The sequence below is a fragment of the Streptomyces sp. NPDC059874 genome, assembly GCF_042731135.1.
In the GTDB taxonomy this organism is placed as follows: domain Bacteria; phylum Actinomycetota; class Actinomycetes; order Streptomycetales; family Streptomycetaceae; genus Streptomyces.
Genome location: NZ_JBHWJY010000001.1, coordinates 229,802 through 285,912, shown reverse-complemented (window position 1 = coordinate 285,912; position 56,111 = coordinate 229,802). Strand labels below are relative to the sequence as shown.

Genomic DNA, 56,111 nt, shown 5'->3' with positions numbered 1-56,111 from the left:
GGCCACGAGGGCGGTGCACAGGGCGAGGAAACGTCTCTTCACGAAGGTCACCCTCTGGGGCTCGGCGTCTTGGGATGGCAAGAAATTGGCATAGACCAATGAGCCGGTCAAGGGGCTTTCCGGGGTGATTGTTCGCGCAAAGTTCGCGGAGCCGGACTTACTGGGGCACCGTAGAAACAGGCAAAAGCCACCACCTGTCGGGAGACACCCATGTCCAACCACACGTACCGGGTGACCGAGATCGTCGGCACCTCCCACGAGGGCATCGATCAGGCCATCCGCAACGGCGTGGCCCGCGCGGGCCAGACCCTCAGAAATCTGGACTGGTTCGAGGTCGTCCAGGTACGCGGACACATCGAGAACGGGGAGATCGCCCACTACCAGGTGGGGCTCAAGGTCGGGTTCCGCCTCGACGGCGAGGACTGACCGGCGCGAGGCGGCCGGCGGGAGGCGGGCCTGCGGAAAGACGGGCCTGCGAAGGCCGGGCCCGCGCGGAAGCGGGCCCGGCGGCCGGGATCGGCCGGCGCGGCGGGCTCAGGTCCGCCCCTCGACCTCCTGGGCGGACGTGAGTTCGGGCGCGTCCGCCGCCCAGTCCGCGAGGACCACCCGGAAGCCCGCCGCCCGGGCGGCCTGGCACACCAGCTCGTCGTCGTCCACGAGCATCCGCACCTCGCGGCCGCGGGCGAGCCTCCCCAGCACCTCCAGCTTGGTCGTCCGGGCCGGCCTCCGGTCCTGGTTGCCCCGCATCCACAGCCGCCCCTCGGGCAGCCCGTGCCGGGCGAGCCAGTCGACCGTGTCCGCCCGGCACCGCTCGGGGCGCCCCGTCAGGTACACCACCTCGCAGTCGGCCGCGCTCTCCACGGCCAGCGCCACTCCGCGGGCGAGCGGCGGGTCGGCCGGGGCCGCGGCGAAGAAGCCGGTCCAGTCCCGGGGGCGGCGCTCCAGGAAGTGCTGGCGGTGGCCGGTGTCCGCCAGGGTGTTGTCGATGTCGAAGACGGCAAGCTGCCGGGGCGCGTTCGCACTCATCCCGCCAGCCTAGGTCGGGGAATCCTCACGGTCCCCGTGCGTTGAGACTTCTGTGATCCGAAAAGTCTCGATACTCGACCGGTCCCGCACCCGCGAGGGCCACCCGGCCCCCGGCGCCCTGCGCGACACCGTGGAGCTGGCCCGCGCGGCCGAGGAACTCGGCTACCACCGCTTCTGGGTCTCCGAGCACCACAGCGTCCCCGGGGTCGCGGGGTCCGCGCCGACCGTACTGGCCGCCGCCGTCGCCGCTGCGACCGGGCGGATCCGGGTCGGCACGGGCGGGGTGATGCTGCCCAACCACCAGCCGCTGGTCGTCGCGGAGCAGTTCGGGGTGCTGGAATCGCTGTTCCCCGGCCGGATCGACATGGGCCTCGGCCGCTCCGTCGGCTTCACCAACGGCATCCGACGGGCGCTGGGCCGCGACACCGGCGACGCCGACCGCTTCGAGGAGCAGCTGGCCGAGCTGCTGGGCTGGCTCGACGGCACCCAGCAGGCGCACCCCGAGGTGCACGCCCGGCCCGCCGAGGGCCTGCGCATACCGGCCTATGTGCTGGCCACCGGCGAGGGGGCCGGGATCGCCGCCCGGGCCGGGCTTCCGTTGGTGGTGGGCGACCTGCGGGCCCGCGGCCGCGTCGCGGAGGTCATCGAGACGTACCGCGAGGAGTTCCGCCCCTCCGCCCGGGGCGCGGAACCCTACGTGGTGATCTCCGGGACGGTGGCGGTCGCGGCCGGCGCCGAGGAGGCCCGACGCCTCCTGCTCCCGGAGGCCTGGGCCCTGGCGCACTCGCGCACCCACGGCAGCTTCCCGCCACTGCGGCCGGCCGAGGAGGTGGAGGCCATGGAGATGAGCCCGAAGGAGCGGGAGCTGTACGAGGGCGCCCTGACCGGGCACATCCACGGCACCGAGGAGCAGGTCGCGGCGGAACTGTCCGAGGTCGCGGAGCTGACCGGCGCGGACGAACTGCTGGTCACCACCTCCACGTACGACCGGACGGCACTGCTGGACTCCTTCGAGCGACTGGCCCGGATCACGGGGCTCTAAACTGGGACGAATGCACCAGTCGAGCCAATCCTCCGGCCCCCCTTCCCACCACGACCCGTTCGTGCGGGTCCGCGGCGCCCGGGAGCACAACCTGCGCGGGGTCGACGTGGACATTCCGCGCGACGCGCTGACCGTGTTCACGGGGGTCTCCGGGTCCGGCAAGAGCTCGCTCGCCTTCGGCACGCTCTACGCCGAGGCCCAGCGCCGGTACTTCGAGTCGGTGGCGCCGTACGCCCGCCGACTCATCCACCAGATCGGCGCTCCGAAGGTGGACTCCGTCACCGGGCTGCCGCCGGCCGTCTCGCTGGAGCAGCGCCGCTCCTCCCCCGGCGCGCGCTCCTCCGTCGGCACGGTGACGCTGCTCTCGAACTCCCTGCGCATGCTGTACTCCCGGGCCGGAACGTATCCGCCGGGAGCGGAGCGGCTGGACTCCGACGCCTTCTCCCCCAACACCGCCGCCGGGGCCTGCCCTTCGTGCCACGGCATCGGCCGGATCCACCGCACCAGCGAGGAACTCCTCGTGCCCGACCCGAGCCTGTCGATCCGTCAGGGAGCCATCGCCGCCTGGCCGGGCGCCTGGCAGGGCAAGAACCTGCGGGACATCCTGGAGGTACTCGGCCACGACGTGGACCGGCCGTGGCGGGAGCTGCCGGCGAAGGACCGCGAGTGGATCCTGTTCACCGAGGAACAGCCGGTGGTGACGGTGCACCCGGTGCGGGACGCCGAGCGGATCCAACGGCCCTACCAGGGCACATACATGAGCGCGCACCGCTATGTCATGCGGACCTTCGCGGACAGCAAGAGCGCCACCCTGCGGGCCCGCGCCGAGAAGTTCCTCGCCGATTCGCCGTGCCCGGTGTGCGAGGGGCGGCGGTTGCGGCCGGAGGCGCTGGCCGTGACGTTCAGGGGGTACGGGATCGCGGATCTGGCGGCGATGCCGCTGACCGAGCTGGACGCCGTACTCGCCTCCGCGCACGCACGGGGAGAGGCCGCGCGGGTGCTCGCCGAGGACCTGCGCTCCCGGATCGGGCCCGTCGCCGAGCTGGGGCTCGGCTACCTGAGCCTGGACCGCACCGCGCCCACCCTGTCCGCGGGCGAACTGCAGCGGCTGCGGCTGGCCACGCAGCTGCGGTCGGGGCTGTTCGGGGTGGTGTACGTACTGGACGAACCGTCGGCGGGGCTGCACCCGGCCGACACCGAGGCCCTGCTCGACGTACTGGACCGGCTCAAGGAGGCCGGGAACACGGTGTTCGTCGTGGAGCACCATCTGGACGTGGTGCGGCACGCGGACTGGTTGGTGGACGTGGGTCCGCTGGCCGGGGAGCACGGCGGGCAGGTGCTGTACAGCGGGCCGCCGGAGGCCCTGGCCGAGGTGGGCGGGTCGGCGACGGCCCGCCACCTGTTCGCCGAGCGGGGGGCCTCACCCGAGCGCCCGGTGCGGACGGCGAGCGGGGCGGTGCGGCTCAGCGGTGTCGGGCTCCACAACCTGCGCGACGTCACGGCCGAGTTCCCGCTGGGCGTGTTCACGGCGGTGACGGGAGTGTCGGGGTCGGGGAAGTCCACGCTGGTGGGTCGGGTGCTGGCGCGGGAGGTCGGGGAGCGGCTGGTGGAGCCGGGGTTTCCCGTCCGGCGGCTGGTGGAGGTGGACCAGAAGCCCATCGGCCGGACCCCGCGGTCCAATCTGGCCACGTACACGGGCCTGTTCGACGTCGTACGGCGGCTGTTCACCACGGCGCCCGAGTCGAAGGCGCGGGGCTGGAAAGCGGGCCGGTTCTCCTTCAACGTGGCGGGCGGACGGTGCGAGACCTGCCAGGGCGAAGGCTTCGTCTCGGTGGAGCTGCTGTTCCTGCCGAGTACGTACGCACCGTGCCCCGAGTGCGCCGGCGCCCGGTACAACGCCGAGACCCTCGAAGTCCGTTACGCGGGCCTGAACATCGCGGAGGTGCTCGGCCTGACGGTGGAGTCCGCGGCCGGCCTCTTCGCGGAGGTCCCGGCGGCGGCGCGCAGCCTGCGGGCGTTGGAGGACATCGGCCTGGGGTACCTGCGGTTGGGGCAGCCGGCGACGGAGCTGTCGGGCGGCGAGGCGCAGCGGATCAAGCTGGCCACGGAGCTGCAGCGGCTGCGCCGGGACCACACGCTGTACCTGCTGGACGAGCCGACGACGGGGCTGCATCCGGCCGATGTGCGCGTGCTGCTGCGGCAGTTGCACGGGCTGGTGGACGCCGGGCACTCGGTCGTGGTCGTGGAGCACGACATGGAGGTCGTGGCGGGCGCTGACTGGGTCATCGACCTGGGGCCGGGCGGCGGCACGGAGGGCGGCCGGGTGGTCGCGGCGGGCACCCCTGAGCAGGTGGCCGCGTCGGGCCTGGGCCGCACGGCGTCCTACCTCGCGCGGGCGCTCGGCGGCCCGGCCTGACGTCCCACCGGGCCCGGGAGGCCGCATCCCGCCACCTTGACTAGGGTATGAGGGACGACATATCCGGATCTCTGCGATCGAAAGAGATGAAGCATGGGAGCAGTGCGGAGGCCCGCCTGATGTCGGTTCCGTCGGCCGCGGACGCTGCCGTGGAGCCCGTCGTTTCGCCGGTGAATTCACACAACGAGTGGGATCCGCTGGAGGAGGTGATCGTCGGGAGACTCGACGGCGCGACGATTCCCGGCAACCACCCGGTCGTGGCCTGCAACATCCCGCCGTGGGCGGCGCGGCTGCAGGGCCGTGCCTCCGGCTTTCGGTATCCGCGCGTACTGGCCGAGCGGGCGCAGTCCGAGCTCGAGGAGTTCATCGCCCTTCTGCAGTCCCTGGGCATCACCGTCGCCCGTCCGGACGCAGTCGACCACAAGCGACGTTTCAGCACCCCCGACTGGTCCTCGCGCGGATTCTGCAACGCCTGTCCGCGTGACAGCCTCCTGGTGATCGGTGACGAGATCATCGAGACCCCGATGGCGTGGCCGTGCCGATACTTCGAGGCGCACTCCTACCGGACGATCGTCAAGGACTACTTCCGGCGCGGCGCCCGCTGGACGGCAGCGCCGAGGCCACAACTCACCGACGCGCTCTTCGACACCGACTACCGGATCCCCGAGGTCGGCGGGCCGATGCGCTACATCCTCACCGAATTCGAGCCGGTGTTCGACGCGGCGGATTTCGTGCGCGCGGGCCGCGACCTCTTCGTCACGCGGAGCAACGTCACCAACCGGATGGGCATCGAGTGGCTGCGCCGCCATCTCGGAGCCGGCTACCGCATCCACCAGATCGAGAGCCGCTCGCGCACGCCCATGCACATCGACACGACTTTCCTCCCGCTCGCGCCCGGCAAGGCGCTGGTCAATCCGGAGTACATCGACGTCGACCGCCTGCCCGAGGTCCTGAGCTCGTGGGACATCCTGATCGCCCCCGAGCCCAACCCGATCGACGAGCGCTTGCTCAAGATCACCTCGATGTGCGGCACATGGCTCAACGTGAACGTGCTCATGATCGACGAGAAGCGGGTGATCGCGGAGCGACACCACACCAACATGCTGCGCGCCCTCGAACGATGGGGATTCGAGCCGATCCCGTGCGACCTGCTGCACTACGCGCCGTTCGGCGGCTCGTTCCACTGCGCGACCCTCGACGTCCGGCGTCGCGGCTCGCTCCAGTCGTACTTCGATTGAGACGTCAGGCGTCGCCCGGCAGCAGGTGCTGCGGCAGTTCGCGGAAGCTCCACTGCCCCTGGCGGCGGGTGAACATCCAGACGAGGTCGTACCGGTCGGGCCAGGTCGCGGGGAGCCCGAGGACCCGGTCGGCGCCGAGGGCGCGGACCAGGCGGGGGACGCCGGTGTGCTCCCAGCAGACGAGCACGGGCATCGGGGCGGCGAGCGCGGCGCGTACGAGCGCCGGCTCGGCGCCGAGGGCGAACTCGGTGCGGACGGGGGTGCGCAGCGCGCCGGCCAGCGCCGTCACCGTCTGCTTGCACCGGGCCGGGGCGGCGCCTCCCTTGCCGCCGGCCGCGAAGACGGCGGCGGGGCGGGGCAGTGCGGAGCCGCGGGCGGGTGCGAAGAGCCGGGGGAGTTCCTCGGCCCGGCGCCAGCCGCGACCGGCCAGCGAGCCGAGGTCGTCCTCGCCCTCCTCGTCCCAGCCGGAGTCGCCCGGGGGTGGCTTCTCCGCGTGTCGGATCACCATGACCAGGGCGTCCTTGGCCCCGGCCTGCGGTCCGGGGGCGGGGGGTCGCTCTTGTTCCTCCGCGGAGCAGCCGGCCACGGCCAGCGGGGCGAGGGCGGCGGCCAGTACGGCTCGACGGCGCGGTCCGGACCCGGCGGGGGGATGTGGCATGGGGCCAGCGTCTCCCACGGCCCGGGCACCGCCGGGGCGCGGCGCGGGCTGAGCCGCGCCGGTCAGCCGATCGGCGGAGGGCCCGGCGGGGGCCGGGCGGGGGCCGGGGGGCGCCTGGCCGAGGCCGCCTGGCCGGGGCGCCTGGCCTAGGCCTTGCGGGCCGCCCGCAGCCACTCCTTGTTCATCGCGGCGATCGACGGCAGCGGGATGCCCTTGGGGCAGGCCGTGGCGCATTCGCCGGTGAGGGTGCAGCCGCCGAAGCCCTCCTGGTCCATGGCGGCCACCATGTCCAGTACGCGGGTCTCGCGCTCGGGCGAGCCCTGCGGCAGCACGTTCAGGTGGTTGACCTTGGCGGAGGTGAAGAGCATCGCGGAGCCGTTGGGGCAGGCCGCCACGCACGCCCCGCAGCCGATGCACTCGGCGTGCTCGAAGGCGTAGTCGGCGTCGGCCTTGGGCACGGCGGTGGCGTGCGCCTCGGGGGCGGCGCCGGTGGGGGCGGTGATGTAGCCACCGGCCTGGATGATGCGGTCGAAGGCGCCCCGGTCGACGACGAGGTCCTTGACCACCGGGAAGGCGGCCGCCCGCCACGGTTCGACGTCGATGGTGTCGCCGTCGTCGAAGGACCTCATGTGCAGCTGACAGGTGGTGGTGCGCTCCGGGCCGTGCGCGTCGCCGTTGATGACGAGGCTGCAGGCGCCGCAAATGCCCTCGCGGCAGTCGTGGTCGAATGCGACCGGGTCCTCGCCGCGCAGGATGAGGTCCTCGTTGAGGGTGTCGAGCATCTCGAGGAAGGACATGTCCTTCGAGATTCCGTCGACCTCGTAGGTGGCCATGGCGCCGGGGGCGTCGGGGTTCTGCTGGCGCCAGACGCGCAGGGTGAGCTTCATGCGTAGCTCCGCTGGGTGGGGTGGACGTACTCGAAGACGAGGTCTTCCTTGTGCAGGACGGGGGCGGCGCCGGTGCTCCGGAACTCCCAGGCCGCCGCGTACGAGAACTCCTCGTCGCGCCGCTCGGCCTCCCCGTCCGAGGTCTGGGACTCCTCGCGGAAGTGGCCGCCGCAGGACTCCTCGCGGTGCAGGGCGTCGAGGCACATCAGCTCGGCGAGTTCGAGGTAGTCGACGATCCGGTTGGCCTTCTCCAGCGACTGGTTGAACTCTCCCCCTCGCTCCGCTGGGGGGACCCCCACCCCCGAGCCGGGGACCTTGACGCGGCGCCAGAACTCCTCGCGGATCTGCGGGATCCGGTCGAGGGCCTTGCGCAGGCCTTCCTCCGTGCGGGCCATTCCGCAGTACTCCCACATGAGTTCGCCGATCTCGCGGTGGAAGGAGTCGGGCGTGCGATCCCCGTCCACGGCGAGGAGGCGGGTGAGGCGCTCGCGGGTCTCTCGTACGGCGGCCAGGGCCTGCGGGTGAGTGTCGTCGACCGTGCTCCGGTGGGGGTGCCGGGCCAGGTAGTCGTTGATGGTGGAGGGGAGCACGAAATAGCCGTCGGCGAGGCCCTGCATCAGCGCGGAGGCGCCGAGTCGGTTCGCTCCGTGGTCGGAGAAGTTGGCCTCGCCGATCGCGAACAGGCCGGGGACGGTGGTCTGGAGGTCGTAGTCGACCCACAGTCCGCCCATCGTGTAGTGCACGGCGGGGTAGATCCGCATGGGGACCTCGTACGGGTCCTCCGCGGTGATCCGCGCGTACATCTCGAAGAGGTTGCCGTACTTCTCGGCGACCTTGTCCCGGCCCATCCGCCGGATGGCGTCGGCGAAGTCGAGGTAGACGCCCTGGCCGCCGGGGCCGACGCCGCGCCCCTCGTCGCAGACGTTCTTGGCGGCGCGCGAGGCGATGTCGCGGGGCACGAGGTTGCCGAAGGAGGGGTAGATCCGCTCCAGGTAGTAGTCGCGCTCCGCCTCGGGGATCTCGGCGGCCGGGCGGGTGTCGCCCTTGGCCTTGGGGACCCAGATGCGGCCGTCGTTGCGGAGGGACTCGCTCATCAGGGTGAGCTTGGACTGGTGGTCGCCGGTGCGCGGGATGCAGGTGGGGTGGATCTGGGTGAAGCAGGGGTTGGCGAAGTAGGCGCCGCGCCGGTGCGCCCGCCAGACGGCGGTCGCGTTGGAGTTCATGGCGTTGGTGGAGAGGTAGAAGACGTTGCCGTAGCCGCCGGTCGCCAGAACCACCGCGTCGGCGTAGTGCGTGGAGATCTCGCCGGTGATCAGGTCGCGGGCGACGATGCCGCGGGCGACTCCGTCGACGACGATCAGGTCGAGCATCTCGGTGCGGGCGTGCATCTCGACGTTGCCGGCGGCGATCTGCCGGGACAGTGCCTGGTAGGCGCCGAGGAGCAGCTGCTGGCCCGTCTGGCCGCGGGCGTAGAAGGTGCGGGAGACCTGGACGCCGCCGAAGGAGCGGGTGTCGAGGAGGCCGCCGTACTCGCGGGCGAAGGGGACGCCCTGGGCCACGCACTGGTCGATGATCTCGACGGATATCTGGGCGAGGCGGTGGACGTTGGACTCGCGGGCGCGGAAGTCGCCGCCCTTGACGGTGTCGTAGAAGAGGCGGTGCACCGAGTCACCGTCGTTGCGGTAGTTCTTGGCGGCGTTGATGCCGCCCTGGGCGGCGATCGAGTGGGCTCGGCGCGGGGAGTCGCTGAAGCAGAACTGGACGACGTGGTAGCCCTGCTCGGCGAGGGTCGCGCCGGCGGCACCGCCCGCCAGGCCGGTGCCGACGACGATGATGGTGTGCTTGCGGCGGTTGGCCGGGTTGACCAGCTTGGCCTCGAAGCGGCGGCGGTCCCAGCGCTCGGCGACGGGCCCTGCGGGGGCCTTGGTGTCGGTGAGGGGCTCGCCGGTGGTGTAGGTGGCGTACGCGCTCATGGTCAGTTCACCACTCCGGTCATGACGGCGACGGGGACGGAGACGAAGCCCGCGAAGAGGACGAGGGCGAGGGTGTTGGCGAGGAGCTTCAGCGTCCGGTCGCGGCGGGCGTTGCCGGCTCCGAGGGTCTGGGCGGCGCTCCAGAAGCCGTGCCGGATGTGCAGGCCGAGGGCGGCCATCGCCACGATGTAGATGGTGTTGCCGTACCAGGTGGAGAAGGTGGCGAGGACGTTCTCGTACGGGTGGCCGACCCAGGCGCGCTCGTTGACGGTGAGCGTCGTGAGGTCGAGCAGGTGCCAGACGATGAAGAGGGCGAGGATGATGCCGCCCCAGCGCATGGTGCGGGTGGCGTAGCTCGCGCGGCGGCGCTTGTGGGCGTACTTCACCGGGCGCGCCTTGATGTCGAGGCGGCTGAGCTGGTACGCGGAAACGGCGTGGGCGAGCACGGCTGCGAGCAGCACCACGCGGACGATCCACAGGGCCCACTCGTGGTGCAGGAAGGGCTCGCCGAGGGTGCGCAGCCAGTGCGCGTACCCGTTGAACTCGTCCGCCCCAAAGAAGATCTTGAGGTTGCCGAGCATGTGCACGACGAGGTAACCGAGCATGATCAGCCCGGAGACCGCCATGACGGTCTTCTTTCCGATGGTGGAGCCCCAGATGCTCGGCGCCTTGGGGCCGCCTGTCCGGGTGCGCGTTGCCAGAGCCATGTCATCGAAGGTAGGGACGAAGGACCCGAAAGGTCCAAGACATGATGTCGGTCATCTTGATAGACATTGACTATGCAATTCCAGCAGCTCCTGTACTTCGTCGCCGTCGCCGAGACCCGCCACTTCACCCGGGCCGCCGAGCGGGTGCACGTGGCGCAGCCCTCGCTGTCGCAGCAGATCAAGGCGCTCGAACGGGAGCTGGGGGCCGAGCTCTTCAGCCGGGCACGGGGCAACATCTCCCTCACCGACGCGGGCGAGGCCCTGCTGCCGTTGGCCCGGCGGATCCTCGCGGACGCGGACACGGCGCGGCAGGAGGTGCAGGAGCTGGCCCAGCTGCGGCGCGGGCGGATCCGGCTGGGGGCCACGCCGAGCGTGTGCACGGGCCTGCTCCCGAACGTGCTGCGCGCCTTCCACACCGCTCATCCGGGGATCGAGCTGCTGATCGAGGAGAGCGGCTCGCTGGACCTGGTACGGGAACTCGCGCGCGGGGCCCTGGACCTGGCCCTGATCGCGCTGCCGTTGCCACCCTCGGCACCGGCGCTGACCACGGTGGAACTGCTGACGGAGGACCTGGTGGTGGTCTCGTCCGCGGATCTCCCGCCCCCGGCGGGCGGCGCCGAGTTGACCATCGCCGACCTGCGTGAGGAGCCGATGGTGATGTTCCGACACGGCTACGACCTGCGGGACCTGACGGTGGGGGCGTGCCGGGCGGCGGGCTTCGAGCCGGTGTTCACGGTGGAGGGCGGGGAGATGGACGCGGTCCTCGGCTTCGTACGGGCCGGGCTGGGCATCGCGGTGGTCCCGAACATGGTCGTGGAGCACGCCGGCCCGGGCCTGCGCGCCACTCCCCTCGCGGGGTCCCCGCTGCGCCGCACCATCGCCCTGGCCCACCGCACGGACGTGGCACCCCCGCGCGCGGCCCGCGAGCTGAAGCGCATGCTGGTCGGCTGAGCCCCGGCCGGCCTTGCCGGCCCGGGGGATCGTCGGCGAGGAAGCCCGGGCGGTGACGCCGACCGGCGTCAGGAGGGTATGAGCGGCCCGAGGGTCCGGTCGAGCCCGTCGGCCAGCATCGCGAAGGCGTGGTCGGCTTCGGCGACGGCGGCCGGGTAGGCCTCGTCGGCACTCTGGCCGGCCGAGAGCCGGCGCCAGTTCTCCCGGCCCAGCTCGTGGCGGACGGTCACCAGGTGCAGGGCCGCCAGCCGGGCGCTGAACGGGGGGACCGACTCCGCCTCCAGGACCTCCGCGAGCAGCTCCACCTCACGCGCCGTGTAGTGGGCGAGCCGGGTCTCCAGGCTGGCGGTGGAGTACAGCAGCCCCTGGAAGGCAAGGACGTTCGGGTGGTCGCAGAGCCCGGTGATCGGGTCCCGCTCGGCGAGGGCCGCCAGGAAGTGCTCGTGGACCGCACGCACCGGGGTGCGGCCCGCCGGGCGGTCGCGCACGACGCGCGCCGCCTCGTCCTGATGGTCGGCGAACCGGTCCAGGACCAGGTCCTCCTTGCTCTGGAAGTACCGGAACAGGGTGGGCTTGGAGACCTCGGCCGCGGCGGCCACATCGGCCACCGACACGGCGTCGAAGCCGCGCTCCAGGAAGAGTTCGAGCGCGGTGGCCGCCAGCTGGCTCCGCGTACGCAGCTTCTTGCTCTCCCGCAGACCCGTCCGCGGACCCGTCGTGTTCTCCATGACTCCAGCGTAGCACAAAACCATGACTGGGTTAATTTCGTTACCGGGTTGCATTTCTGCCTCGGTTGCGCTTTCCTTGACCCAGAGACGACGAGAGGACACTCCGATGACCGACGTACTGATCGTGGGCTCCGGCCCCACCGGACTCACCCTGGCGTGCGAACTGGCCCTGTCCGGCGCGGCCGTCCGCGTGCTCGACGCACGTTCGGGGCCTCATCGCGAGTCCCGGGGCAAGGGCCTGAACCCGGACGGACTGAAGGTGCTCGCCCGGCTCGGCGCCGCCGAGCGGGTCTCGGCCGTCGGGACCCGGGGCGTGGTCCTGCGCAAGTACTTCGACGGCGACCACATCAGCGACACCCCGACCGGCGACGGCATCCTGATCGGCCAGTGGCAGGTGGAAGAAGCCCTCCGCCGGCGGCTCGCCGGCCTCGGCGTCCGGATCGAGTACGAAGCCCGGGTCACGGAGATCGCGCAGGACGAGACGGGGGTCACCGCCCTGCTCGCGAACGGCCGATCGGTCCGTGCCGCGTACGCCGCCGGGTGCGACGGCGGCCACAGCTCGGTCCGCAAACTCCTCGGGATCCCCTTCGAGGGGCGCACGGACGCGACGGAGGCGATGGTGCTCGGGGATGTGCGGGCACCCGGGCTGAGCCGTGCGTACTGGCATCAGTGGTTCACCTCGGAAGGCGGAGGGATACTCCTCTGCCCGATGCCGGGGACCGACACCTTCCAGCTCCAGGCCTCACCGGAGCTCACCGAGACCGGCGAGCCGCTGCCGCCCTCGCTGGAGAGCTTCCAGAGGCTCTTCGACCGGCACGCCAGGGTCCCGGGAATCCGCCTGGCCGATCCCACCTGGCTCTCGGCCTGGCGGGTCAACGTCCGCATGGCCGCGAGGATGCGCGATGGCCGGGTCTTCCTCGCCGGGGACGCCGCGCACGTGCACCCCATAGCCGGCGGCCTGGGCATGAACACCGGCATACAGGACGCGGCCGCCCTCGGCCGGACCTTGCTCCGCGCCCTCGCCGGCCCGGCAGGGGATGGCGTGCTCGACGCCTACGAGGCCGAGCGGCTGCCGGCGGCCGCCCATGTGCTGGCCGACACCGCCGAGCGGTACGAGCGGGTGCTGGCCGCGGTGCGCGAGCCCGGCCGCGGCACCGAGGTCGGCATGGACTGACCCGCCCGGGTGACGTCAGGAGGGAGTGGGCACGGCGTCCGAGAGGGACAGGGTGTGAATGCGGTCGGGGGCGCCCGGACGGGCGTAGTACCAGCCCTGGGCGGTGTCGCAGCCGAGGGCCCGCAGCTGGGCGGCCTGGACCCCGGTCTCCACGCCCTCCACGGTCACCGCGAGTTCGAGGCTGTGGGCGAGGGCGACGATCCCCTCCACGATCTTGACGTCGACGGGGTTCGCGGGACTCTGCTGCATCCCCTTCGTGAAGGAACGGTCCAGTTTCAGGACGCTGACGGGAAGGCGGCGCAGATTGGCCAGGTTCGAATAGCCGGTGCCGAAGTCGTCGAGCGCGATGTCCACGCCCAGGGCGGCGAGCCGGCGCAGCGGCTCCAGGAGTTCGTCGTCGGCTCCTATCAGTGCCGATTCGGTCACCTCCAGGCACAGGGAACCAGGGGCGAGGCCTGACTTCTCCAACACCGCCACGGTGTCGGCGACCAGCCCGGGATGGTGCAGCTGCGTCGGGGAAAGGTTCACGTTGATGCGCAGGGAGGCCCCGCCGTGCTGGCACTGCCAGTTGCGGGCCTGACGGACGGACTCCTCCAGGACCCAGCGGCCGAGCGGCACGATCAGCCCGGTGCGTTCGGCGAGCGGGATGAAGCGGTCCGGGCCCAGCACCCCGTACTGCGGGTGCGACCAGCGCACCAACGCCTCGGCCCCGTGCACGGTGCCGTCGTGCATGTGCACCAGCGGCTGGTACTCGATGAAGAACTCCCCGCGCTCCAGCGCCGCGGGCAGTGCGTTGGTCAGTCCGTGCCGGGTGATGGCGCGGGCGTCGGCCTCCGCGTCGGCGAACTCGAAGCGGTTGCCACCGGCCGCCTTGGCCCGGTACATCGTGATGTCGGCGCTTCGCAGCACCTCCGCCGGGGTGCGCTCCTTGACGCTGCCCTCGACGATGCCGATGCTGCCCCGCACGGTCAGCTCACGGCCCTCCAGCCGGATCGGCGTGGACAGGGCGGACAGGATCCGGACCGCGAGGTCGGTCACCTTCTGTTCGGTGTCGCCGCCGGTGGTCAGGGCGACGAACTCGTCGCCGCCGAGCCGTGCGACGACCTCGCCCGGGCCGGTCGCGCAGCTCTGCAGCCGGTCGGCGACCTCGACCAGCAGCCGGTCCCCCGCCGAGTGGCCGAGGCTGTCGTTGACCGCCTTGAAGCCGTCCAGGTCCAGGTAGCACAGGCCGAAGCGGTCGCCGCCGGAGCCGTTCAGCGCCTTTTCCAGCCGTTCGAAGAACAGTGTCCGGTTGGGCAGGCCGGTCAGGGCGTCGTGGGTGGCCTCGTAGCGAAGGCGCAGGTTCAGCAGCCGGCGTTCGGTGGTGTCCTCCATCAGCGCCAGCTGGTACTGCGGCTCCCCGGCCGCGTCGCGCAGCAGCGACACCGTCAGGTTGGTCCACAGCACGGTGCCGTCGTGCCGGTAGTACGGCTTCTCCACCCGGAAGTTCTCGCGCTCGCCGCGCACCAGCTCGCCGTGCATCCGCCAGACGTGCGGGGTGTCGTCGGGGTGGCCCCACTCGCTGACCTTGCGGCCCCGGACGTGCCCCTCCAGCCCGCCGAACATCTGCAGCAGCGCGTCGTTGACCTCCAGGATGTTCCCGTCCAGGTCGGCGATGCCGATGCCGACGGCCGCTCCCTCGAAGACCGCCCGGAAGCGCGCCTCACTGGCGTGCAGGGCCTGCTGCGCATCGGTGCGCGCGGTCAGCGCGGAGCGGGCGATGGCCTCCTGCTCCTTGAGGGTGCGCTCGCGCAGGGCGCGGGCGTATCCCGCGGCTATGCCGTGCTGGAGCCGGGCGCAGCGGGCCCGGTGCTCCTCGGTGGAGCCGCCGGGTCCGCCGGCGCCGCCGCAGTAGAGCACCAGGTAGGACTCGATCACGCCGAGGGTGCCGGCCAGGGCCTCCGGGTCGGTGCAGTGCACCGCGACGAGTTCGGCCCCCACCCGCTGGGCCACGGAGGCGTCGAAGGCGCGGGCGTGCAGGGCCGCGGTGAGGGTGCGGGTGAGCGGTACGAGGTGCCGTTCGAACTCGGTGCGGGTAAGCGAGGTCGCGGTGACCGGGAAGATCGCCCGACCCCAGATGGTCGCGAATCGGGCGATCCGGTCCTCCAGGCCCCCATGGGGAGACGCCTCGGGGGCGCTCGGTCCCAGGGCGGCCGCGCCGGGACCGACCGTCTCGGGACCGACCGTCTGGGGACCGGCCGCCGGAGGCTCGGCCGTCCCGGGCGCGGGCACACCGGGCTCGGGGACCGGCGGGCCCGACGGTCGGCCGGCCGACGTCTGCGCCCCCATCGTCTGCGCCCCCGGCGTCTGTACGGGGAGTCTCACGTCTTGCGTCCCACGCCGCCGTACCCCGAGAAGGCGTACGGGTCCTCGGGCACCTCGCCCTCCGCGTCGCCCTCGGCGCGGTCCGGCCGCCAGTCGGGCATGGACACCAGGCCGGGCTCCACCATCTCGAACCCGTCGAAGAAGGCCCTGATCCGCTCCCCGCTGCGCATGACGAGCGGGTTGCGGATGTCGCGGTACACGCCGACGGCGCCGCCCGCCACTTCCTCCGCGACCGGGATGCCCTCGAAGGAGGCGTGCGTGAGGATCAACAGGCTGCCGGGGGCCAGCGCGTCGCGCAGTTCGGCCACGGCGCGGTACGGGTCGTCCGTGTCCTCCAGGAAGTGCAGGACGGCGACGAGGAGCAGCGCCACGGGTCGGTCGAAGTCGAGCAGCCGGGCGACCTCGGGGGCGGTCAGGATGTCCTTCGGCTTGCGCAGGTCGGCTGCGACGACGCCGGTCTGCTCGTCTTCCCCGAGGACGGCCCGGCTGTGCGCGACGGCCACCGGGTCGTGGTCCACGTAGACCACGCGCGCCTCCGGGGTGGCGGCGCGGGCGATCTCGTGGACGTTGCCGAAGGTGGGGATGCCGGAGCCGATGTCGAGGAACTGCGTGACGCCCTCGGCCACCGCGTGGCGGACGGTGCGGCGCATGAACGCCCGGTTGGCCTGCATGATCTTGGGCAGGCCCGGGATGAATTCCATGGCCCGGCGGGCGGCCTCGCGGTCGACCTCGAAATTGTGGGAGCCGCCCAGGTAGTAATCGTAGATGCGGGACACGCTCGGCACCGATATGTCGATGCCTGGCGGGGCCCAGGCGGGGCGCTCCATCGGGTCTCCAAGCCTTGTTCCGCAGCGGCCCCTCCGGGGACCGGACTCTGTCCGAGCCGAATGTACTGATCATTAGCCAACAGGGCGAGCAAAAGCGGAAATTGGCGGTCCGTTGTTCGTCACACACCAAAGGCACGTGCCCGACCGTGCGTCACCAATGGTCGTTACCGACAAATCCCTTATGGGAATTGACCGGTCCGCGATCCGACCCGGTCGGCGATTGGCTCAAACCTCCCGGGTCGACGCCCCACTCGTTCAGGCGAACCAACACCGGGGCCCGGCGTACGGGGGCACGCTCTGGCCCATGATCCCCGGGTGAACAAAGCCTTAGCCAGGCGTCTGCTGACCGTCCCGGTCCTGCTGTGGGCGGCGTTGTCCTGCGCCTCCTTCACACCGGCCGTGGCTGATAGCTGCGCCTACGCGACGACCGGCAACGGCTCCCCCGCGAGCGTCACCACGGCGGTCGCGGTGGCCGCCGGCGGCGGTCGCGGAGGCGGCGCGGGTGTCGGACATCACGGTGCCCAGGGGCGCGACCACGGGCGCGACCACGGGCGTGACCAGCGGGGCGACCGCCACGGCGGCCACCATGGCGGGGGTCACGGCAGGGGCCATCACGGCGGGCACCACTGCCCGCCGCCACCTCCCCCACCGTGTCCACCGAAGCCCAGCCCGCCTCCCAAGCCGACGCCCAAGCCCACGCCGCCGAAGCCCGCGCCGACGCCCCCTCCCAAGCCGACCCCGCCGCCCGAACCCGCACCGCCGCCCCCGCCGCCACCTCCCAAGCCGGCGCCGGCTCCCAAGCCCGTGCCGAAGCCGGTACCGAAGCCGGTACCACCCGCGCCGGCCCCGCCGCGGGTGGTCGAGGCACCCACGCCCGTCATCGCGAAACCGGTGGCCCGCCCCGCGTATCGCGCACCGGCCCGCAAACCGGAAGAGCACCACATCTCGCCGGTCACGTTCACCCTGATGACCGCGGCTCCCGCGGTGCTCGCGATCGTCGCGCTGCGCCCCCGGTAACCCGTGGCCAAAGACCCATCGGGAGTCATCTTGTCGGAATGGCTCGTCCTGTCCATCGCGATGGCATCGGCCTGTGCCGTGGTGCTGTCCATCACCTTCTTCAACCACCGCAGGATCGGCGACGACGACGATCCGAACGAGACCCCCGACGTCATCGAATACATGACGATGATGATCGGGGTGATCTACGCGATCGTCCTGGGCCTGGCGATCGCCGGCGTCTGGGAGGCCCGCGGCGCGGCCCAGGAGTACGTGCGCCAGGAAGCGCAGGCCTTGCACGAGATCAGCGTCCGCTCCGAGGTCTACCCGGCCGAGGTGCGCCAGAAGATCCGCTCCGACGTCGACGCGTACGTGACGTACGTGGTCGACACGGAGTGGAAGGCGATGGCCGACCGCGGCGAGATCACCGACCGAGGCGCGGAGTTGCTGGAACGTATCCGCAGGGACGTCACCGACTACGAGCCGAAGACCGACCACGAGGGGCAGGCTTACCAGCCACTGGTCGACCAGGTCGCGGTGGCCGACGACGCCCGCAGCGCCCGAGGGGAGAGCGCCGGGGCCACGATGCCGGGGGTGGTCTGGTTCGGACTGATCGCCGGGGCACTGGTGACGGTGGGGTTGATCTTCACGCTGCAGATCCGGCGGTCGTTCCGCGAGCTGTTGCTGGCAGGCCTGTTCAGCGCGCTCATCGCCTTCCTGCTCTTCCTCATCTGGGACTTCGACGCGCCCTTCGGGCGGGGCATCGCGGCCACCGCCGAGCCCTTCCTCACGCAGTTCGGCCACCTGGAGCTGGGCGGCTGAGCGCCCCACGGCTCCCTTCCGTCCGCCCTTCAAACCGGGGACGGGCCCACCGTCCCCGGTTCGGCCTACAGGTATGACCCGTTCGCCCGTTCCTGATCGCGGGGTACCGCACCCGGACCTAGCGTGGCGGACATCGAGGCGCACGACCCCCCACGTGCGGAAACCGTTCCGCGGCTGCTCCTCGGGGATCCGGAGAATCAACCATGGGTGCGATACGTACCTCCGCCACAGCCCTGCTGAGCGCCGGCGCCATGGGCGCCGTACTCGCGCTCGGCGCCCTCGGCGCGCCCGCCGCCGGCGCGGCCGAGGCCCGCCAAACCTCGTTCGGCTTCGCCATCACCCCGTCGACGGTCGCCCCCGGCGGCCAAGTGGTGCTTTCGGTCACCGGCTGCAACGCCGCCTACGCCACCGCCTCCTCGGGGGTGTTCGACACCGTGAGCATCGCGCGCGGCCAGACCGTCCGCGTCACGGTGGACCGGGACGCCCGGCCCGGGGCCCTGTACTCCGTCTCCTTCACCTGCAACGGGGAGACGGGCTCGGCCGATCTCACGATCGCCGGGGGCACGACCAGACCGACCACGAGTTCCACGAGGACCGCGACTGCGACCAGTTCCCCCCGCGGTGTCGTCGGCGCCGTCCGCGGCGGCCTCGGCGGCAGTGTGGCCGGCATGGATGCCTTCGAGCTCGGCGCGGGAGCGGGCCTGTTGCTCGCCGCCGCCGGCGGGACGGCCCTCGCCCTGCGCCGCCGCGGCTCGCGCCGCGGCCATTGAACGCCCCTCCCCACCGCCGGTCGCCCCGGGTCCTGGGCTGGACCCGGGGCAGACCGGCGGTGGGGACGTCCGGGGAGGTGGCCGGTCAGACCCGGCCGCGGACCGAGGGACGGCGGCGGCGCAGTACGTGGGCGCCCGCACCGAGGGCCGCGACGCCGACGAGCCCCGCGCCGATGGCGGTCTCGGCGGTGGACGGTCCGAGGGAGCCGCCGATGCCGCCCTGCGAGGGCCGCCCCTCGAGGATGTTGAAGCGGTGCGTGGCGACGAGGCTGCTGTCGTTGCACTTGACCGACAGCGTGTGGGGGCCCGGCGAGGCGTGGTTGAAGATCCGGACGGTCGCGAAGCCGATCGACCCCGCGGACAGGTTGGCCGGGGGAAAGTTGCCGTGCGAGGTGACGGTACCGCCGCGTTCGCATCCCGAGGCGCTCACCTGCATCGTGGCGCCCTGGTGCACGGAGTAGGGGTTGACCGAGATGTTGCTGGGGCCGCCGTTCCCACCCATCGGGGGGTTGGCAGAGGCGAACGGGGCACTGAGTCCGATCGCGGCGCAGGCTGCCGCCGTCACGGTGAGGGCGCGGAAAGCACGCATGGTGGAACCTCCAGCGGGAAGCGCCCCGGAGCGTCGGCCCCGGATGATCGACGAGAACGCCTCCCTGATCGAACCCTCGGGGTGACCCGCAACCTCCGCATGTCCGCCTTTGGGCCGCCCGGTTGAGCGACACGCCGATGCGCGGACGCCGCAGCTGACGGAGCCGCAGGTCACGACCCGTCAGGCATTTATGTGACGATTACCTGGATGGGCGCACCCCTTCCGGCCCCTTCCCGGCCGTGCCACCCGTTCGCCCTTCCCCTCTCGCCGTCCTGTCGAAGCACCCTTAGCGTGCGTGAAGTAGGGCGTACAGGGGTGGGACGGGAACGCGGGTCGGGACCCCCGCGTCGGGAAGGGAGAACGATGGGCGAGGACGAGACCGGGCAGTCACGCAAACGCTCACCGTGGGGCGTGCTCGCCCTGGTCATGCTCACCGGCCTCGCCATGGTGCGGAACGGTGTGGACATGGGCGACGGACCGCCCCAGCCCACCGCGGCCTCGGCCGTCGCGGTGACGGCCGATCAGCTGCCGGCGAACCCGCCGACGCCCCCGGCGGACCTGGAGGTGCTGGAGCACTCGTCGGTGCAGCGCATCCGGATTCCCACGATCAACGTGGACGCGCCGGTGATGACGGTCGGGCTGGACGCGGAGGGCTGGATCGACGCCCCGCCGCCGCAGGACCGCAATCTGGCCGGCTGGTACCTCAACGGGATCTCGCCGGGGCAGCGCGGCTCGGCGGTGGTCGTGGGTCACGTGGACAACGCGCAGGGCCCGGCCGTCTTCTACGGGCTGGGCTCGGTCAAGCCGGGCAACCACATCGAGGTGGAGCGCTACGACGGGCGCACCGCGGTGTTCGAGGTGTACGGCGTGGAGGTGTTCTCCAAGGACTCCTTCCCCGGAGCCCGGGTGTACGGGGACACCGGGCACCCCGAACTCCGGGTGATCACGTGCGGCGGCTCCTACTCCAAGGCGGGGGGCTACGACGGCAACGTGGTCGTCTTCGCCCGCATGGTGGAAGCCCGCTGACCGCGGCCCTGTGGTCCCGGTTCGGACACCGGCTCAGCCCGGGATGAGCGCGTCCCACCGATCTCGGGTCGGGCCGTCGTGCAGGAGGTGCCGTACCGGGCTCGGGCTCTCCTGACGGCGGGACCGTCGTCGTCGGCGAGGGCGGTCCAGCGGTTGTCCAGGCCGGCCATCGGCTCCGTCACGGTGCCGGGGCGGGCACCCGAGCCCGCTACGGCATGTCCACGTGGTCGGCGACGGAGGAGGTCCATGACGTGGCGTCCGTGCGAGGAAGCCGCCGCGGCCGGTGGTCGGCTGCTCAGCCGGGTACTCGTGCGGGCTCCTTCCGTCGGCCTGGTACCCGGCCCGTCCCCCCCGGGTCGCGCTCAGCGGGGTGGCAGCGTCGGCAGGGTCATCCGGTAGCCCCGGGCGAGCAGTTGGGGAAGGTACGAGTTGATGGCCTGGACGCTCTGCGACCGGTCGCCGCCGGCGTCGTGGGACAGCACGATCACGCCGGGCGCGGCGCCGCCCAGCACGCGGGAGACGATGGTCGTGGTCCCGGGTTCCTTCCAGTCCAGGGTGTCCACGGTCCAGGCGAGCGGTTCCATGCCCAGTTCGGCCCCGATCTCGAAGGCGGCCCGGTTCCAGGCTCCGTAGGGCGCACGGAACCACAGCGGTGACTCTCCGACCGTCTGCTGCACGACGTCGCTCGTGCGGGCGATCTCCGAGGCGAGGGCGGGCCGGCTGAGCTTGGGGATGAGGGGGTGGGTCCAGGTGTGGTTGCCGATGACGTGGCCCTCGCCGACCATTCGGCGCAGCAGGTCCCGGTGTTCGGTGGCCATCTCCCCGCAGACGAAGAACATGGCGCGGACGCCGTACCGGGCGAGGGTGTCGAGGATCGCCGGGGTGTAGCGCGGGTCGGGGCCGTCGTCGAAGGTGAGCACCATGCCGCTCGACCTGGCCGCGTCGACCGGGAGCTCCAGGATGGGCCGGGTGCGTACGGCGGGCTTGGCTGCGGGCGGCCGGGCGGGGACCTCGGCGGTCATGGGGCGCAGCCGGTAGGACTTCTCGGCCAGTTCCCGGGATCGCATCCCGGGTGCTCCCGCCGCGGGGTGCGGGCCCGGTCCGCCCAGCGGGGCGGGCCCGCCGGATCCGGTACCGGCGACGCCCGGCGCACCGGTTTCTCCGCTCCCCGTGAGCAGTCCGGAGGCGGCGGCGACTCCGAGGAAGACGGCGGTGCGCAGGAGCGCGCGACGCCCTACTGTCGGCTCGTCATTTTTCATTATTACTACGTATCAACGACACCGCCGCAGATGTCGAGAGGCGCGGACGCGCCCCCTTCCCCTCACCCGTTCAGCCGCGTCGCACCAGCGGGAACGGGAGCGTCTCGCGGATCGTCAGGCCCGTCAGGAACATGACGAGGCGGTCCACCCCGATGCCCAGACCGCCCGTCGGCGGCATCGCGTACTCCAGCGCGTCCAGGAAGTCGTTGTCGAGTTCCATGGCCTCCGGGTCGCCGCCCGCCGCGAGCAGGGACTGGGCGGTGAGCCGGCGCCGCTGTTCGACCGGGTCGGTCAGCTCCGAGTAGGCGGTGCCCAGTTCCGTGCCGAAGGCGACGAGGTCCCAGCGCTCGGCGAGACGCGGGTCCTTGCGGTGCTGGCGGGTGAGCGGGGAGACGTCCGTCGGGAAGTCCTTGTAGAAGGTGGGCAGCTTGGTCCGTTCCTCGACGAGGCGCTCGTACATCTCCAGGACCACGTCCCCGCGGGTGTCCTCCGGGGCGTGCGGGACGGCGGCCCGGTCGCACAGCATGCGCAGGACGTGCTCCTCCGTGTCGGCGTCGACCTCCTCGCCGAGGGCCTCGCTGATGGCCCCGTACATGGTCTTCACCGGCCAGGGTCCCGAGATGTCGTGGACGACGAGCTTTCCGTCCGGGCCCGCCTTGTGGGCGATGGGCGAGCCGAAGGCGGCGGTGGCGGCGCCCTGGATCAGTTCGCGGGTGAGGTCGAGCATCACGTCGTAGTCGGCGAACGCCTGGTACGCCTCCAGCATCGTGAACTCGGGGTTGTGCTTGTAGGAGACGCCCTCGTTGCGGAAGGTGCGGCCCATCTCGAAGACCTTCTCCATGCCGCCGACACAGAGCCGTTTGAGGTACAGCTCGGGCGCGATGCGCAGATACAGGTCGAGGTCGTAGGCGTTGATGTGGGTGCGGAAGGGCCGGGCGTTGGCGCCGCCGTGGATCTGCTGGAGCATCGGGGTCTCGACCTCCAGGTAGCCGCGGTCGAGCAGGCCCTGGCGCAGCGCCTGGACCGCGCTGGATCGGGCCCGTACGACGTCGCGAGCCTCCGGGCCGGCGACGAGGTCGAGGTAGCGGCGCCGGACCCGGGCCTCCGGGTCGGCGAGGCCCTTGCGCTTGTCGGGCAGCGGGCGCAGGCACTTGCCCGTGAGCTGCCAGGACGCGACGAGGAGCGAGAGCTCACCGCTCTTGCTCGCGCCGACCTCGCCACTGGCGACGACGTGGTCGCCGAAGTCGACCTGGGAGGTGAAGGAGTCCAGTACGCCGGTCCCCGTCTCGTCGCGGGTGAACATCAGCTGGGCGTCCCCGGACCAGTCGCGCAGCACGGCGAAGACCACGCCGCCGAGGTCGCGTACGACCATCACGCGCCCGGCGAGCGTGACCTGTTCGCCGGAGCGGGTCCCCGGCGGGTGGCCGGGGTGTGCGGCCTTCAGCTGGGCCACCGTGTGCGTGCGGGGCCGGATGCCGACGGGGTAGGGGTCGGTGCCGCCCTCCCGGATGCGCTCCATCTTGGCGTGCCGGACGCGGACCTGCTCGGGCAGCCGCTCGGTGGCCGCGGCTCTCTCGGCCTCCTCCCCCATCGCGTCCAGTCCCAGGGAGTCGATGGAGGGCAGCCCCTCGGTGCTGGCGGGGGCGGTGAGGCCCCTGGGGTGGCCGTTGCCCCACAGGGTGCGCAGGCTGGGTACGGAGACGAACCCCTCCGCGATGCCGGAGGCCAGGCTGACGCGGGCGAGCGAGCCGGCGTCCTGGTAGCAGAGGAACCGCGGGTACCACTCGGGGCCGTACTTGACGTTCGAGCGGTACAGGGCCTCCAGCTGCCACCAGCGGGAGAAGAAGAGCAGCAGTTTGCGCCACAGCTTGAGCACGGGGCCGGCGCCGATCCGGCCGCCCTCCTCGAAGGCGGAGCGGAAGACGGCGAAGTTGAGGGAGATCCTGCGCACGCCGAGGCCGGGGGCCGCGGCGCACAGCTGGGCGACCATGAATTCCATGACCCCGTTGGGGGCGGCGCGGTCGCGGCGCATCAGGTCGAGGGAGATGCCGTCCTTGCCCCAGGGGACGAAGGAGAGCAGGGCGATCAGCTCCCCCTTGTCGTCGAAGGCCTCCACCAGCAGGCAGTCCCCGTCGGCCCGGTCGCCGAGCCGGTCCAGGGCCATCGAGAAGCCGCGTTCGGTCTCGGTGTCCCGCCAGCGGTCGGCCCGGTCGACGATGGTCTGCATCTCGTCCTCGGAGAGGGCGGAGTGGCGACGGATGACGGTGGTGGCGCCGGTGCGCTTGACCCGGTTGACGGCCTGGCGGGTGACGCGCATGTCGCGGCCGTCGAGGTCGAACTGGGCGACGTGCAGGATGGCCTCGTCGCCGAGCTGGAGGGCGCTGAGCCCGGAGCGGGCGTAGGCGGTGGCGCCTTCCTCGGAGGCGCCCATGACGGCGGGCTGCCAGCCGTAGCGGCGGGCGACGGCGAGCCAGGCGTCGATGGCGGGGGTCCAGGCGGCGGGGTCGCCGACCGGGTCGCCGCTGCCGAGGCAGACGCCGGCCTCGACTCGGTAGGTGACGGCGGCCTTGCCGTTGGGGGCGAAGACGACGGCCTTGTCGCGCCGGGTGGCGAAGTAGCCGAGGGAGTCGGCCCGTCCGTACGCGCCCAGCAGCGCGCGGATGCGGGGCTCCTCGTCGCCGTGCAGGGCGGCGGTCAGGCGCTGGGACCGGAAGAGGGTGGCGGCGGCGTTCAGCAGGGCGAGGGCGCCGAAGAGGCCGAGCAGGAAGTACAGCGGCCGGGGCGGGCGGCCGTCGAACTGGCGGGCTGAGAAGAGGCCGCCGAAGACCTGCTTGGCGGCCCAGTCCAGCCACTGGCCCCGGGGCAGGCTGCCCGGGAAGATCGCGACGAGTGCCCAACCGAGGAGGACGGCGGCGAGCAGCCCCACACCGAGGACGACCATGGCCCGCCACAGGGCGCCTGGCCGGGAGGCGGCGTAGAACTCTTGCCGGGCGGCGATCAGCAGGCCCATGGCGGCCACGGCGACGGCCATGGAGGGGACGCCGATCCAGTAGTCGCCCTCGGCCATGCTCAGCACGTCGGCCAGGATCAGCAGGGCCAAATAGGTGATGACGATCCACCAGGCGACCTTCTTGCGGGTGCCGAGGGCCGCGGCGAGGAGGAAGAGGAAGACGGCGTAGGCGAGGTTCGCGCTGACCGGGACGACGATGAGGTCGAGGAAGCGCACGACGTGCCGCAGGAGCCGCCGCAGCGTCGGGGAGAGCGAGAGCAGCGCGCACAGCAGGCCGAGCGTTCCGAAGAACGCGCCGAATCCGTCGGGCACCCGGTTCAGGAAGCGGTTCCGGGTCCCGCGCGTCTCCTCCACGGTGGCACTCATGGTTCGCACTGTAGGGAGGGCGGCGGCCCTTCGCGCGCCGAGCGGTGGGGGGTGCCGGTGGCCGATGCCATCCCGCCGGTCGCGGCATCGCTCACTTCGCCATGGTGAGACCGTCCTTGGCCGCGCCACGGCTGAGGACGGCCTCGGTGACGGCCTCCTTGGCGCTCTCGTACGCCTCTCCTTCGGAGTGGAGCGCGAGGTTGATCACCCGGCCGGTGGACAGGTCCATCATCTGGGGCACGAACTCGGCCTTGGTGACCTGCCAGCGCTGTCCGGCGGCGGCCGGCGGGGCGAAGGTGAAGCGTCCGATCGAGCCGTAGTTGCCGCGCATGTCCCGCGCGCCCGTGTGGTTGAACATCTCGCCCGCGACCTGGTCGCCCATGCCGTAGATGATCCAGGTGCCGTTGACCTTCTCGTAGGCCTGCGGGATGTGCGCGTGCGTGCCGAGGATCAGGTCGATGTCCGGGCGGCCGCCGGTCTGTGAGGCGGTCAGTGCCTTGCCGAGGGAGAGCTGGGTCTCGTCCGGTTCGGTCTGCCACTCCGTGCCCCAGTGCACGCTCACCAGCACCACGTCCGCGCCGGCCTTCCGGGCGGCCCGCGCATCCGCGATGATCTTGTCCTGCTTCATCAGGTTGACCGCCCACGGCTGCCCCTCCGGCAGCGGGTAGCCGTTGGTGTCGTAGGTGTAGGCGAGGTGCGCGACCTTGGCGGAGCCCGCCGTGTACGTCTTCACCGCGGCCGCCTCGGCGGCGGTACGGGCCGAACCGGCGTGTCCGAGCCCGACCTTGTCGAAGCGGTCCAGGGTGCGGCGCAGTCCGTCGGCGCCGTCGTCGAGGGTGTGGTTCGAGGCGGTGGAGCAGCCGTCGTACCCCGTCTCCTTCAGTGCGTCGGCGACCTCCGGCGGGGACTTGAAGGCCGGGTAGCCGGAGAAGGGGCCGCCCTCCTCGCCGTAGATGGTCTCCATGTGGCAGAGGGCGAGGTCGGCCGCCCCGACCACGGACTTGACGCCGGAGAACATCGGCCTGAAGTCGTAGCCGTCGCCGGGGGCGTCGTCCGCCGCGCGCTGGATGACCGAGGTGTGCGGCAGTACGTCGCCGCTCGCGACGAGGGTGAAGCCCTTGACGGCGGGGGATCCCGCGGCGGTGGGGGGTGAAGGTCGGTCGGCGTCGGTGAGGCGGGCGGGTGCGGATTCCCCGGTGGCCGAGCAACCGGCCGCCGCCGCGGCCGACAGCAGGAGCGCGGACAGGAGGGCGGCGGTTCGCCGGGGGCTCTTCGTCATCTGTCCCAGCTCTCACTCATATGACCATCTGACATCGGATCACCTGCAATCCACATAACGGGACGCCGCAAGTCAAGGAACGGATCCGTCCGCCCACCGCGCGCTCACCCCTATGGCCGATCGAGGGCCCCCTGCCGTTCGCCGCGCCGTTCGACCGTTCGCCGCCCGCCGCTGCCGCCCACCGGCCGACCCGGGTGCTTGGGCGCACCACCTGGACGGGACGGTTCCGAGGCGGCCCGGTGCAGGTCAGGGTGAACGGGTCGCCCCCCCGTCGGCCCCTCACGCACCCCCGGAAGGAGCCCCTCGTGCCGCTCTCCCCCACCCTCCGGCGCACGGACCCCGAAGCGCTGGCCGAACTCCAGCGCGACCACGGGCGGGCCCTGTTCGGATTCCTGCTCGGTCTCACGGCCGGTGACGCCCAGCGCGCCGAGGACCTCGTCCAGGAGACCCTCGTACGGGTCTGGCAGCACCCGGAGGTGCTGTCGAGCGAGCACGAATCGATGCGTCCCTGGCTGTTCACCGTGGCCCGGCGGCTCGCGATCGACGCCCGGCGGGCCCGGCTGTCCCGGCCGCAGGAGGTGGACCCGGAGGGGCTGGAGCAGGCGCCCGCCCCCGAGGACGCGGTGGCCGGCTCGGTCACGGCGATAGACGTCCGCCGGGCCGTCGGCTCGCTGGGCCAGGAGCACCGCGAGGTGCTGATGCAGGTGTACTTCCAGGACCGCTCGGTGGCCGAGGCCGCCGCCGAGCTCGGGATCCCCGCCGGAACCGTGAAGTCCCGTACGTACTATGCTCTGCGCGCCCTGCGGAAGGGCCTCCAGGGGTACGGGTACGGACTCGGCGCCTGAGGGCTCCCCGGGGGGCGGAGTGGTCGGGGAACGTCTCGAACGCACGCGGACCGGACACGAAGTGCATCGATTTCGGCATCAGAGCGTGCAAGTTGAGTAAACATCCCCCGCTCCACGAGCCACCGGGTGAAGGCTCGGGGCTGACGACGGGACGCTCGAGGCTTGGGAGAAGGTGGAACGGTGCAGCCCGAGGGTATGAACGGCACCAGTGACGGCGGGCTCGCGGTGCCCATGGCTTGGCTCTACGCCGAGTACATCGCGGACGAACTGCTGCGCACGGGCCGGCTGATCCCGGTCAGCACGCTGGAGTTCCGGGCCGGCCGCGACACGCTCGCGCTGACGATCTACCTCTCGGACGCCGCCGGTGAGCTCTCCGGGATCCGGGTCGTATCCCAGCTCGACGAGTGGATGTCCCTGACGGCGTACGGTCATCCCTGGCGCGACTGGGTGCACACCCGGTTCCTCGCGCTGGGCGAGGAGGCCAGGGAGCGGGGCCGCGGCGAGGACCCGGACCTGGAGCTGGCCCGGGCGGCCTGGCGCTGGCTGGAGAGCACCGAACTCTTCGCCACCAACCTCGACCCCGGCCGGCACGGCCACGCCGACACCCCGGCGGGCTTGGACGAGAATGCCCGGGTGTGGACCCCGGCCTGGCAACTCGGGCTGCCGCTGGGTCACTTGGCGATGCACCTGTTCTGACCGGCGGATTCGGCCGGCGCGACCGGGGCCACGGCCGCGGTGCGCCGTGCGGTGACGACCACGCGCAGGGTCGCCGCGACGCCGATCAGAAGGACCGCGGCGAAGGCCGCGAGCGTCGCGGCGTCCGGGTGGATCAGGGACTGGCCGCGACCGGCCTGCCAGGTCACGACCGCGACGAGGCCGCTGTAGCCGAAGCCGACGGCGCCCACGAGCCGGGCGCGGACCCGCTCGTCGCGCAGCCAGGCGTGGCGGGCCGAGAGGGCGATCAGCGCGACGGTGAGCACGAGCAGGATCTGGATGCCGTGCAGGGCGAAGAAGTGCGGGACCCGGAAGTCGCCGCCGGTGACGCTCCAGTTGGTGAGGGGCATGCCGTGTCCGTCGGGGTCGCCGATGCCGTGGCCCTGGTACATGGGGATCTCGTTGCCGTTGGCGTCGGTGACGGTGCGCTCGTGGATGCCGGTCACCATCCAGTGGATCGGGATGAGCATGCCGGCGGTGGCGAGGCCGAGGCCGGCGCGGATCGCCCGGTTGAGGTCCTTGCCGCCCGTGCGCTGGATCAACACGATGACGCCGACGATCAGTTGTGCGATGACGATGACCATGACGCCGAGGGTCAGGATCGGCACCAGGGCCAGGGTGGTCGGGTCGCTCTGGTCGGCGTTGAAATGGCTGATCGTGCCGCGTGCCGCCTGGACGGTGATGGCGCCGACTTCGGCGGTCGCGGCCACCGCGAAGACGGCGCCGACCCACCACGCGAGGCGTCTGCCCTTGTTCAACCTGGGCAGCAGCCAGGCCAGCGTTCCGGCGTAGAGGGCGAAGGCGAAGCCGAACTTCATCGGCTTGGCCCATACCGACTCGCCCAGCAGGGTCCGGCCGTCCACCACCAGGCCGACGCCGCAGAGGACGACGAGGCCCGCCATGAGGGCGGCACAGATCAGCAGCGGGCGGTGCCAAACGCGGCTGCGGGTGGCGGGTTCGATCGACGTGGCCACGAGGACTCCTTTTACGCTGTTCAATTCCATCGACTTGCACACCGTAAAAGAGGCCCGCGCACGACGCAACCCCCTTGTTGAACACTGTGCAAGGAGTTCGGCTACGCTGGGGCCATGCCGCGTGAGACCTTGAGCCGTGACCAGATCGTCCGGGCCGCCATCGACCTCCTCGACAGCGAGGGCATCGACGGCCTGAGCATGCGACGCCTCGGACAGCGCATGGGTTCGGCGGCGACCGCGATGTACTGGCACGTCGGCAGCAAGGAGAGCCTCGTGGTCCTCGCGGCCGACGAGGTGTGGGGCGAGCTGACCTTCCCCGACCCCGCCGAGATCGGCTGGCGGGCCGCGGCCCGTGCGCTGGTCCACGACACGTACGCGCTGGGCAGGCGCCACCCGTGGCTCGTCCCCGCCATCAGCACGCACTTCGTCTACGGCCCCGGGATGGCCGGCTTCCAGGAGCACTCGTACGCGATCTACGAGGCGGCCGGGTTCACCGGCCGCGAACTCGACTGGGCCGTGAACACGACCTTCACGTTCGTCGCCGGCACCCTGCTCGCCGACGCCTCCCAGGCCACGATCGGCGAGGCCCAGGTCCCCCGGGGCAAGGGCGACGAGGGCCCGCCGCAGAGCGTCGCGGAGTGGGCGTGGGGCATCGCGTCCCGCCACCCGCGCCTACGCGCCCGGATCGAGGAGCAGCAGGGCGCCGACCCCGCCGTGCTGGCCGCCGAGAGGTTCGAGTTCGGCGTCGAGGCCATCCTGGACGGCCTGGAGGCCCGCCTCGGCGGTCGCCCCTAAGACCGATCGGCGGGATCCATCACCAGGCCGGTGAAATCAGCCTCGTTGCGCTCCGCACGGGTGACGTACCAGCGGGCGACGAGCCACATCACCGGGTACACCAGCACGCCGAGGGCCGGCCAGACGAGCGTGCGGGAGCCCCCGCTCGGCAGTACGAACACCAGTGGCAGCGAGCCGACCAGCAGCCCGAGCGCCGCCACCGCGCCCAGTCCGGCCCGCAGTTGGCTGCGCATCAGGGCGCGTACGTAGGTGGCGCCGAGGGTGGTCTGCTCGGAGATCTCCGAACGTGCCGGGGCGTGCGCGGGCGGCCGGCGACGATGGCCCCGGGGCACCCCGGTGACGATCTCGCGCCGGGGCGGCGACTGTTGCTCCTCGGCCATGGTGCCGGAGTCTACGCAGCCCCGGGCTATTTGAGGAGCCGCGAGAGCCGCCGGTCGGCGAGCGGCTTCCCACCCGTCTGGCACGTGGGGCAGTACTCCAGCGAGGAATCGGCGAACGACACCGACCGGACGGTGTCCCCGCAGATCGGACACGCCTCCCCGGCCCGGCCGTGCACCCGAAGGCCGCTCTTCTTCTCCGCCTTCAGCTCCCCGGCGGCCACCCCGTGCGCCCGGGCGACGGCTTCCCGCAGTGTGTCCTGTACGGCCTCGTAGAGCTGGGTGACCTGCTCCTCCCCGAAGGAAGCGGCCAGTTTGAACGGCGAAACCCGCGCCCGGTGCAGGATTTCATCGCTATAGGCGTTCCCGATGCCCGCGATGACGCTCTGGTCCCGCAACACGCCCTTGATCTGCCGGCGTTCCCCCTCCAACAGCGCGGCGAAGGCGTCCCGGTCGAACCCTTCTCCCAACGGATCGGGCCCGAGCCGGGCGATGCCGGGCACCTCCTGGGGATCGCGCACCACGTACACGGCGAGCCGCTTCTGCGTCCCCGCCTCCGTGAGGTCGAAACCGGCGCCATCCTCCAGTACGACGCGCAGCGCGAGCGGCCCCTTGCCGGGGCGCGGCGGCTGCGCGGGGAGGGTGTCCCGCCAGCGCAGCCAGCCGGCCCGGGCCAGGTGGGTGACGAGGTGGAGTTCCCCGATCCGCACCGCCAGGAACTTGCCGTACCGGGTCGTGGTCCCGGCCGGCTGCCCTTCGAGGGCGGTCAGCGGTGGGTCGTACGTCTTGAGGACGCTCACCGCGAGCGGGAGGACACGCTCGACCACCCGCCCGGTGAGGTGCTCGTCGAGATACTCCCGCAGGGCCTCGACCTCGGGCAGCTCCGGCATGGCTCCAGCCTGCCGGTGCCCCAGCCGAACCGCGACCCGAGCCCGGTCCGGGCCCTCCCCGCCCCTGGGTGGGCTCCACCCCCGGCGGGCACGCCTCAAGCCCCGGGGCTCCGCCCCGTACCCCGCGCCTCAAACGCCGGCGAGGCTGGATTTTGCCCGGCCGCGCTGGATTTTGCCCCGCCGGGACAGGAAAGGCACGGCAGTCCGGGGGCGCGCAGACCGGCAGGCGCCAGGGCCGGGGACGGGGTGGGGTGTTGTCCGGGACGTAGAACGTGATTTGTGGCGCGCGCCCACCCGCACAGACCGATCTGGCTGGGGCGCCATAAATCATGAGTCCCGGACAACACCCCACCCCGGCCCCGGCCCACCCCACGCAGCCCCCGCCAGGGGACACCACCTCACCCGGCCAAGCCCCCCGCAGGGGAACCGGCTACCCCATCACGAACTCGCACCACACACACTTCCCGCCACCCCTCGGCTCCACCCCCCACACGTCCGCCAGCCGATCCACCAGCATCAGCCCCCGCCCCGACACCCCCGCCTCCCCGGCGTCCCGCCGCCTCGGCAGGGCGCTGGAGCGGTCCTCGACCTCCACGCGGAGCCGGCGCTGCGGGCCCGCGAGGACCCGGAGGGTCACGACGGCCGGGCCTTCCGTGTGCATCAGCGCGTTCACGATCAGCTCGTCCGCGACGAGCTCGATCTCGTCGGCCCGTTCCCGCGCACCCCACGCCCGTACCGCCGCGCCGATCATGTGCCGCGCGGCGACCAGCGCCTCCGGGTCCCCCGGGGCCACGTGTTGCTGCAGGCGGCCTCCGCCGCCCGGAGTCGTCACCGGTCGGCGGCGCAGCAGGAGCAGGGCCATGTCGTCGTCGCCGCCCCGTTCGTCGACGACCCCGCACAGCTGGTCCGCCAGTTGCTGGATGTCGCCCGAGCCGCCGCGGGCCAGTGAGGTCAGCAGCCGGATGCCGTCGTCGAGGTCGGCGCCGGGCTGTTCCACGAGGCCGTCCGTGCACAGCAGGAGCGTTTCTCCCGGGTCGAGTTCCACCGTGGTCACCGGGTATTCGAGCCGGCCGAACTCCGCCGAGAGGCCGAGCGGCATCCCGCCGCTCACCGGCAGGCGCCGACAGTCCCCGTCCTCGGTGCGCAGCAGCGGGTCGATGTGGCCGGCCCGTACGAGTTGCAGGACTCCCGTCGAGAGGTCGGCTTCCACGTACGTGCAGGTGGCGAAGCGGTCGGTGTCCAGCTCGTGCAGGAAGACGGAGGCCCGCGCCATCACCGTCCCCGGCGAGTGCCCCTCCGCGGCGTAGGCCCGCAGCACGATCCGGAGCTGGCCCATCACCGCCGCCGCGTGCGTGTCGTGGCCCTGGACGTCGCCGATGACCGCGCCGACCCGGCCGCCCGGCAGCGGGATGACGTCGTACCAGTCTCCGCCGATGTCCTGGCCCATTCGGGCGGACCGGTAGCGGACCGCGATCTCGCCGCCCGGCACCGACGGGATCCGGCGCGGCAGCATCGCCTGCTGAAGGCCCTCCGCCAGGTCGTGTTCCTGCTCCAGCAGCATGGCCCGCTGGAGGCTCTGCGCGATGCTGCTGCCCAGCGCGACGAGCAGGTTGCGCTCGTCCTGGGTGAAGCCGTCCTTGTCCTGGTAGAGGAGACCGATCGCGCCGATGGGTCTGGCCTGGGCGATCAGCGGCAGGTACGCGGCCGCCGAGATGTCCATGGAGGAGATCTTGGCCCAAAGCCCGGGGTAGTCCTCGGCGAACTCCCGCGCCGAGTCGAGGAAGCGCGGCTGGAGCGAGCGGACGACCTCGCTCATCGGGTACGGCTCGTCGATGCGGGTGTAGCGGGTGCCGGGGACGAAGCTGCCTTCGGGGCCTTCGGCGACGAGGTGGATCCGGCCGGCCTCGACGAGGCCCATCACCATGCCCATCGAGCCGAGGCGTTCCAGGCCGTGGGCGTCGCCGAGCGCGTCGATGACGTCCTGGACCGTACGGGCGTGGGCCAGGGCGGCCGTGGTGGACTCCACCACCGAGGTCTGGCGGCGGCGCTCCTCGTCGAGGCCGAGCCGCTCCGCCGAGTGGCTGAGCTCCTCGGTGGCGTCCCGGACGATGCCGATGATCCGGTACGGGCGCCCGTCCGGGCCGCGCATGACGCGGCCCTGGGTGTGCGTCCAGCGCAGCCGGCCGTCGTGGCAGCGGATGCGGAAGTAGGCGCCGTAGCTGTCCACGCCGCTCTTGAGGGCGGAGGAGACCAGGGCGTCGAGCCGGGTCGCCTCGGCCGGCGGGACGCGCGGGGAGAGGGACTCGGGCCGGCCGTCGTACTCGTCCGGGGTCGTGTCGAAGACGTCGAGGGCGGCTTCGTCCATGTGCATGAGACCGGTGACCAGGTCCCAGTCGAAACTTCCCATGCGGTTGAGCGAGAGCGACCGGTCCGGGTGTGCGGGCCAGTCGTCCGGCAGCGATACGGTGGTCGGCACCGATCCACCATGACACACGCTCCGGTCAGGCGCTCTCCAGCGAGTGCCCCTGGTCCGAGGGCGGCGGGGTGAGGTTCGGGTCCCCGAACGGATCGGCGTACGGGTCGGTGGACGGGTCGGTGTTCGGGTCGGTGTTCGGGTCGGTGTTCGGGGCTGACGGGTCCGCGTGGGGGTCGGCGAACGGGTCGTACGGATCGGTCTGCTCCGGCGACGAGCCGTCGGGCGCCAGGGGGAGGCCGGGTTCGGTCGGGAACGGCGGCGGCAGGTCGGACGGGATGTCCGTGGGCGCGTCGGACGGTGGCAGCGGTGCAGGCTGCTGTTGCGGGGAGGCCGGTTTCGACGGTGCGGCCGGGCTCGGCGGGCAGTCGTTCCCACCGGGGGACGGCGGGGAGGTCCGGGCCAGGCTGTTGTTGTCGGGGTTCGCGCACGTGTCGGCCGGGTCGGTGCCCGGAGGTGTGTTCCCGGGCGTGGTGGCGGGTCCGCTCGGGATGCCGTCGGCGGGGTCGTACGGGGGCACCACCTGCGGGGTGCGGTCCTGGGCGCCGTCGTCGCCGTGCTTGCGTTCGAGCCAGGTGTTGTCGGCGATGTTGACGATGACCAGTTTGTTGATCACGTGGACGGTGGGTTCGATGACGACGACCTGGTTGGGCTGGTAGCCGTTCCACGGTTCGCCCTTGTTCACCGGGGAGCCCTTCGCGGCGCGCGGGGAGCCGAGCGGGTTCCCGCATCCGCAGCGGACCCGGGGCATGCCGTGCTCGTCGACGAGGACGGCCGTACCGGCCTGGAGGACGGACTGGAAGCTGTCGGCGCGGCCCTCGCGGAAGCCGTGGTTGGTGACACGGGTGTCGGCGCGGAGCACGACCGGGGTGAGGCCGCGCAGGAATTCGGGGATCTTCGCCTGTTCGATGTCGGAGGCCCGGGCGAAGGCTCGGGCCTTGGCGTTGTCCTCGGTGAGGTAGCGGACCTGCTGTTCGACGTCGCAGCTGCCGAGCCGCTGGGTGCCGCCGTACAGGCCGGGGGTGTCGGCGTTGACGGTGCGGATGCCGCGTCCCGTGGGATTGGGCAGCGGGGGCTGTACGGGGGCCGACTCGGCGGTCGCCGAGGAGGCGGTGAAGGGGTCGGGGCCGGCCGAGGCCACGGGCTGGAGGTGGACCTCCTGGCTCTCGGGTCCGGCGTTCGCCGGCACTCCGTCGGAGCCGCCGCAGCCCGCCGCGAACAGGCCGAGGGCGGCGAACAGGGCGGCGCCGGCGGGTGCGTGACGGCGCGGCGCCTGACGAGGTGTCTGCGGTGTCGGTCCGTACACGTGGATCTCCCTTTCGCCCCGGGTTTCTGACTCTTGTCTGCCGCACGCCCGGGAGTGTCGCAACCGGAGCCGGCGAAAGAGCGGCTTGAACATGTTCAAGGAACCTCGTAAGGTCACTCCCGTGAGTTGAACGCGTTCAACGCGTCGGCCGCGCGTATTGGGGGGAGTCCAGGGTGACGGTACTGGTGAACGTGATCGTCACCCTGGGCATGCTCTACGTGGTCCCCGCCGGCCTGCGCCTGATCGACCCCGCCGGGCTTCGCCGAGCCGCCTCGCTCTGGCCCCTGCCGGCCACCGCCGGGGCCCTGTCCCTCTGGCTGCCGCGCGGGATGCCCGCCACCGCGCTCGCCGCACTCTACGCCGCCGCCTGTCTGGCCCTCGCGGCGCGGGCCCCGGTCCGGCTGCTGCGCGGCCGCTCCCTCGCGCCGCCCGAGATCGCGGTGGCCACCGCGCTGGTCTCGCCCTCGATCGCCGGTACCGCCCTGGTCTCCGAGCGCGCCGGGTACCGGCTCTTCGGCTTCGACCTCGACATCCTGGCCCTGACCGTGCCGCACTTCCACTTCGCCGGGTTCACCGCCGCCCTGGTCGCCGGGCTGGTGTGCCGGGCGGCCTTCGCCCAGCCCCCCGACGGGCTGTCGCGCGGGGGGGCGTACAGCGTCCCCGCGGGCACCCTGCTGGTGCTGCTCGGCTACTTCGTCGACGACTGGGCCGAGCTGGTGGGCGCCGTGGTCCTGACCGGCGGCATGTGGGCCGTGGCCCTGCTGACCTGGCGGGAGATCCGGCCCGGGGCGCGGGACCGGACCACGCGGGCGCTGCTCGCGACCTCGGCGGCGGTGCTTCTGGCGACCATGCTGCTCGCCCTGTGGTGGGCGGTCGGCGAGGCCACCGACGTCGTGCATCCCACCCTGACCTGGATGGCCGCCACGCACGGCCTCGGAAACGCCCTCGGATTCGCCCTGTGCTCGGTGCTGGCCTGGCGCCGACTGACCGCGGACGGACCCCGGGCTGTCCCGCGGGCTGCCCCGCCGACCGCACCGCGGAGCGCACCGCCGACCGACCGCCGATTGACCGAAACCAGTGAGGAGACCTCGCCATGACCCGCCTCATCAGCGCCGGCCGGGACACCGTCAGCTACCCCGACCGGGGCGCGACGGCCCGCCGGCCGCTGCCCGCCGGATACAACCACCTGCGCCACCGCACCCGCGTCGGCCACGGCCGGGCGGCCTTCGAGGCAGCCGGGAACGCGGTCACCACCTTCCACGCCCACCGGACCTCGGGCATGCGGGTCCGGGCCGCGGACGGCGCCGTCCGCCCCGGCGGCCGGGTGGTCGTCGGGATAGGCTTCGGGCCGCTGCGGATCGACGCCCCGTGCGAGGTGATCTGGACGGCGTTCGAGCCCGCCCGCGTCGGATTCGCGTACGGGACCCTGACCGGCCACCCCGAATGCGGGGAGGAGTCCTTCGTGGTGGAGATCGACCCCGACGGCACGGTGTGGTTCACGGTGACCGCCTTCAGCCGCCCGAACAGCTGGTACACCCGGCTCGCCGGCCCGGTGATCCCCTTCCTCCAGCTCCGCTACGCCCACTGGCTGGGCCGACACGTGCGCAAGCTGGCCACCGCGGCCTGACCCGTCCGATACTGGAGGCGATGGACTGGTTCACGGCGCCCGGTTACTGGCTGGCCCGGCTGGTCTTCCAGCGGGCCCTGGCCGGCGTCTACCTCTTCGCCTTCGTCGGAGCCGCCCTTCAGTTCCGGGCCCTGATCGGGGCGCACGGCATGCTGCCCGTGCCGCGCTACGTGCGGTACGTGCCCTTCCGGCGCGCCCCGAGCCTGTTCCAATTGCGCTACTCCGACCGGCTCTTCGCCGGGTGCGCCTGGACCGGGGCGGCGCTGGCCGCGGCGCTCGCCGCCGGGGCCGGGGACGAGGTGCCGCTGGGCGCGGCCATGGGAATGTGGGCCGTGCTGTGGCTCCTCTACCTCTCCATCGTGAACGTGGGGCAGACCTGGTATTCCTTCGGCTGGGAGTCCCTGCTGCTGGAGGTGGGCTTCCTCGCCGTCTTCCTCGGCAACGCGCGCGCCGGACCGCCGGTGCTGGTGCTGTGGCTGCTGCGCTGGGTGGTCTTCCGCGTGGAGTTCGGGGCCGGGCTGATCAAGATGCGCGGGGACTCCTGCTGGCGCAAACTGACCTGCCTGTACTTCCACCACGAGACGCAGCCGATGCCGGGGCCGCTGAGCTGGTTCTTCCACCACCTGCCCGGACCCCTGCACCGGGTGGAGTGCGCCGCCAACCACGTGACCCAACTGGTGGTCCCGGTCCTGCTCTTCACCCCGCAGCCGGTGGCCTCGTACGCCGCCGGGATCATCATCGCGACGCAGTTGTGGCTGGTGCTGTCGGGGAACTTCGCCTGGCTGAACTGGATCACGATCACGGTGGCGCTCGCGGCCGTGGACTTCACCGGGATCGCGGGCGCTCCCCCGGCGGCCGCCTCGCGCGGGGCGCCGCTCTGGTACGTGGTGGTGGTGTGCGCGGTGGCCGCCCTGGTGTTGTTCCTCAGCCGTCATCCGGTGCTCAACATGATCTCGCGCCGGCAGGTGATGAACCGCTCGTTCGACGCCCTGCACCTGGTCAACACGTACGGGGCCTTCGGCTCGGTCGGCCGGGTGCGCATGGAGGTCGCGGTCGAGGGCACCTCCGAAGGGAGCGCCCACCGGGCCCCGCACGACGAGGACGCCTGGCGGGAGTACGGCTTCAAGGGCAAACCGGGTGAACCACACAGGCTGCCGCGCCAGTTCGCCCCGTACCACCTGCGCCTGGACTGGCTCATGTGGTTCGCGGCGATCTCCCCCGGCTATGCGCGCGACTGGTTCGGCCCGTTCGTGGAGCGGCTGCTGGTGAACGACCGGGACACGCTGCGGCTGCTGCGCCACAATCCCTTCCCGGACGCCCCGCCCGTGTACGTACGGGCCCGGCTCTACCGCTACCGGTACACGACCTGGCGGGAGCTGCGCGAGACGGGCGACTGGTGGCACCGCACCCTGGTGCGCGAGTACCTGCCGCCGACCCGTCTCGCCGAGGCGGCCTGGTCAGAGCCCCAGTAGCGCCGCTTCCTGCTCCGCCGATATGCCCTTCTGCGGTCGGTCGGGCCGGTGCGGGGCGACTCCGCCGAGGGACTGGAGCCAGGTCCAGGTGTCGACCACGGTCTCCGCCAGGGGGCGGCAGACGAGGCCCGCCTCCAAGGCCTTGGTGACGTCCCCGCCGAACATGTAGGCGTGCAGCTCGCTCTCGGGGAGATAGACGGGCAGCTCGGTCCAGGGCTCGATGCCGGCCTTCTCGATGGCCTCGTCGGGGATCCAGCGCGGTTCGGCCTCGGCGCCGGTGGCGGCGACGCAGGCCTCCAGGAAACTGCCCATGGTGGCGTGGCCGACCGGGGAGACCAGGTTGTAGGCACCGCCGCGCCCGGCGGCCCCCGCGTCGAGGGACCAGCGCGCGAGGTCGCGCACGTCGATGTACTGGAGCGGCAGGCCGGGGCGCCCGGGCGCGACGAAGGGGCCGCCGCGGGCGATGCGGTTCAGCCACCAGGGCAGCCGGCCGACGTTCTCCCACGGGCCGATGATCAGCCCGGCGCGCACCAGTAGGGCGCGGTCGCCGAAGGCGTCCAGGGCGGCGAGTTCACCGCCCCGCTTGTCCTCGGCGTAGGCGACGGCCTCCGCGTCGGGCGAGCCCTCGACCAGCGGGCCCTCCTCGTCGAGACCGGCCGGCGCGGGGTAGGCGTACACCGAGCGGCTCGATATGTACACGTACCCGCCGACCCGGTCGCGCAGCAGGCGGGCGCTGTCGCGGACGGCGCTGGGGGCGCCGCTCCAGGTGTCGACGACGAGGTCCCACTCCCCCTCGGCCAGGGCTTCCAGGCCGCCGGGGGCGGTGCGGTCCCCGTGCACGGCGGTGGTGCCCGGCGGGGGCGCGTGGTGTCCGCGGTGGAAGACGGTCACCTCCCAGCCCCGGGCGAGGGCGTCCTCGGTGATCGCGCGTCCGACGAATTCGGTTCCACCCAGCATCAGTAGTCTCATGCAGGTCAGACTGCCCAGGCCGAGGGGTCGGCGGAACCCGTGATCGCCCACAGCGATGACGCTCACGGCGTACGGCTTCGCGGAACTTCACGGCGGGCCCGGACGATCGCGGGCAAGGACTGGGCAAGGCCGGGCAAGGGCCGGGCAAGGGCAGCGCCCCCGGCGCGGGTGGGACGGGGGCGCTTGGTACCGCTTCGCGTCAGTCGATGCCGGGCAGGATGTGCGATTCCGCCAGGTCGTCCTCGTACCCCGCCAGTCGGATCGGGGCGGATCGTGCCCACACTTCGAGGCTCCCGAGCTCGTCGGTCCGCGGCTTGCGCCGAGAGGCCGTTCGCTCCAGCAACTCCGGTTCGGGCTTCGTCATTTCAGTCACCGCGCACTCCTCTGTGTCGCGTAACCCGGCGGGCGGACCGCGCGCCGGGCAGGGAGGGAAAGGGTTCCGGACGCGGTGGCGCCTTGGTGGAGCGCGGCCCGGATAGGGGCCGTCTTGATGCCCCAGAGTACACATATGAGCGGACCCCCGCTCGATGGAAAGGCAAAATCCGCTCCGTCCACCCAGTTTCGCCGCGAGTTCAGCAAGTCGTAGGACGGCGGGTCCGTCACGGGTGGTCTGCTCGATGCCGGGTGTACGCGGTGCGACGGGAGGGAGCGGCGGTGGCCAGGTCCGGGGTGTCGGATTCCGAAGTCCCTTGTGTCACAAGCGTGGAGGAGCTCGTGGATCTTCTGCGCGGGTGCCGCGCCGGCCGGGGGCTGGGGACCGCGGCCCTGCTGCGCCGCTCGCATCCCTTCGACAAGGAACTCCAGGTCGCGGGCTTGGTGCACGACATCGGCACGCTGCTCTGTCCGGGTGACCGCACGTTTCGCGCCGACCTCGCGGCGGCGGTGGTCCGGCCCCTCCTCGGCGAACGGGTGGCCGTGCTCGTCGCCCTCGCCGAGGGTGACGGGAGCGAGGAGACGGGCGGGACCGGACGGCCCGGCGGGAACGGCGAGACCCGCGAGGCGGCCGCGACCCTGCGCCAGGCGCGGGACGCGGCCGCCGCATCCGGCCTCGACGCGGGCGTACTGGAGGACTGGCGGCCGGTGCTGGAACTGGTCGCGGCCGGGGCCTACCGGGTCGAGCGTCCCGCCCGCCCGGTACCGCCCGGGAACGGCGACGACCCCCTCGGTTCGCCGAGGGGGTCGATCACGGGAAGCGAATAGGGCCCGGGCCCGGGCGGGCTACCAGTTCGCGGGGGCGTAGTCCTTCAGGAAGACGCCGTACAGGTCCTCGCCCGCCTCACCCCGGACGACGGGGTCGTAGACGCGGGCGGCGCCGTCGATCAGGTCGAGTGGGGCGTGGAAGCCCTCCTCGGCGAGGCGCAGCTTGTCGAAGTGCGGGCGCTCGTCGGTGATCCAGCCCGTGTCGACCGAGGTCATCAGGATGCGGTCGGTCTGGAACATCTCCTGGCCGCTGGTCCGCGTCACCATGTTCATCGCGGCCTTGGCGGCATTGGTGTTCGGGTGCCCCGCACCCTTGTAGCCACGGCTGAAGACGCCCTCCATCGCCGAAACGTTCACGACGTACGAACGCCCGCTGGACGCCTTCCGGGCGGCCTCGGCCATGGCCGGCCGGAGCGCGCTGATCAGGATGAACGGCGACGTGTAGTTGCACAGCTGGGTTTCCAGCAGCTCGACCGGGGAGATCTGGTCGATGGTCTGCACCCAGGTGTTGCTCTCGACGACATCGGGCAGCAGGCCGCCCGCGTCGATGGCGGTGCCGGCGAGGTGCCGCTCCAGGCTGGCGTTGCCCGCGACCAGGGCGAGGTCGGCGACCTTCTGCACCTCCAGCCCGCTCACGCCGACGGGCAGCGCCGCCAGGCCGTCGACCGCGCCCGAGTTGAAGGCGCCGATGACGTGGTGGGCGGGGAGCTCGCCGGCCGGCAGCGGGGCGCTCTCCCCCTCGACCAGCGCGGCGTACGCGGTGGGCAGACGGCGCACGGTCTGCGTCGCGTTGTTGATCAGGATGTCGAGCGGACCGGCCTCGGCCACCTGGTCGGCGAGCGCCACGGCCTGGGCCGGGTCGCGCAGGTCGATGCCGACGACCTCCAGGCGGTGCATCCAGTCCGCCGAGTCGTCCATCGCCTTGAAGCGGCGGATGGCGTCCTTGGGGAAGCGGGTGGTGATCGTGGTGTGGGCGCCGTCGCGCAGCAGCCGCAGCGCGATGTACATGCCGATCTTGGCCCGGCCACCGGTGAGCAGCGCGCGCTTGCCGGTGAGGTCGGCGCGGGCCTCCCGCTTGGCCCGGTTCTCGGCGGCGCACTTCGGGCAGAGCTGGTGGTAGAAGTAGTCGACCTCGACGTACCGCGTCTTGCAGACGTAGCAGGAGCGCGGGCGCTGGAGTATCCCGGCGATCCGGCCGGTCTCCGTGACCGAGGAGGGCAGGAGGCCCTCGGTCTCGTCGTCGATGCGCTCGGCGGAGCCGGTCGCGGTGGCCTCGGTGACGGCCTTGTCGTTGGCGGTCTTGGAGGCGCGGCGCTCCTGGCGGCGGCGCTGCTTGACCGTCCGGTAGATACCGGCGGTGGCGCGGCGTACGGTGATGGCGTCCGGGTGGTCGACGTCGATCTTGTCGAGTTCGTCGAGCACGCTGAGGCAGACGGCGAGGCGCTCGGGGTCGATACCGGGCCCGTACGCCTGCCCCTGCTCGTTGGTTTCCTCGGTCACCGTCATGGCCGCTGCCCGTTCCTTGATCACTCGTCCGCATCCGCCTGCTGCGGAAGTCCCCAAAAGGGGAACTGTACGGATCCGACGCGTCCTGGACCAAACCCGCCTCCGGGCGCTTCACGCACCGCGAGCCGACGGTCACCCCGCGCACCGGATCCGGCCCGCGCCGGCCCTCCCGGAAGGGCGTGATCGCGTACTCCTGTACTACGTCCGGAGTATGACTCGTGACCCCCTGTGGGCTGAGGAATAGCGCAGTTGGGTCGGGCATTGTGGAGTTCATGAGTGCACTGGCGCTGTCGGTCCTGCTCTGCTTCGTGTCCGCCGTCGCGTACGCGGGTGGCGCGATCGTTCAGGAGAGGGTCGCGGTGAGCACGCCGGACCGGCCCTACGCGCCACTGCGCCGCGGTGGCTGGTGGGTGGCGGTGGGGCTCAACGGGCTCGGTGCGGTGCTGCACGTGGTGGCCCTCGCGTACGGTCCGCTCAGCCTCGTCCAGCCGCTCGGCGCGCTCACCATCGTCTTCGCCCTGCCCATGGCTGCCGTCTTCGTCGGCCGCCGGGCGGGCGCGGCGGCCTGGCGCGGAGCGGTGCTGGCGACGGTGGGATTGGCCGGGCTGCTGGCCCTGACCGGCGGGGAGGGGCCTGCGGAGGGAGCGCCGGCGGACTTCGAGCGGAGCCTGCTCCTCGTGGTGACCGGGGCGGGCGTGGCGGTGCTGTTCGTGGCGGCGCACCGGGTGCACCGGGCGGTGCTGCGCGCCGTGCTGCTGGCCGCGGCGGCGGGTACCGCCTTCGGCATGGCCTCGGTGTTCACCAAAACGGTAGCCGAGTCCTTCGAGTCGGCAGCGCTGGGCGCGCTGGGTGCGCTGGGTGCCCTGTGGCCGGACCTCGTGGCGATCGCGGTGCTGGCGGCCGTCGGCCTGCTGCTCTCGCAGGCCGCCTACCGGGGCGCCGGGCTGACCGCGCCGCTGGCCACGGTGACGGTGGTCAATCCGGTGGTCGCGGCGACGGTCGGCCTCACGCTCTTCGGCGAAAGCTTCCGGTACGGCGCCCTGGGGACGGCGGCGGCGCTGGTCAGCGCCGTGGTGGCGGCGGCGGGCCTGATCCTGCTGACCGCCGTGCCCCCGCACGTGCGGGGGTCAGATGTCGACTCCGTGAGAGCGGAGGTACTTGAGCGGGTCGATGTCGGAGCCGTAGCCGGCTCCCGTGCGCATCTCGAAGTGCAGGTGCGGGCCGGTGGTGTTGCCGGTCGAGCCGGAGCGGCCGATCCGCTGGCCGCCGGTGACCTGCTGGCCGGCCTTGACGCCGAGCGCCGAGAGGTGGGCGTACTGGGAATACCGGCCGTCGGTGTGCCGGATGACGACCTGGTAGCCGTACGCCCCGGCCCAGCCGGCGGAGACGATCTGGCCGGGGCCGACGGACTTGACGGCCGTACCGGTCGCCACCGGGAAGTCGACGCCCGTGTGGTAGCCGCTGGACCAGGAGGAACCGGACACCCGGTAGCGGGTGCCGATGGCGGCGTCGACGGGGGCGGAGAATCCGCCGGTGGCAGGCTGCTGCTGCGCTGAGGACGGCTTCTCGACGGGCTTTTCGGCGGGCTTTTCGGCAGGCTTCTGCGCCGGCTTCTCGGCGGGCTTGGCGGCCGCCGGTTCGACCGGCTTCACCGGCTCCGCGGTGCGCGGCGGCTTCTCGGGATTCTGAGCGGGCGGTGCGGGCGGTGCGGGCGGTGCGGGCGGCGCCGGTGCGGCGGTGATGCGCAGGGTGAGGCGCTGTCCCGGGTAGATCAGGTTCGGATTGCCCCCCACGGTGGCCCGGTTGGTCTCGTACAACGCCTGCCAGCCGCCCTCGACGTGCTGTTCGGTGGCGATCGCCGAAAGCGAGTCACCGGGCGCGACGACGTACGGGTTCGGGAGGACGGAGGTCCCGGTCGGGCGGGGCTCGGTGCCCTGCGCCGGGACCGTCTTGGTCTGCTGAGCCTGCGTCTGCTGGGCCTGCGCCTGCTGGGCCTGCGTCTGCTGGGGCTGCCGAGGCTTGCCCTGGGGCGTGACCTCGGGGGCCTGCCCTCCTCGGGAGAGCCCGGCCTTCTTCCCGCAGTTCGGCCAGGCCTGCGGCCCCTGACCCTTCAGCACCTTCTCCGCGACCGCGATCTGCTGGTCCTTGGTTGCCAGGTCCGCGCGCGGGGCGTAGGCGGCGCCGCCGAAGGCCCGCCAGGTGCTCTGGCTGAACTGGAGGCCGCCGTAATAGCCGTTGCCGGTGTTGATGTGCCAGTTGTTCGTCGACTCGCAGGCGGCGACCTTGTTCCAGGTGTCCACGGAGGCGGCGTGCACGGATCCCGCGCCGATGAGCGGAAGCGCGATCCCGGCTCCACCGGCGGTGACGGCGAGCGAGGCGCGGTTGATGCTGCTCGGCTGATACCGGCGGTGCCGGCCCCGTACACCCATGGGAGCCCCCATCGAAGACATCAGGAATCCCACAACCTAACCATCCGACCAGGGCATGACAAGGGGCGCAACGGGGCGCGTTCCAGCCGTACTTGACGACACCTCGATCGTCAGGAGATCCGTAGGCGTGCGCTCCGGGGTAGCGTCGGCATTCAGCGCATACCGAATCACACCGAAGCACGCAGGAGCACACGCATGAGCACCAGCACAGCCCAGATCGGCGTCACCGGGCTCGCGGTCATGGGCAGCAACCTCGCCCGCAACTTCGCCCGCAACGGTTTCACCGTGGCCGTCCACAACCGCACGGCCGCGAAGACCAGGGCACTGGTGCAGGAGTTCGGGCACGAGGGCACCTTCGTGGCGGCCGAGTCGGCGAAGGAGTTCGTCGACGCGCTGGAGCGCCCCCGCCGCCTCGTCATCATGGTGAAGGCCGGGGAGCCGACCGATGCCGTGATCCGCGAGTTCGCCCCGCTCCTGGAGGAGGGCGACGTGATCATCGACGGCGGCAACGCCCACTTCGAGGACACCCGCCGCCGCGAGAAGGAACTGCGCGAGCAGGGCATCCACTTCGTGGGCGTGGGCATCTCGGGCGGCGAGGAGGGCGCGCTGCTCGGCCCGAGCATCATGCCCGGCGGCTCGGAGGAGTCGTACGCCTCCCTCGGCCCGCTGCTGGAGAAGATCTCCGCGAAGGCCGCAGACGGCACGCCCTGCACCTCGCACATGGGCCCCGACGGCGCCGGGCACTTCGTGAAGATGGTGCACAACGGCATCGAGTACGCCGACATGCAGCTGATCGCCGAGGCGTACCACCTGCTGCGCGAGGTGGCCGGCTACTCCCCCGCGAAGATCGCGGAGACCTTCCGGGAGTGGAACCGGGGACGCCTGGACTCGTACCTGATCGAGATCACGGCCGAGGTGCTCGCGCACACGGACGCCGCGACGGGCCGCCCGTTCGTGGACGTCGTGGCCGACGCCGCCGAGCAGAAGGGCACCGGCCGCTGGACCGTGCAGATCGCCCTGGACCTGGGCGTGCCGGTGTCGGGCATCGCGGAGGCCGTCTTCGCCCGCTCCGTCTCGGGCCACGCGGACCTGCGCGCGGCCTCACAGGGGCTCGGTGGGCCGGTCGCCGCTCCGCTGTCTGCGGAGGCGGCGGACGCGTTCGCCGCCCAGGTGGAGCAGGCCCTGTACGCGTCGAAGATCGTCTCGTACACCCAGGGCTTCCACCAGATCCGAGCCGGCAGCGAGGAGTACGGCTGGGGCGTGGACCTGGGCGCGGTGGCCTCCCTGTGGCGGGGCGGCTGCATCATCCGGGCGGCGTTCCTGGACCGGATCCGGGCGGCGTACGACGCGCGGCCGGAGCTGCCGAGCCTGCTGGCGGACGCGGGGTTCGCGGGTGAGATCGGCGCGGCCCAGCAGGACTGGCGGGCCGTTCTGGTGGCGGCTGTGCAGCAGGGCATCCCGGTGCCCGCGTTCTCCGCTTCGCTGGCCTACTACGACGCACTGCGCGCGGAGCGGCTCCCGGCCGCCCTCACGCAGGGGCAGCGCGACTTCTTCGGGGCGCACACCTACCGGCGCACCGACCGCGCGGGCTCGTTCCACACGCTCTGGAGCGGCGACCGCTCCGAGGTCCGGACGGACTGAGGCAGCTCAGCTCCAGGGCCCGGGCTGCGGTACCGGCGCGGGCCCTGGCGGCGGAGGCACCGGGTCCGGCTCCGGGAAGGGGCCGGGCACGGGTGGCACCGGGCGCGGGATCGGCGCGGGGTCCGGGAACGGGGTGGGGTCCGGCGTGGGCTCGGGCTCGGGGACCGGCGGCTGCGTCTCTTCGAGTTTTCGCACCATATGTTCCATTTTCCCGCGATGGCGCCGGGAATGCCCCTACGACGCTCCGAGCTGCCCCAGCCCCGCGGCCAGGCCCGGGGCCGGGCTGGACAGGAGCGGGATGCGCGTCGTGACGAGATCCGCGGCGCCCGCCATGGACGCCTGGGCCAGCACGATGACGTCCGCGTCGGCGACGGCGTCGGCGGCCGCGGCGACACGGACCAGATAGCCGGCCGTGTCCCCGGCCTCGAAGCGCTCCCAGGCCCCGTCGACCAGGTGAGTACGGATCGATAGCGCCCGCTCGCCGGCCTCCTCGGCCAGCAGCTCCACGGTCGGCGCGAAGGTCGACTCCACCGTGGCCAGTACGGCGATCCGCGCGCCGGCGCGCACCGCGGCGGCCGCCATCGGCCGGTCCACGCGCAGCACCGGGGAGCCGAGCGTCGGAGCCAGCGCCTCGGCGGTCGCCCCGATCGTCGAGCAGGTGACCAGTACGGGCCCCCGCCCCGCCTCGGCGAGCACCTCCAGCAGGGCCGGAGCCACCGCCTCCGGCCCTTCGACGCGGGCCCGGTCCAGCAGCTCCGGAACCACCAGGTGGCGCAGGACGGCCCCAGGGTGGTGCCGGTCCCGCAGCGCGTCGAAGACCGGCACGTGCGCGGCCGAGGTGTGCAGCAGGACCAGCCCGGAGCCCGTCACCAGAGGTCGGAGTCCGCGTCGAGCTGCGCCTTGGCGGCCGCCACGACCTCGACCGGCGCCGCGGGCGCCTCGTCGGGGTGTTTGGCGGCCCAACTGGCGGCGTACGGGCAGAGCGGAACCACGGGCACCGATTCGGCGGCGGCGATCCCGTAGAAGGTCTTCACCAGCTGTCCGGCGATGCCCCGGCCCTCGTGACCCGGCTCGACGATGGTGTGCACGGCCACCAGGGCGTGGGGCGCCTCGGCGAGCACGAAGTAGGCGATGAGCCCGACCTTCGTGCCGTCCTCGACCGCCAGCAGCCGGCCGGCCTTCCGCTCGTCCTTGAACTCGATCGCCACGGCCCCGCTCCCGTCAGACAGCCACCGCGTGGGGGCTGCGCTCCTGATCCGTACCCGGCACCGGGGCGGAGGGATCCGCACCCAGCTCGATGATCCGATTGTCGCCGTCGACGTGCACGACGCGGGGCTTCAACGCTCGGGCCTCCGCATCCTCGACCTGCGCGTAACTGATGAGGATGACCAGATCCCCGGGGTGCACGAGATGCGCGGCGGCCCCGTTGATCCCGACGACCCCGGACCCGCGCTCCCCCTCGATGATGTACGTCTCCAGCCGCGCGCCATTGGTGATGTCCACAATGTGCACGAGCTCTCCGGGCAGCAGATCCGCCGCGTCCAGCAGATCGGCGTCGACGGTCACGGAGCCGACGTAGTGCAGGTCGGCCTGGGTGACGGTGGCCCGGTGGATCTTGGACTTGAACATTGTCCGAAACATGGCAATACTCCCGAAATATCCGCTCCCTGCCCGCTTTCAGCAGGTCAAGGGCTATCTCGGGCACCCTACAACCATTCGCATGTTCGGGCAGGTCTCCCCAGGTCTTTGAGGACTCATGCTGATCGATTGCTGACTTCTCTGATGCACCATCACGCCGCCAGAGCTCCGCGTTCCCGGAATCTTCTGCTTCGACGACGCCGCGGAACCAGCACCTGTGTCTCCGAAGCGCAGAGGCGCTGCCGGCGGGTCGCATGCCATGTTTTCGCTCCTGCACGGGCATGTGGCCGCGCTCGACCCCGGGCGCGATCAGGAGCCTTCAGGACAATCGGCAGGCCCTGCTAACGGCATTCGGCCGCGGCAACCAACGCCCCAGCGCCTCATCGAGCACGGCGGGCACCCTCGGCATGGCCATGGAGAGCACGGTCCGCACGCCCCGGGACCAGAGGGAGGTACCCCATCCTTCACCGCCGCCTTGTACACGACTGCGGCCGCGAAACTCTGTCTGGCCCTACGAAGCGTGCAATACGTCCAGAACCGGCTCGCTATCGCGTCCGCCCGAGTGGATCAGGCTCAGACGCAGCGCGAGCGCGGTCACCCGAACCGCTTCCGGTACAGCATTCAGCTGCGGTACCAGTCTTCACCTGTGTTCGTGAGAGCGTTCCGCAGGAAGGACTCCAGGCCCGGAGAGATCCAAAGACGACTGTCCGTTTCGTGATCCCAGACGAACACATCGTCCCGGCTCGGCGTGCGAACAAAGGCGAACTGGTCCCCGCCGCCACTCTCTCCAAAGAACATGAGCGGCTCGAACGGCATATAGAGGGATCGATACGAGGGTTCGCCTCGAAACGCCAAGTTGGTTTCAATGATCTGGTCAACGCCCCAGATGACATCTGTGCCATCTTCGTCGGAAACCCCGTTCGCCTGCAGGAGGAAGTCTCGCAAGGGGCCCGGTAGTGCTTGCCCCAGGACCTCTTCCACGCGCTCCAGCCGTGAGGGATCCGCCGGCGGGGCCGCCTCCGCCCCGTCGTGTTCTGCGATGAGCTCAAGCCACATTTAAGTTCCTGCCTTTCGGTCGACTTTCGGGATTTCAGCGAGTTCTCGGACTGAACCAGTGCCCAAGCATGTCGTCTACCACAGTGACATGGTCCAGCACTTGCTGCCGGGTAGGGCTAGGATGCTGATTATAGAACTCGTTCCAGGAAATTCTGATTTGACTGAGGTGAATTCGACTATTTATATCTCCCTTCGGGATGCCGCGCAGGTTTTCGAGAGAATGTATTTCTTGCGGACTGAAGAGTCCTGGGTAGCGTTTCAAGGTCTGCTGCTCGATGGCGTGGTGAACAACCACCTTCCCATCTAGTTCAGGGTGCGCCGCGAAGAACGTCTTCTTGTACTTGACACTGTCTGTCCACCCGACACTTGCCTCTGTCCGGGTAGGCACGTTGGGTCCGAGAACAGTCTCCTTCCTCGCGTCCGCGTTCTTCTTGGCTTCCTCGCAGGGTTTCAGACCGAGTGGATCAGACCACGTATGCGGGTTGTGGATGTAGGTGGTGGGGTTGGGGGCGGGGGCGAGACCGAGAGGGTCGGGGGTGAGGTAACGGGCTGTTTCGGGGTCGTAGGTTCGGAAGTAGTTGTGGTGGAGGCCGGATTCCCGGTCGTAGTACTGGCCAGGGAAGCGGAGTGGAGTGTAGGCCGTCGCGTCGCGGTTCCAGGATGTGGTGCCCCATAGCGTGGAGCGGGTGTGCCATGCCACGCTGGCGTCCTCCGCCACCAGGTGCGTGGGGGTGCCGATGAGGTCGGTGACGATGACGAAAAAGCGGTCGTCGACGCCGGACTGATCGATGTGTTCCGTCTGGGTCAGCGGGTGCAGGCCCTGGTGGGTCCAGGTCAGGGTGACGTGGCCGGTTGTCTCCTCGCAGAGGGTGGTGCCGTCCCAGGTGAACAGGGTCTCCTCGGCGATGTCGCCGGTGTCCAGCAGGCGCTGTTTGGCGGTGCGGCGGCCGAGGGGGTCGTACAGGTAGCGCCAGCGAGTGCCGTCGGGGGTTACAACGCCCACCAGTTGATCTTCGACGTTCCACTCGTAGCGCCAGGTCTCGGGCTTGCGGGAGAGACGGCTCTTCTGGCGGAGGGTGACACGTCCCAGTGCATCGTGCTCATAGCGGATCAAGCCTGCGCGGATGATGCGGGTGCCTGTGTAGGCGCGTTCGCCTTGTGCCTCCGTGCCGGCGTGATGGGTCGGCCAGGACGCGCTGGTCTGGTTGCCGGCTTCATCGTAGGCGTACCGCTCCGACCAGGAATCTGCCTCGACGGCCGTCACGCGTGCGGCCGCGTCCAGTGTGAAGGTGCGAGGGCCCGTGGCGGAGTCGTCGAAGCCGGTCAGATGGCCGTCTTCCTGGTAGCTGTACCCGCGTCGCTGGAGGGTACGGCCGTCTTGGCCGATGACGGACTGGTCTGCGCGGCGGCCCATCACGTCGTACGCGTGTCTGAGGGTGAGCGATGGGCCAAGTGAGCGGGTGAGTTCTTGGCCTGCCGGATCCCGCTCGAACGTCAGCGTGCGACCGCCTGTAGTGAGGGAGACAGGTCGGCCCGCCGCGTCGAATGCCCAACGGGATTCGGTGCCCGTGGGCGTCGTACGGCTGATACGGCGGCCCAGGGCGTCGTAGTCGTAGGTGAGGGTGCGGCCGTTCACCGTCTCTGAGAGCAGCCGACCCTCAGCGTCACGGAGCCAGGCGACCGTGGTCGCCGCCGAAGATGCCGTAGCCAGGTTGTCGAAGGTGTCGTACGTGTATGTGGTGACCTCCCCCGCCACGTCCTTGCGGACCAACTGGCCGAGTTTGTTGCGTTCGTATTTGATTGTCTCGCCCAAGGCGTTGGTGCGAGCGGCCAGGCGGCCAGACGTGTCGTAGGAGTACGTGAGGGTGCGGCCGTCGAAGTCGGTTTCCGAGGCCAGGCGGCCGGCTGGGTCGTATGTGTAGTTCCAGGTCAAGCCCTGAGGGTTGGTGACGGAGGTGAGCCGGAGCTGGGTGTCGTGGCTGAAGGTGTAGCGGGTGCCATCGGGGTCGGTCCGGGCGGTGAGGAGGTCGAAGTCTCCATATTCGGAGGCTGTGATGCCGCCCATCGCATTGGTGTGGGTCAGGCAGTTGCCCTCGCCGTCGTAAGTCCACGATTCCCTACTGCCGTCGGGTGCCGTGCGCTGTTGGAGTCGTCCTTCGGTGTTCCATGCCAGCCTGGTCGTGCGCGCCAGGGGGTCCGTTACGACGGCAGGGCGGCCGAAGGCGTCATGGGCGTAAGTCGTCTTCGCACCCATGGGGTCCACCACCGCGATGACGCGGCCAGCGGTGTCGCATTCGACCGTCGTGGTGTGCCCAAGGGGATCCGTGGCAGAGGCCAGGTGGCCACGTGCGTCGTAGGTGAAGTGGGTCGTTGCGCCGGACGGGTCCGTGACCGAGGTGCGGTTGCCGTTCGCGTCGTAGCCCTGGGTGGTGGCGGTGCCGTCGGGGTGTGCCACCGCCACCGGCAGGCCGAGCTCGTTGTAATCCGCCCGCGATGAGCGGCCGTCTGGGCGGGTCACGCCGGTCAGCCGGCCCGCCTCCTCGTAGGTGAAGCGGGTGGTGTGGCCCAGAGGGTCGGTGCGCACCAGGAGGCGGTTGCGGCGATCGTGCTCGAAGCAGGTTGTCGCGCCGGTGGGATCGATCTCCGCCGTGATCTGGGCGCGGTCGTTGACCAGGAACTGTGTGGTGTGGCCCAGGGAGTCGGTGAGGGTGGTGCGGCCGGGCTCGTAGGTGAAGCGGACGTTGAGGTGGCCGTTGGTGCCGGACTGGGCGATGCACCGGTGCTGGTCGTCGTAGACGTAGTCGAAGTGGCGGTCGTTGGTGTCGGTCCAGGAAGTGATCCGGCCCAGCTCGTCGTAACCGAAACGGAGTGGAAGACCGGAGGAGTTGGTGACCTGGGTGAGGTGGCCGTCGGCGTAGCCGTAGCGCAGGATCTGGGTGCCGTCTGCCAGGGCGAGGCCGGTTATTCGGCCGCCGGAGGTCGTAAGACGGACCTCGTAGCCGCCGCTGTGGGATATGGCGGCAGGGGCGCCTGCTTCGTCGTACGTGTAGGTGATCCAGGCGCCGTTGCGGTCGTCGATCTGAGTGAGCAGGCCGTCCTCGGTGAAGTGTCGGACTTGGCCCGTGCTGGGATCGGTGATCGTGTAGCCGCCGTCGTCCTGCTGTTCCAGCGGCCAGCTGCGGCCCAGGCGTGGCAGGACGGGGGCGTGGGGCGAGGGGTGGGGGTAGCCGAGGAGGCTACCGTCCTCGCTGACCAGGACCACGCCCTCGTCGTCGAACTCCAGCCGCTGGTCGACGGTGCAGGCCCAGGTGGGGCCGAACCAGCGGCCCAGACGGTACGACGACTCGAACGTCCGACTGAACACCAGGGGCAGCGAGCCGGGGAGGACCAGGTCCGTCTGGGGGAGCGTCATCCGGCCCGTCGCGACGTCGACCGGATCCTCCCGACACGTCTTGCAGTCGGATTCGCGCGACCTGTCATGCGGGTCGTGGCGCAGCTCGTCACCGGCGGAGGGCCTGTCCGGCTCCTTCGCGACCCTTGGGGCGTCCGGCGCCTTTGGTGTATGCGCCAGGTCGTCGGCGAGTCGGGCGGCTCCGGCGGCTCTGCGGGCGCCGCCCGACAGCAGGCCGGCCCCCTTCGAGCCGGCGGCTTCCGGGATGAGTTTCCCGCCGAACTCGTAGGGGTCCTTCATCGCACTGTCGGCCATGGCCTGGGCTGCGGCGGCCGGGTCGTTGGCGGCCGTGATGAAGCCGGAACCCATGCTGTTGAGGCCCATCTGGGCCACGGTGGGGTGGGTGATGTTGTACGGGTCATTGCCGTTGAGCGAGCGGGCGAAGTTGACCATGCCGGCCGCGCCCTTGCCCACACCGCCGAGAAGGTGCTCGTACTCCGCACCCCTGCGCACGATTTCAATCATTGCGATCTCGGCTGCTGACACCTTGGGCGCCGCGTCGCGGGCCTTCTCCACGGCCTCCGCCACCGAATGTGCGACCTCGTCGCGCTGGCGTCGCGCCTCTGACAGTTTCTGCTGGGCAGCCTTGATACCGTCCGCACCCGGATCGGTGAAACCCATCGGGCGTGCCGGCAGCGGGTCCTGCCTGCTCTTGACGGCCGCCTCGTAGTCCTTGACCCACGTGTTGTAGGCAGTACGAGCGTTCTCCGACAGCTTGACGGCGGCCTTGTACTCGTCGAGTGCTTCCTTCGCCTGGCCCTGCGCCCACGTCACCGTGTCAGCGAACCGGCCGACAGCGCTGGCCGCTGCCTCGAAGGCAGCCGCGGCCGCGAACCAGCGCGGAGCCTTCTCCTGGACGGAATCCCGAAAGGCATCAGCCGCCGCCCCCGAGATGCCGTCCGTGCCCAGTTTCCTGAGACCTTCCCCGGTCCGAGTGAAGGCCGCATGGAAATCACGCAGGTGCCCAGAGGTCGTGCGCAGGCTGGCCGCGCTGCCGTGGATCAGCTGCTTGGGGTCATCGCTCTGGCCGAGTTCGACCTCGGTAACGGCGGCGCCAAGACGGTTCGCCGCGGAGTTCGCCGTGTTACGGACCGCGTTGGCGCCCCCCTGCCAGCCGACGTCCTCCAAAGTGTCCGCCGTCTTGTCACCGAGCCACTCGACGGCATCGCCCGTCAACTCGGCGCCCCGCTCAAGCCAGTTCCCGCCACTCATCAGAAACTGCCACCCTGAGCAACGCCCTGATCACTGCCCTGCGAGCTGTCCGGCTGCTCTGTGCCCTGCGGGTTGCGTATGCGATCGAGCGCTTCGCGGTCGATCCCCTGCGCTTCGGCAACGTCCTCCAGCACGGCGCCACCGATCCCGTCGTTGAGGACGCCTTGCTTTGTGGCCGCCCAAGTGCGGTCGAAGTCCTCCCTGGCCTGACGGGCCTGCTCCGGCGTCTCCTGCTTGAACGCGTGATCCGACAGGATCGCGTCCAAGGACTTCTTCTCGACCTCGTCCTCCGACGCGAATGGGTTGCCGATACCGGCGTTGACCAACACCTTGAACGTGCCCTTGCGGTACTGGTCCTCCTCCCACACGGAACCAGCCGCAATACCCAGACGCTCAGCGAGCCCGCTGGTGCTGATGACAAGGCTGCTCACGGCCATGTCCCATCGCTCGCAGAAACCCTCCACCGCCGAGGCCACCGCCGGATGACCGGCCTCCAAACCTGTCAGCGCCAGCCGGCCCATTCCCGAGCCGGCCACGGCCGAGGTCTCCGTGGCGAACTCACGCAACTCCCCGATCGCCGACCGCAAACCGCCTTGGATGTTCTGCACAGCGACCGGGTCCATCTCCAGGTCTTCGCTGCCGCCACCACTCACAATCCCACCCCCAAGATTCTCGAGGAGATTACAGGAGGCGCCTGACAAACCACGGTGCCGCAGGCACACATCCGGCCAGGTCAGAGGAGGCCTAAGGGTTGATTCGTAAACCATCCTTGAGTCGCGGCGAGTACGATCTCAGCGCTTCCGCCTCTGTCCAGCCACAACGAGGTTGCGCATACAGGCAATGCCGAGCATGGTCCGGTAGGGACACCGTCGCCTTTGCCTCAGCACGCTCGCTACCGCCCGTGCTGACGATTTCAAGCCAGCTCAGTGAACCACCCAGCTTCTTGGGCTTTGCTTGGTCGGGCCAGGGCTCCCCAACCTCCACGCGTTCCATTGAGACAACCCGACGACTCTTGGGGCCACTCATTGGCGGAATACACGGAGCCGACTGCTCGTACGTTTTCTTCCGTCGAAGGCGGTGCTTACGCTGAGACGACCGGCGATTCGGCTTTTGAGCTGCCATCCGATGCTCCCCCATGTCGTCGACCGCCAGCGTGGGTAAGGAACTCCGAAGGCGTAAGAACGCCTGCTGGCCATGGCTCACTCTCCCGGCAACAGGCTCCAAGGCAGCTGCGTGCCCATGTACGCCCTGTGCGCACCCCTGTCCCAGTGCATAGCTTGCGATGTTGGTCTGTCACACCCAGCGAGCCGTAAGGGGAATAGGTTGAAGCCAGCCGCTGACGTACTGAAGGAGCTCGTCCAGCCTTCCAACATCTCCGCTCATTCCAGCACCCGGCCGGTCCGCAGGTCGATGAGGCCGCAGCCGAGGACGACAAGGATCACGAGGAGAAGGAGCTCGCACTGGGGATACCTGAAGTACAGCCAGGCTCTGACCGGCAGCGCCGAGTCCTTCATGACGCTCTCGGCAGAGGGCCGGGAGACTGCTGACTGCTACAAGGCGATCCAGTCCGGGGAACTCTGCACCGGCTTCGCCCTGGCCCTCGCCCGACAGCTCCTGGGCCGCCGGTACCCAGAGCACTCGATCTCGGTCGTCCCCGCGGACACCGCGCTGCGGGCCGGCTGGGCCCTCACCAGCCGTGACTCCGGGCCGCGATTTGGCGCAAAAAACGGCCACAGCACCGGAGGTATCCCGCTGCGGCACTCGGAACTGACTTCCTCGTACTGTCGCGGCCGGCAAGCTGGCGGACAGACTCTCCGCCTCGTCCACGCGTGCATGGAATGCGTCTGCGAGCTATCCGCTACCGCTTCGCCTTGCTGCCCGGTGCCCGCCTCGCGTCCCGGAATCATCCCCCGCAACCCGTCGTGCTGACACTGGCCACCTCAACCCAGGTTGCTGAAAGGGTTTTGCGCCGCCGACAGATCGAAATAGTGACCCACGCAAGCTTTCGGGTCACATCCAGCGGGCTCCCGACTGTGATCGATCCATCACGGCTGGTACCACCTGGTGGGCAGCTCTGTGTCGGTCGCCCGCCCAGACTGCTGCTACAAGTCGCAAGCCAACGAACAGGAGAAGTCAGTGGAAGGATCCTGGCCGCAGAGTGTCCCGCTGTCCACCTCGACAACAACCGGTGCATCCCCCATCAGGACAAGCATGATGTTCGTCGAGGTGCAGCGTGCGGACACAAAAGCGACGGCACTGTGCGGAGTCACCGGTGGACTACTCGCGATCGTGGCGGGGACGGCGCTGTCCACACCGGTCTGCTCGACACGCTTGCTCAGCGCGGCTGCGGCACTGGTGGGCATGCTGTTCAGAGCAGCCCTGGTTTCGGCACTCATAGCCTTGCGTCCCGTCTTCCCGAAGGACGACGGGCTCGTGTGGCGTGAGGAGTTCGTCGGCGGAGGCAGTGGAAGTGGGCACGCGTCGCTGCCCGCTCCCCGTCCGACGAACAGCACAGCGGGACGAGAACGTGAAGCCACTCTGACGACCCTCGCACGCCGCAAGTTCCGGGCAATCAAGGTGGCTGTCGAACTCACCGTGGCCGCAATCAGTGTGGCCGGATCGGTCCTGTTGCTCGCCTTCCTAACGTCCTGAAACGCTCACCTTCTGCGGGATGGTCCCTACGTTTGGGGGGATATGTATCAGTCGCATAGGGCAGTGATCGGCGAAAGTCTGTGGTCGCAATTGCGTGGCCTCGCCCCCACGCGGGTGCGCCCGGCCCGCAGCGTCCTCCTGCGGCAGGGGGATCCCGGAACCCATGTGGTTCTACTGGCTTCGGTGTCGACCCTCGTGACGCTGACGGGGCCGAACGGGGAACGAGCCCTGCTCGCGGTTCGCGGCCCCGGTGAACTGCTCGGCGAGTTGGCTGTGCTGGATGCCCAGCCCCGCTTGGCTACCGTGATCGCTGCGGAATCCTGCCGCGTGCACCTCATTCCGGCCCCCGAATTCCTTTCCTTTGCCGAGAGCAACGGTCTGCTCAACCCGTTACTGCGCCATGCGATCGCGCGGGTCAGGGAGTCTGCGGCCGTCAGGCTCGAACTCGCCACCGCGTGTGTTCCCGTACGCCTGGCCGGGGCCCTGAGCCGGCTCGTGGATGCGGCTTCTACGCATCGACCGGCGGTCAGCGTCAAACTAACTCAGGAAGAGCTCTCACAGATGATCGGCGCTTCCCGCAACGCCGTCGGTTCGGCGATCAAGCCGTGGCGGGAAGAGGGCTGGCTGGAGACGGACCCGGGCGGCGGACTGCTGATCCACGACATCACATCGATCGAGGCCCACGCTCGCAGACCGATGTGACCGGCCGCACCCGGGTTGTGCCCAGTAGTGGGCACAACAGCGCGCCTGGGCCGATCAACATGGGGCACTCAACT

Annotated in this window: 49 protein-coding genes and 1 pseudogene (1 of these 50 cut by a window edge); 21 read left to right on the top strand and 29 right to left on the bottom strand. The window is 71.1% G+C overall.

Features of this window, described 5'->3' with window-relative positions:
• Positions 1-42, bottom strand: partial view of an extracellular solute-binding protein gene (locus ACFV9H_RS01100; protein WP_385391560.1) — the 5' end (the start) only. Its footprint begins 1,221 nt before the window's first position; 42 of the gene's 1,263 nt are visible here — the first part of the coding sequence; it begins with the start codon at positions 40-42; the stop codon falls past the left edge of the window.
• A 168-nt stretch (positions 43-210) separates the two neighbouring features.
• On the opposite strand from ACFV9H_RS01100, the gene ACFV9H_RS01095 reads away from it, so the two are divergent.
• Positions 211-426: a dodecin gene (locus ACFV9H_RS01095; RefSeq protein ID WP_365176828.1), complete on the top strand. Its 216-nt coding sequence runs from the start codon at positions 211-213 to the stop codon at positions 424-426.
• 108 nt (positions 427-534) lie between these two features.
• Here ACFV9H_RS01095 and ACFV9H_RS01090 read toward each other — a convergent pair whose 3' ends face one another.
• On the bottom strand, positions 535-1,026 hold the full coding sequence (locus ACFV9H_RS01090) for a hypothetical protein (RefSeq protein ID WP_385391558.1): 492 nt from the start codon (positions 1,024-1,026) through the stop codon (positions 535-537).
• 52 nt (positions 1,027-1,078) lie between these two features.
• Here ACFV9H_RS01090 and ACFV9H_RS01085 point away from each other — a divergent pair, with 52 nt between their 5' ends.
• The 3 genes from ACFV9H_RS01085 (at position 1,079) to ACFV9H_RS01075 (ending at position 5,722) form a co-directional block, all read left to right on the top strand.
• Complete coding sequence (locus ACFV9H_RS01085) at positions 1,079-2,068, top strand: MsnO8 family LLM class oxidoreductase (RefSeq protein ID WP_385391557.1); 990 nt, start codon at positions 1,079-1,081, stop codon at positions 2,066-2,068.
• A gap of 10 nt (positions 2,069-2,078) precedes the next feature.
• Positions 2,079-4,484, top strand: coding sequence for an ABC transporter (locus ACFV9H_RS01080; protein WP_385391555.1), 2,406 nt, complete (start codon positions 2,079-2,081; stop codon positions 4,482-4,484).
• Positions 4,485-4,603: 119 nt separating this feature from the next.
• Positions 4,604-5,722, top strand: coding sequence for an amidinotransferase (locus ACFV9H_RS01075; RefSeq protein WP_385391553.1), 1,119 nt, complete (start codon positions 4,604-4,606; stop codon positions 5,720-5,722).
• A 4-nt stretch (positions 5,723-5,726) separates the two neighbouring features.
• Here the strand turns inward: ACFV9H_RS01075 and ACFV9H_RS01070 are convergent, their stop codons facing one another.
• The 4 genes from ACFV9H_RS01070 to ACFV9H_RS01055 form a co-directional block, all read right to left on the bottom strand.
• Positions 5,727-6,380, bottom strand: coding sequence for a hypothetical protein (locus ACFV9H_RS01070; RefSeq protein ID WP_385391551.1), 654 nt, complete (start codon positions 6,378-6,380; stop codon positions 5,727-5,729).
• Between the two features lie 146 nt (positions 6,381-6,526).
• The gene (locus ACFV9H_RS01065) at positions 6,527-7,267 is read right to left on the bottom strand and encodes a succinate dehydrogenase/fumarate reductase iron-sulfur subunit (protein WP_385391550.1); all 741 of its coding nucleotides are present in this window, start codon (positions 7,265-7,267) and stop codon (positions 6,527-6,529) included.
• Positions 7,264-9,240 carry a fumarate reductase/succinate dehydrogenase flavoprotein subunit gene (locus tag ACFV9H_RS01060; protein ID WP_385391549.1) on the bottom strand — a complete coding sequence of 659 codons (1,977 nt, stop codon included), beginning with the start codon at positions 9,238-9,240 and terminating at the stop codon, positions 7,264-7,266. Before ACFV9H_RS01060 ends, ACFV9H_RS01065 begins: the two co-directional genes overlap by 4 nt.
• Positions 9,241-9,242: 2 nt before the next feature.
• Entirely contained in the window at positions 9,243-9,947 is a 705-nt protein-coding gene (locus ACFV9H_RS01055; protein WP_385391547.1) for a succinate dehydrogenase, read from the bottom strand.
• Positions 9,948-10,019: 72 nt separating this feature from the next.
• Here ACFV9H_RS01055 and ACFV9H_RS01050 point away from each other — a divergent pair, with 72 nt between their 5' ends.
• Complete coding sequence (locus tag ACFV9H_RS01050; protein ID WP_385391546.1) at positions 10,020-10,898, top strand: LysR family transcriptional regulator; 879 nt, start codon at positions 10,020-10,022, stop codon at positions 10,896-10,898.
• A 68-nt stretch (positions 10,899-10,966) separates the two neighbouring features.
• Here ACFV9H_RS01050 and ACFV9H_RS01045 read toward each other — a convergent pair whose 3' ends face one another.
• On the bottom strand, positions 10,967-11,626 hold the full coding sequence (locus ACFV9H_RS01045) for a TetR/AcrR family transcriptional regulator (RefSeq protein WP_385391544.1): 660 nt from the start codon (positions 11,624-11,626) through the stop codon (positions 10,967-10,969).
• A 106-nt stretch (positions 11,627-11,732) separates the two neighbouring features.
• Here ACFV9H_RS01045 and ACFV9H_RS01040 point away from each other — a divergent pair, with 106 nt between their 5' ends.
• Positions 11,733-12,800 carry an FAD-dependent monooxygenase gene (locus ACFV9H_RS01040; RefSeq protein WP_385391542.1) on the top strand — a complete coding sequence of 356 codons (1,068 nt, stop codon included), beginning with the start codon at positions 11,733-11,735 and terminating at the stop codon, positions 12,798-12,800.
• A 15-nt stretch (positions 12,801-12,815) separates the two neighbouring features.
• Here ACFV9H_RS01040 and ACFV9H_RS01035 read toward each other — a convergent pair whose 3' ends face one another.
• Both ACFV9H_RS01035 and ACFV9H_RS01030 read right to left on the bottom strand, forming a co-directional pair.
• Entirely contained in the window at positions 12,816-14,948 is a 2,133-nt protein-coding gene (locus ACFV9H_RS01035; protein ID WP_385391591.1) for a putative bifunctional diguanylate cyclase/phosphodiesterase, read from the bottom strand.
• Positions 14,949-15,160: 212 nt separating this feature from the next.
• Positions 15,161-15,991, bottom strand: coding sequence for an SAM-dependent methyltransferase (locus tag ACFV9H_RS01030; RefSeq protein ID WP_385391541.1), 831 nt, complete (start codon positions 15,989-15,991; stop codon positions 15,161-15,163).
• A gap of 804 nt (positions 15,992-16,795) precedes the next feature.
• Between ACFV9H_RS01030 and ACFV9H_RS01025 the strand changes: the two genes are divergently transcribed.
• The 3 genes from ACFV9H_RS01025 (at position 16,796) to ACFV9H_RS01015 (ending at position 18,579) form a co-directional block, all read left to right on the top strand.
• Positions 16,796-17,008, top strand: a complete 213-nt coding sequence (locus ACFV9H_RS01025; protein WP_385391540.1) for a hypothetical protein — start codon at positions 16,796-16,798, stop codon at positions 17,006-17,008.
• Positions 17,009-17,038: 30 nt separating this feature from the next.
• Positions 17,039-17,809 (top strand): hypothetical protein, encoded by a 771-nt coding sequence (locus ACFV9H_RS01020; protein WP_385391539.1) that lies wholly within the window; start codon positions 17,039-17,041, stop codon positions 17,807-17,809.
• Positions 17,810-18,012: 203 nt separating this feature from the next.
• A complete protein-coding gene (locus ACFV9H_RS01015; protein WP_385391537.1) occupies positions 18,013-18,579 on the top strand; it encodes a hypothetical protein in 567 nt (188 codons plus the stop codon).
• Between the two features lie 85 nt (positions 18,580-18,664).
• Here ACFV9H_RS01015 and ACFV9H_RS01010 read toward each other — a convergent pair whose 3' ends face one another.
• A complete protein-coding gene (locus tag ACFV9H_RS01010; protein WP_385391536.1) occupies positions 18,665-19,168 on the bottom strand; it encodes a hypothetical protein in 504 nt (167 codons plus the stop codon).
• Between the two features lie 363 nt (positions 19,169-19,531).
• On the opposite strand from ACFV9H_RS01010, the gene ACFV9H_RS01005 reads away from it, so the two are divergent.
• Positions 19,532-20,194, top strand: a complete 663-nt coding sequence (locus tag ACFV9H_RS01005) for a class F sortase (RefSeq protein WP_365176779.1) — start codon at positions 19,532-19,534, stop codon at positions 20,192-20,194.
• Positions 20,195-20,556: 362 nt separating this feature from the next.
• Here the strand turns inward: ACFV9H_RS01005 and ACFV9H_RS01000 are convergent, their stop codons facing one another.
• The 3 genes from ACFV9H_RS01000 to ACFV9H_RS00990 all read right to left on the bottom strand — a co-directional run bounded on the left by ACFV9H_RS01000 (position 20,557) and on the right by ACFV9H_RS00990 (position 26,108).
• On the bottom strand, positions 20,557-21,453 hold the full coding sequence (locus tag ACFV9H_RS01000; protein WP_385391535.1) for a polysaccharide deacetylase family protein: 897 nt from the start codon (positions 21,451-21,453) through the stop codon (positions 20,557-20,559).
• Between the two features lie 70 nt (positions 21,454-21,523).
• Entirely contained in the window at positions 21,524-24,829 is a 3,306-nt protein-coding gene (gene lysX / locus ACFV9H_RS00995; RefSeq protein WP_385391533.1) for a bifunctional lysylphosphatidylglycerol synthetase/lysine--tRNA ligase LysX, read from the bottom strand.
• A gap of 91 nt (positions 24,830-24,920) precedes the next feature.
• Entirely contained in the window at positions 24,921-26,108 is a 1,188-nt protein-coding gene (locus ACFV9H_RS00990; protein WP_385391532.1) for a CapA family protein, read from the bottom strand.
• 305 nt (positions 26,109-26,413) lie between these two features.
• Here ACFV9H_RS00990 and ACFV9H_RS00985 point away from each other — a divergent pair, with 305 nt between their 5' ends.
• Complete coding sequence (locus ACFV9H_RS00985) at positions 26,414-26,953, top strand: sigma-70 family RNA polymerase sigma factor (protein WP_385391531.1); 540 nt, start codon at positions 26,414-26,416, stop codon at positions 26,951-26,953.
• A 195-nt stretch (positions 26,954-27,148) separates the two neighbouring features.
• Positions 27,149-27,649 carry a hypothetical protein gene (locus tag ACFV9H_RS00980; protein ID WP_385391589.1) on the top strand — a complete coding sequence of 167 codons (501 nt, stop codon included), beginning with the start codon at positions 27,149-27,151 and terminating at the stop codon, positions 27,647-27,649.
• Here the strand turns inward: ACFV9H_RS00980 and ACFV9H_RS00975 are convergent.
• Entirely contained in the window at positions 27,625-28,641 is a 1,017-nt protein-coding gene (locus ACFV9H_RS00975) for a hypothetical protein (RefSeq protein ID WP_385391530.1), read from the bottom strand. The two genes, ACFV9H_RS00980 and ACFV9H_RS00975, sit on opposite strands and share 25 nt — an antisense overlap.
• Before the next feature lie 114 nt (positions 28,642-28,755).
• On the opposite strand from ACFV9H_RS00975, the gene ACFV9H_RS00970 reads away from it, so the two are divergent.
• Positions 28,756-29,436 (top strand): TetR/AcrR family transcriptional regulator, encoded by a 681-nt coding sequence (locus ACFV9H_RS00970; RefSeq protein WP_385391528.1) that lies wholly within the window; start codon positions 28,756-28,758, stop codon positions 29,434-29,436.
• On the opposite strand, the gene ACFV9H_RS00965 is transcribed toward ACFV9H_RS00970, so the two are convergent.
• The 4 genes from ACFV9H_RS00965 to ACFV9H_RS00950 form a co-directional block, all read right to left on the bottom strand.
• Positions 29,433-29,816 (bottom strand): hypothetical protein, encoded by a 384-nt coding sequence (locus tag ACFV9H_RS00965; protein WP_385391526.1) that lies wholly within the window; start codon positions 29,814-29,816, stop codon positions 29,433-29,435. The genes ACFV9H_RS00970 and ACFV9H_RS00965 overlap by 4 nt on opposite strands.
• Before the next feature lie 26 nt (positions 29,817-29,842).
• Positions 29,843-30,703 (bottom strand): Fpg/Nei family DNA glycosylase, encoded by an 861-nt coding sequence (locus ACFV9H_RS00960; protein ID WP_385391525.1) that lies wholly within the window; start codon positions 30,701-30,703, stop codon positions 29,843-29,845.
• A 430-nt stretch (positions 30,704-31,133) separates the two neighbouring features.
• The gene (locus ACFV9H_RS00955) at positions 31,134-33,197 is read right to left on the bottom strand and encodes a SpoIIE family protein phosphatase (RefSeq protein WP_385391523.1); all 2,064 of its coding nucleotides are present in this window, start codon (positions 33,195-33,197) and stop codon (positions 31,134-31,136) included.
• 7 nt (positions 33,198-33,204) lie between these two features.
• Complete coding sequence (locus tag ACFV9H_RS00950) at positions 33,205-34,482, bottom strand: DUF6777 domain-containing protein (RefSeq protein WP_385391521.1); 1,278 nt, start codon at positions 34,480-34,482, stop codon at positions 33,205-33,207.
• 173 nt (positions 34,483-34,655) lie between these two features.
• Between ACFV9H_RS00950 and ACFV9H_RS00945 the strand changes: the two genes are divergently transcribed.
• The 3 genes from ACFV9H_RS00945 to ACFV9H_RS00935 are packed head-to-tail and all read left to right on the top strand — an operon-like array spanning position 34,656 to position 37,581.
• Positions 34,656-35,579 carry a YndJ family protein gene (locus ACFV9H_RS00945; protein WP_385391520.1) on the top strand — a complete coding sequence of 308 codons (924 nt, stop codon included), beginning with the start codon at positions 34,656-34,658 and terminating at the stop codon, positions 35,577-35,579.
• A complete protein-coding gene (locus ACFV9H_RS00940) occupies positions 35,576-36,109 on the top strand; it encodes a DUF1990 family protein (RefSeq protein ID WP_385391519.1) in 534 nt (177 codons plus the stop codon). The genes ACFV9H_RS00945 and ACFV9H_RS00940 overlap by 4 nt, the downstream gene beginning before the upstream one ends.
• Before the next feature lie 20 nt (positions 36,110-36,129).
• The gene (locus tag ACFV9H_RS00935) at positions 36,130-37,581 is read left to right on the top strand and encodes a lipase maturation factor family protein (protein ID WP_385391518.1); all 1,452 of its coding nucleotides are present in this window, start codon (positions 36,130-36,132) and stop codon (positions 37,579-37,581) included.
• Here the strand turns inward: ACFV9H_RS00935 and ACFV9H_RS00930 are convergent.
• Together ACFV9H_RS00930 and ACFV9H_RS00925 are read right to left on the bottom strand one after the other, a co-directional pair.
• Positions 37,567-38,550 carry an NAD-dependent epimerase/dehydratase family protein gene (locus ACFV9H_RS00930; protein ID WP_385391517.1) on the bottom strand — a complete coding sequence of 328 codons (984 nt, stop codon included), beginning with the start codon at positions 38,548-38,550 and terminating at the stop codon, positions 37,567-37,569. The two genes, ACFV9H_RS00935 and ACFV9H_RS00930, sit on opposite strands and share 15 nt — an antisense overlap.
• A 199-nt stretch (positions 38,551-38,749) precedes the next feature.
• Entirely contained in the window at positions 38,750-38,923 is a 174-nt protein-coding gene (locus ACFV9H_RS00925) for a hypothetical protein (protein WP_385391593.1), read from the bottom strand.
• 341 nt (positions 38,924-39,264) lie between these two features.
• Here ACFV9H_RS00925 and ACFV9H_RS00920 point away from each other — a divergent pair, with 341 nt between their 5' ends.
• Positions 39,265-39,750 carry a hypothetical protein gene (locus tag ACFV9H_RS00920; RefSeq protein ID WP_385391516.1) on the top strand — a complete coding sequence of 162 codons (486 nt, stop codon included), beginning with the start codon at positions 39,265-39,267 and terminating at the stop codon, positions 39,748-39,750.
• Between the two features lie 18 nt (positions 39,751-39,768).
• Here ACFV9H_RS00920 and ACFV9H_RS00915 read toward each other — a convergent pair whose 3' ends face one another.
• Positions 39,769-41,256 (bottom strand): SDR family NAD(P)-dependent oxidoreductase, encoded by a 1,488-nt coding sequence (locus ACFV9H_RS00915; protein WP_385391514.1) that lies wholly within the window; start codon positions 41,254-41,256, stop codon positions 39,769-39,771.
• A gap of 272 nt (positions 41,257-41,528) precedes the next feature.
• On the opposite strand from ACFV9H_RS00915, the pseudogene ACFV9H_RS00910 reads away from it, so the two are divergent.
• Positions 41,529-42,278: pseudogene (locus ACFV9H_RS00910) on the top strand (DMT family transporter); the annotation flags it as partial.
• Positions 42,279-42,383: 105 nt separating this feature from the next.
• Here ACFV9H_RS00910 and ACFV9H_RS00905 read toward each other — a convergent pair.
• Positions 42,384-43,685, bottom strand: coding sequence for a transglycosylase family protein (locus ACFV9H_RS00905; protein WP_385391512.1), 1,302 nt, complete (start codon positions 43,683-43,685; stop codon positions 42,384-42,386).
• A gap of 195 nt (positions 43,686-43,880) precedes the next feature.
• Here ACFV9H_RS00905 and gndA point away from each other — a divergent pair, with 195 nt between their 5' ends.
• On the top strand, positions 43,881-45,326 hold the full coding sequence (gene gndA / locus ACFV9H_RS00900) for an NADP-dependent phosphogluconate dehydrogenase (RefSeq protein ID WP_385391511.1): 1,446 nt from the start codon (positions 43,881-43,883) through the stop codon (positions 45,324-45,326).
• Positions 45,327-45,560: 234 nt separating this feature from the next.
• Here gndA and ACFV9H_RS00895 read toward each other — a convergent pair whose 3' ends face one another.
• From ACFV9H_RS00895 to ACFV9H_RS00865, 7 genes are all read right to left on the bottom strand, one after another.
• Positions 45,561-46,196, bottom strand: coding sequence for an aspartate/glutamate racemase family protein (locus tag ACFV9H_RS00895; protein ID WP_385391509.1), 636 nt, complete (start codon positions 46,194-46,196; stop codon positions 45,561-45,563).
• Entirely contained in the window at positions 46,193-46,534 is a 342-nt protein-coding gene (locus tag ACFV9H_RS00890) for a GNAT family N-acetyltransferase (RefSeq protein ID WP_385391507.1), read from the bottom strand. Before ACFV9H_RS00890 ends, ACFV9H_RS00895 begins: the two co-directional genes overlap by 4 nt.
• A gap of 13 nt (positions 46,535-46,547) precedes the next feature.
• On the bottom strand, positions 46,548-46,967 hold the full coding sequence (gene panD, locus ACFV9H_RS00885) for an aspartate 1-decarboxylase (protein WP_385391505.1): 420 nt from the start codon (positions 46,965-46,967) through the stop codon (positions 46,548-46,550).
• 618 nt (positions 46,968-47,585) lie between these two features.
• Positions 47,586-48,020, bottom strand: coding sequence for an SMI1/KNR4 family protein (locus tag ACFV9H_RS00880; protein ID WP_385391504.1), 435 nt, complete (start codon positions 48,018-48,020; stop codon positions 47,586-47,588).
• A gap of 34 nt (positions 48,021-48,054) precedes the next feature.
• Positions 48,055-52,683, bottom strand: a complete 4,629-nt coding sequence (locus ACFV9H_RS00875) for a putative T7SS-secreted protein (protein WP_385391502.1) — start codon at positions 52,681-52,683, stop codon at positions 48,055-48,057.
• On the bottom strand, positions 52,683-53,336 hold the full coding sequence (locus ACFV9H_RS00870) for a hypothetical protein (protein ID WP_385391500.1): 654 nt from the start codon (positions 53,334-53,336) through the stop codon (positions 52,683-52,685). The genes ACFV9H_RS00875 and ACFV9H_RS00870 overlap by 1 nt, the downstream gene beginning before the upstream one ends.
• A 726-nt stretch (positions 53,337-54,062) precedes the next feature.
• Positions 54,063-54,197, bottom strand: coding sequence for a hypothetical protein (locus ACFV9H_RS00865; RefSeq protein ID WP_385391499.1), 135 nt, complete (start codon positions 54,195-54,197; stop codon positions 54,063-54,065).
• A 697-nt stretch (positions 54,198-54,894) separates the two neighbouring features.
• Between ACFV9H_RS00865 and ACFV9H_RS00860 the strand changes: the two genes are divergently transcribed.
• Positions 54,895-55,335, top strand: a complete 441-nt coding sequence (locus tag ACFV9H_RS00860; RefSeq protein WP_385391497.1) for a hypothetical protein — start codon at positions 54,895-54,897, stop codon at positions 55,333-55,335.
• A gap of 63 nt (positions 55,336-55,398) precedes the next feature.
• Positions 55,399-56,037 carry a Crp/Fnr family transcriptional regulator gene (locus ACFV9H_RS00855; protein ID WP_385391495.1) on the top strand — a complete coding sequence of 213 codons (639 nt, stop codon included), beginning with the start codon at positions 55,399-55,401 and terminating at the stop codon, positions 56,035-56,037.
• The last annotated feature ends 74 nt before the right edge of the window (positions 56,038-56,111 follow it).

Bases quoted from the DNA above. Each gene is read 5' to 3' on its own strand.
- ACFV9H_RS01095 (WP_365176828.1), top strand. From the start codon at position 211: ATGTCCAACCACACGTACCGGGTGACCGAGATCGTCGGCACCTCCCAC.
- ACFV9H_RS01090 (WP_385391558.1), bottom strand. From the start codon at position 1,026: ATGAGTGCGAACGCGCCCCGGCAGCTTGCCGTCTTCGACATCGACAAC.
- ACFV9H_RS01080 (WP_385391555.1), top strand. From the start codon at position 2,079: ATGCACCAGTCGAGCCAATCCTCCGGCCCCCCTTCCCACCACGACCCG.
- ACFV9H_RS01075 (WP_385391553.1), top strand. From the start codon at position 4,604: ATGTCGGTTCCGTCGGCCGCGGACGCTGCCGTGGAGCCCGTCGTTTCG.
- ACFV9H_RS01070 (WP_385391551.1), bottom strand. From the start codon at position 6,380: ATGCCACATCCCCCCGCCGGGTCCGGACCGCGCCGTCGAGCCGTACTG.
- ACFV9H_RS01065 (WP_385391550.1), bottom strand. From the start codon at position 7,267: ATGAAGCTCACCCTGCGCGTCTGGCGCCAGCAGAACCCCGACGCCCCC.
- ACFV9H_RS01060 (WP_385391549.1), bottom strand. From the start codon at position 9,240: ATGAGCGCGTACGCCACCTACACCACCGGCGAGCCCCTCACCGACACC.
- ACFV9H_RS01055 (WP_385391547.1), bottom strand. From the start codon at position 9,947: ATGGCTCTGGCAACGCGCACCCGGACAGGCGGCCCCAAGGCGCCGAGC.
- ACFV9H_RS01050 (WP_385391546.1), top strand. From the start codon at position 10,020: ATGCAATTCCAGCAGCTCCTGTACTTCGTCGCCGTCGCCGAGACCCGC.
- ACFV9H_RS01045 (WP_385391544.1), bottom strand. From the start codon at position 11,626: ATGGAGAACACGACGGGTCCGCGGACGGGTCTGCGGGAGAGCAAGAAG.
- ACFV9H_RS01040 (WP_385391542.1), top strand. From the start codon at position 11,733: ATGACCGACGTACTGATCGTGGGCTCCGGCCCCACCGGACTCACCCTG.
- ACFV9H_RS01030 (WP_385391541.1), bottom strand. From the start codon at position 15,991: ATGGAGCGCCCCGCCTGGGCCCCGCCAGGCATCGACATATCGGTGCCG.
- ACFV9H_RS01015 (WP_385391537.1), top strand. From the start codon at position 18,013: ATGGGTGCGATACGTACCTCCGCCACAGCCCTGCTGAGCGCCGGCGCC.
- ACFV9H_RS01010 (WP_385391536.1), bottom strand. From the start codon at position 19,168: ATGCGTGCTTTCCGCGCCCTCACCGTGACGGCGGCAGCCTGCGCCGCG.
- ACFV9H_RS01005 (WP_365176779.1), top strand. From the start codon at position 19,532: ATGGGCGAGGACGAGACCGGGCAGTCACGCAAACGCTCACCGTGGGGC.
- ACFV9H_RS01000 (WP_385391535.1), bottom strand. From the start codon at position 21,453: ATGAAAAATGACGAGCCGACAGTAGGGCGTCGCGCGCTCCTGCGCACC.
- lysX (WP_385391533.1), bottom strand. From the start codon at position 24,829: ATGAGTGCCACCGTGGAGGAGACGCGCGGGACCCGGAACCGCTTCCTG.
- ACFV9H_RS00990 (WP_385391532.1), bottom strand. From the start codon at position 26,108: ATGACGAAGAGCCCCCGGCGAACCGCCGCCCTCCTGTCCGCGCTCCTG.
- ACFV9H_RS00980 (WP_385391589.1), top strand. From the start codon at position 27,149: ATGAACGGCACCAGTGACGGCGGGCTCGCGGTGCCCATGGCTTGGCTC.
- ACFV9H_RS00970 (WP_385391528.1), top strand. From the start codon at position 28,756: ATGCCGCGTGAGACCTTGAGCCGTGACCAGATCGTCCGGGCCGCCATC.
- ACFV9H_RS00965 (WP_385391526.1), bottom strand. From the start codon at position 29,816: ATGGCCGAGGAGCAACAGTCGCCGCCCCGGCGCGAGATCGTCACCGGG.
- ACFV9H_RS00960 (WP_385391525.1), bottom strand. From the start codon at position 30,703: ATGCCGGAGCTGCCCGAGGTCGAGGCCCTGCGGGAGTATCTCGACGAG.
- ACFV9H_RS00940 (WP_385391519.1), top strand. From the start codon at position 35,576: ATGACCCGCCTCATCAGCGCCGGCCGGGACACCGTCAGCTACCCCGAC.
- ACFV9H_RS00935 (WP_385391518.1), top strand. From the start codon at position 36,130: ATGGACTGGTTCACGGCGCCCGGTTACTGGCTGGCCCGGCTGGTCTTC.
- ACFV9H_RS00930 (WP_385391517.1), bottom strand. From the start codon at position 38,550: ATGAGACTACTGATGCTGGGTGGAACCGAATTCGTCGGACGCGCGATC.
- ACFV9H_RS00915 (WP_385391514.1), bottom strand. From the start codon at position 41,256: ATGACGGTGACCGAGGAAACCAACGAGCAGGGGCAGGCGTACGGGCCC.
- ACFV9H_RS00905 (WP_385391512.1), bottom strand. From the start codon at position 43,685: ATGGGTGTACGGGGCCGGCACCGCCGGTATCAGCCGAGCAGCATCAAC.
- gndA (WP_385391511.1), top strand. From the start codon at position 43,881: ATGAGCACCAGCACAGCCCAGATCGGCGTCACCGGGCTCGCGGTCATG.
- panD (WP_385391505.1), bottom strand. From the start codon at position 46,967: ATGTTTCGGACAATGTTCAAGTCCAAGATCCACCGGGCCACCGTCACC.
- ACFV9H_RS00880 (WP_385391504.1), bottom strand. From the start codon at position 48,020: ATGTGGCTTGAGCTCATCGCAGAACACGACGGGGCGGAGGCGGCCCCG.
- ACFV9H_RS00875 (WP_385391502.1), bottom strand. From the start codon at position 52,683: ATGAGTGGCGGGAACTGGCTTGAGCGGGGCGCCGAGTTGACGGGCGAT.
- ACFV9H_RS00865 (WP_385391499.1), bottom strand. From the start codon at position 54,197: ATGAAGGACTCGGCGCTGCCGGTCAGAGCCTGGCTGTACTTCAGGTAT.
- ACFV9H_RS00860 (WP_385391497.1), top strand. From the start codon at position 54,895: ATGATGTTCGTCGAGGTGCAGCGTGCGGACACAAAAGCGACGGCACTG.